Raw genomic sequence first — 57,671 nt, forward strand, 5'->3', positions numbered from 1 at the left:
GATGCATTCATTAGCATTGAAGCAGAGATGTATGAAGAAGCTGCACATAAAGAAGGTGGATGGAAAGACTTCCGCAAATTTGTGATTGTTAAAAAAGTGAAGGAAAGCGATGTTATTACGTCATTTTATTTGAAACCTGAAGATGGAGGGAAAGTTTCTTCATTCATCCCAGGTCAATATGTAACGGTTCAAATCAATATTGAAGGTGAGACATATACACATAATCGTCAATACAGTTTATCCGACGCTCCTGGGAAAGAATATTATCGTATTAGTGTAAAAAAAGAAAAAAGTGTAGATACACCAGACGGTAAAGTGTCTAATTACTTACATGAACATGTAAAAGAAGGAGATGTTTTACCAGTAAGTGCACCAGCAGGAGATTTCGTGTTAAATATGGATTCAACATTACCAGTTGTACTAATTAGTGGTGGAGTAGGGGTTACACCGATGATGAGTATGTTAAATACGTTAATTGAACAAGATTCAAAACGTAATGTATATTTTGTTCATGCAGCAATAAATAGTAATACACATGCAATGAAAGAACACGTTAAGGCAGTAGAAAATGAATATGAACAAGTTAAAGCATATACTTGTTATTCTGCACCGACTGAAAAAGATTTAGAAATGAAGAACTTTGATAAAGAAGGTTACATTGAAAGTGAGTGGTTAAAAACTATTATTCCGACAACTGAAGCAGAATTTTATTTCTGTGGTCCAGTAGCATTTATGAAGCATATAAATGCTGCACTAACTGATTTAGGTGTGAAACAAGAGCATATTCATTATGAATTTTTCGGCCCAGCAACAAGCTTACAATAAGCAAAAAAACGAGGTATTTATTTTACCTCGTTTTTTATTTGTTCTCGTAATAAACGGTTTACTGTTTCACGGCGTATACCTATCAGTTGGCCAATTTCGGTTTGTGTTAATATTTCATATATAGGAATGTCACCTAAATATAGGGTGAACCATTCTTGTAAACGATGAAGACGTTCTTTCGGAGAGACGGTTGTCAATTGATCAATTCGTTGTTGCATCATTCTTAATTTAGATTGCAATTGCATAGCGATGTTAGCATACGATTCGGGATTTGCTTGAAGTCTCTCGTACCATTCATTACTAGTGATCGGTTCCACTTCTGTTTTTATTAAAGCGATAGCTGTACCGTGATATTCTTTCGGCGAAATTAAAGAATGATGAGGTATCGTTTCACCTGGAACGATAATGTTGAATAAAAATGGTGTTCCGTCTTCTTCTAGCCGAACTACTTTTAATAAGCCTGTTTTTATAAAGTATAAAGGACCGTCCTCGCCTTGACGGAATAGTACATCTCCTTTGTGTAGAATCAATGTTAGCCCCCCATTAATATGTTTCTATTTCTTCTATTTTAGCGTATATGTATATAGACAATATGCTATTTCAACAGCAATTTCATTGACGAAATGTATGCTATTACAGTAGTATACTATTTAGTGTGTAATAGTACTAGCAATGAATACGCTGTAGGGGGTTTAGTATATTGTTAGATGCGATGAGAATGACGGATATGAGAATTCCGGCGAATGCTATCATTCATGTAGAAGAGATGAAAGGTGGAGTCGTTTTATCCGTTGAAGTAGACGGCCAAATTATTTATACGATGGCTTATGATGAAGAAACAGATAGTTATGCTGAATTATATGATCGAAACGATAAGAGGGCGTGCCAAGTACATGAAGACTTCATGGGATGGTCACTTCTTCATTAAAAAAGATGTCAATATGACATCTTTTTTTATTAAATCGATAGAATATACAAAGAAATGAAATATAAGGATAAAATTTGTAATAATTGATTTTGCATTGTTAGCGCTCTGTAACTGCAAGTGAACTATTTTTTCGCTATCATAAAGATAACAGTCGCAGTTATAGGAGTGGTCAACTTGAAGAAAGTACATATTTCAAATTATATGTTATTATGTGTTTGTTTAATTTTATTTGTTCTCCTCGGAGGATTTTTATATTCATGTGTATAAGAAAAACGCATTCTAAAAAGAATACGTTATAAAAGGGAAATAATGATTAATCTAGTTCCAAGAATAATTAACGTAATACGTAATAAATTAATTACGGCATTTCCACTTAGTTTTGTATTAATGTAAGCCCCGATTTTTCCGCCGATCCATGCACCCGGAATCAGGATTAATGCATAAATCCAGCTGACATTTCCAAGTGAGATGTGAGTTGCAGAACTTACAATTGCTGATAGAAATACGATGAACATTGAAGTTGCTACTGCAATATGTGCTGGGAATGCAAAAAGAAGCATCATTGCTGGAACAAGTAAGGCACCGCCACCAATTCCAAATAATCCAGATATAAACCCAACTATAAAGGCGATAAAGATAGCAAGAAACGGTGGGAATTGGTAGTGTACAGTATTTCCATCATTATCTGTAAAAGAACGCTTAATTACAGACGTATTTGAGAGGGAAAGAGGTTTTAATTTGTCTCGAAGCATAAGTAGAATTGAGACGAATATAAGGAAAATCCCAAAGTATAAAGAAAATGTGTCTTGGTTTAAAAATTTATTTGCCCATGATCCAATAATACCACCAGGGCCGCTTCCGATAAATAAAATAAGTCCACTTTTATAATCTACTCGCTTATGCTTCATGTAAGTAAGGGTGGAAGATAGTCCTGTGAAAACGACTGTTACCATAGAAGTCCCTACTGCAAGTTGTGGTGATAAACTGTGTAATCCAATTAATAACGGAACAATAATAATTCCGCCTCCAAGCCCAACTAGGCTGCCGACTGTTCCGGCGATTAGTCCGATGAAAAGTAACATGATGTATTCCAAAATTGCCAACTCCTCTAAATAACTTATCCACCAATTATTATACACGCTTTTTAATGAGAAATAGGCTTGTTCACAAAAAAGTCGTCTTCCTAGAAAAATAAGGAAGACGACTTTTGATTAGAAAACAAAATGTAATAGGTAGTAAAACAGAGCAGCTAAAGAAGCTGAAATAGGAAGTGTAATAACCCATGTAATTAACATACGTTTTGCAGTTCCCCATTTTACCCCTTTCACACGGTGAGAAGCACCAACCCCTAAAATAGAAGAAGAGATAACGTGCGTCGTACTAACCGGTAAGTGAATGAATGTTGCACCGAAAATAACAAGTGATGATGATAAATCGGCAGCTACACCATTTACAGGACGGATTTTCATAATTTGTCCACCGACAGTTTTAATAATTTTCCATCCACCGACAGAAGTACCAAGCCCCATTGCGATAGCACAAGATAATTGTACCCAGAACGGGATATCGCTAGAAGTATGATAGTTATTAGCCATAAGAGCCATCGTAATAATTCCCATTGCTTTTTGTGCATCATTCGTACCGTGTGTGTAGGCTTGTAATGCCGCAGTGAAAATCTGGAATATACGGAAGTTCTTATTCGTTTTCGTTAAGTTAAAGTTTTTAAATACTACTTTAAAAATACTGTATACGATATAACCAATAACGAAAGCGATAATCGGTGAAATGATTAAAGCTTCAATAATTTTAATAAATCCTTTAAGATTTAGCGAGCTAATCCCAGCGGCCGCAATTGCTGCACCTGCGATTGAGCCGATAATTGCATGCGAAGAACTACTTGGAATACCGTAGTACCAAGTAATTAAGTTCCAAGCTATTGCCGCAAGCAAAGCAGCTAAAATTACAAGAGAACCATTTTGTAAGGCGAATGGATCAACGATATCTTTTGTAATCGTTTTTGCTACACCTGTAAATGTCATTGCGCCTAAAAAGTTCATAATAGCCGCCATAATAATGGCATGTCTAGGCTTTAGAGCTTTCGTTGAAACAGCCGTTGCAATAGCGTTTGCTGTATCGTGAAATCCATTGATAAAGTCAAAAGCTAAAGCGCAAATGACTACTAAAACGGTCAGTATCAAGAGTGTATCCATGATCAAACTCCTTACGCGTTCTTCATAATAATTGTTTCTAATACGTTTGCAACGCTTTGACAGCTATCAGCTACTTCTTCAAGCTCTTCGTAAATCTCTTTAAATTGAATAATCTTAATCGGATCTTTTTCACGAGAGAATAAGTTCTTAATCGCATGACGGCGAATATCATCACACTGTGATTCATAATCCTTAATCTTAATCGCATTTGTACGAATGTCGACTAATTTTTTGTTAGACATTAATTCAACAGAGTTTGCAATCTCAATCGCACATTGATTAATTGCTTCTACGAATTTAATCATGTATTCATCAGCTTCTGTAATAGAATACATTTCGAACAGACCAGCACTGTGATCTAATCCGTCTAATACATCATCCATACTCATTGCAAGTTGTAGGATGTCCTCACGCTCAATTGGAGTGATAAACGCTTTGTTTAACTCCATAATGATTTCGTGAATAAATGAGTCACCTTTTGACTCATACTCTTTCATGCGCATAGAAAACTCTTTTAAATCGCTAGCATTTTTAATTTTATACTCCACGAAAAACTGCGCGCCTTCTTTTAAATTTTCGGAAACATTCATTAACATTTCAGAAAATTTATCTTTTTTTGATTTAAAGACCATTATTGTTACCCCCACAAAAGTAATATATGTAAAATATATTGGCTAATCAATTCTAACAAAAAACTGTCGTTTTTTAAAACATTTTATCGAAAAGTTTACAAAAACTTAACATAACTCTCGTTGTTCTATTAATAATATTAATATCCAATAGTGAATATCTTACTTGTAGAATGTCCTTTTCTTGCAAAAAGTATGAATGCAAAAGAAAAGCTTTACACTATAGGAATGACTACGTTATTATAATAAATTTAAAAGGCGGTATATTCTTCCTTTTAAAAAGAAGAGTGTAAATAAATGAAGGAAGTGAACGAATGAAATTGAAGAACACTCATTTTAAAAAAATGCTTGAGTGGTTCAATAAGAGGAAGAAACTTCGTAATTCATTAATTGTATTGGGAAGTGTATTCGTTACTCTATTTATTGCTGTAAATATAATAATTTCCATTCAAGACATATCTGAATTAAAACAAGCTGTTCCACAACCGACTTTAATTTATGATGCAAATAATGAGGTTGCAACAAAATTAGCTTCTTCAAAAACAGAAGGCGTTAAAAGAAAAGATATTCCTGATATTATGGTTCAGGCAATTGTTGCAGTAGAAGATAAGGAATTTTTTAACCATCATGGTATTTATTATAGTGGAATTATAAGTGCGGTTTTTAAAAATATTACAGCAGGAGAAGTTGTAGCTGGGGGAAGTACAATTACACAGCAGCTTGCGAAGAATGTATTTCTGACACAAGACCGCACATTTTCGCGTAAAATAAAGGAATATTTTTTAACAAAAAAAATAGAGCGTACGTATACGAAAGATGAAATTATTGAAATGTATATGAACCAAATTTATTTTGGTGAAGGTGCTTGGGGTATAAAAAGGGCGGCTAAATCTTATTTTGATAAAGATGTAAAAAATTTAACAATTTCAGAAGCTGCAACGATTGCGGGCTTAATTAAAGCGCCGTCTGCGTATTCACCTTATAAAAACTTTAACAAGTCAATTGAAAGACGTAATGTTGTATTAAGTTTAATGAAAGAGCAAGGGTATATTTCTGACGAACAGTATAGTAAAGAAAAAGAGAGCGGACTTGTGTTAAAACGAGGCGTTGATGATAAATACAAGGGAAAATACTCTCAATATGTAGACTATATTGTTAGAGAAGCGATGGAAAAGTACGAATTAACACAAAATGAAATTTTAGCGGGTGGTTATCGTATCTATACAGAGCTTGACCCGAAAAAACAACAGGCTGTAGAAGACGTTGTGAATAATGATAGTTATTTCAAAGATAGTGGCTCAGACCAACTTATGCAAACGGGTGTAGTTCTTATGAATCCAAAAACAGGTGGTGTACCAGCTCTAGTTGGAGGCAGAGGGCCGTATCAGTTTTTACAGTTTAACCATGCAACGCAATTAAAAAGACAACCTGGCTCAACGCTAAAGCCTTTGGCTGTATATGTACCAGCGTTAGAACAAGGATATGAAGTATACGATATATTAAAAGATGAACCATTTAACATTAAAGAATATAAACCACAAAATAGCGATCATACTTTTCACGGTGATGTGACAATGTATGAAGCTGTGGCAAAATCGTACAATGTTTCGGCTGTGTGGCTATTAGAACAAATTGGATTAGATAAAGGATTGAAATCTTTAGAGCGATTTGGTATTCCATTAGTACCAGAAGATCGTACGTATCCGATTGCTTTAGGCGGTATGCATGTGGGGACATCTCCATTTGTAATGGCTCAAGCATACAGTACATTTGCAAATGACGGTGTCCAAGTGGAAGCTCATGCAATTAGAGAGATACAAAATGCTGAAGGTGAAACGATTGGAAAGTGGTATAAGAAAGAGACACGAGTGACGAGCGAGAAAATTTCTCAAAAGATGACATATTTATTAAAAGGTGTTGTGGAAAAGGGAACGGGCGAAAAGGCGAAAGTTACTAATGTTGATACAGCAGGTAAGACAGGAACTACTCAAATTGTAAATGGCCCGAGCACCGGTGCAAAGGATTCATGGTTTGTTGGATACACACCAGATTTGGTAGGTGCGATTTGGGTAGGATATGATAAAACAGATAGCGATCATTATGTTCCAGGTGGTAGTCAAATTACGACGACAATGTTCCGGGATATTATGAAAAAAGCGAACGCAAATCCAGCTCAAAAAGCGTTCCAGTTATCGCTCATATCTGAGGCTGATTATAAAAAACAATTGACTACAATAGAAGAGGAAAAACGAAGAAAAGAAGAAGAGAAGAGAAGAAAAGAAGAAGAACAACAACGAAAACAAGAGCAACAAGAGTGGCTTGATAAAGTGAAAGAATGGATTCCTTCATTTTGGTAAAAGAAAGAGGCGAATAAAGAAATTCGCCTCTTTTTTTGTATGAAAACAAAATGAAATTTTAATCGGTAGAGATTTTTGTCTATCTTAATTAGCTATTAATCCATATCCGTTGAGATACATAATATTACTCGTTAAGTATAATATTCGTACTGCCAAAAGATTCGGAATCGTATGTGACGATTATTTTGCCTTTACTAATAGGTTCGTAAGGTAATTCCTCTTCGTAATTACCGTTATTTTCATTGTGGATAGAAAGTGTAATTTCATCGATTTTTTTATTTGTATACTGATCTTTAATCGTTTCAGCAATCTGAAGTAACGCCTCGGAACTAGAAGCTTTTGTAATAAGCATTCCTTTTATAACTTTTTTTTCATTCTTTGTGGCATTGGAATAAGGGATGTTGCTTTGTTTCGTATATAGAAGTTTGTATGGAGTAGTTTTTCTCTCTGCTTTTGATATAGTGGAATATTTTAGAGTTAAAAAACATCCTAAACATAAAATAATGCATACCATAAGTGCAAACCAAATGCGTATTAGTGACATAACTCTCATTTTCATCCCTCTTTCATATCTTTGACTTCACTATTTATCATACAAAATGAGGATTAAGATAGAGTAAATTTGAGGTAAAGAAACGTAAAGAAGGAGCACTTATCCTCCCAAATAAGTGCTCCTTTCTATATAAAGAGAGATTTAATGCACGGTTAAACGATACATATTATTATAAATATAATTTTCAAGCGAAAATTAGTAAATTCGGAATACAGATAGTGTTGCAGTTGTATCGCCCGTGTTAGGAATAGAAATAGTGTTTGCTGTAGGTTGTACAGAAATTGTTGTACCAGCTTGTAAAGTAACGATTGTAGAGAACGATACAGCACTACCGATAACGTTAGTTGAGAAATTACGAGTAGGTGGTTGGCCGTTGAATGAAATACCGAATCCAAACGGTGAAGAGCCTGGGAAAGTTGTAGACGCTGAGAAACTAATATCATATACGCCTGTTTCTAAAATTGTTAAAGTATCTGCAGTGTCATTGAAATTAATGTTATTTATTTCAAAAACTTGATTAAATTGGATATTTGTTCCAGGGGATATTGTTTGAGCATTGGAGTTTCCGATTGCCGCGATCGTTACAGGAATTGGGGTACCCGCTGGTCCAGTAGCACCAGTAGCACCTGCTGGTCCTTGAATACCTTGAGCACCCGTAGCGCCAGTAGCGCCCGCTGGTCCTTGAATACCTTGAGCACCCGTAGCGCCAGTAGCACCCGCTGGCCCTTGAACACCTTGAGCACCCGTAGCGCCAGTAGCACCTGCTGGTCCTTGAATACCTTGAAGCCCTTGAGGTCCAGTAGCGCCAGTAGCGCCAGTAGCACCAGTAGCACCCGCTGGTCCTTGAGCACCTTGAGCACCCGTAGCGCCAGTAGCACCTGCTGGCCCTTGAACACCTTGAGCACCCGTAGCGCCAGTAGCACCTGCTGGTCCTTGAATACCTTGAAGCCCTTGAGGTCCAGTAGCACCCGCTGGCCCTTGAACACCTTGAGCACCCGTAGCGCCAGTGGCACCAGTAGCACCCGCTGGCCCTTGAACACCTTGAGCACCCGTAGCGCCAGTGGCACCAGTGGCACCAGTAGCACCTGCTGGTCCTTGAATACCTTGAGGCCCTTGAGGTCCAGTAGCACCTTGAGCGCCCGCTGGTCCCTGAGCGCCTTGAGGTCCAGTAGCACCAGTAGCACCCGCTGGTCCTTGAGGCCCGGTAGCACCGGTAGCACCCGCTGGTCCTTGAGGCCCGGTAGCACCCGTAGCACCCGTAGCGCCAGTAGCACCTGTTGCTCCTCCGCCTCCAAGGCAACCTGATCCGTATTGAACTAGGATAGTTTGGATTTCTGTTATGAGTCTAACTAGTTTGTCGATCGTACAACAATCTACTTTGAATAACTTAGCGATATACAATAAATAATTAAGCAAGCTTTGTAGCTCAACGTATAATGCTCCACATGAGAAAGGTGTTGTTCTTAAAATAGTTAATAAATTAGCAATAATAGAATTTCCAATTTGTTTTTGTGCTGGGGATAAATCTAAGCAATTGAGGAATTTTTGTAAGTTATTTAGGGCAGCGATTAAGTTATCTATATTATTTTGAGAAGGGTTTTGAAAGACAGCTTGAATAGCTTGGCCAAGAGCTTGAAGAAGTCTAACGAATTCTGTAAGTTCGGACTTAGAGATGTTAATATAACTACAAGCTCTTACTTCGCAACAATCATTACCATAAAATACTTTTCCTTTATTTTTATTGTTCATCTTTTCATTCCTTTCTTTCATAGAATCAATAGTCATTACTATATATTAAAATGAAATTTATACTAAATTCGTAATGGACAAACTACCATTTATAAAAAAATAAGGAATTGGCCCACTTAGCAAAAAGTAAGTAAGGTATAGAAGGATTTATATAACGTAAAGAAGAAAAGTTCAACATAAAAAACTGCATGTCAATTGTTGAAGGATTAACAATTGGCATGCAGTTCGTGGATTGGATTTTATTTGTATTGATTTAATCTTTCAAGGGCTGTTTTAGGTAAGATTGGAATTGAAATAGTAAAAGTTGTACCATTTTCATTACTAGTCATTTTTAATGTACCGTTATGATTTTGAATGATTTTTTTCGTTACTGACAAGCCGAGCCCTGTACCGGAATCTTTTGTTGAGAAGAATGGATCAAAGATATATTCTTGAATGGCTCGTGGAATACCAGTTCCATTATCAGTGAAAGTAATACGGACAAAATTATCAAGGCGGTAACTAGCGATTTGTATAGAAAGTTTTTTTTCGCTTTGAGCATCGACAGCGTTCTGGAATAAGTTTAAAAAAACTTGTACAAGTTCATGACGATCAATATGAACTAATATATCATCTAATTCGGTAGAAAAATTATAATCAATTGAAATGTTATGTAAAAAGACTTCACTAGCTAATAACTGTTGAATATACTCACGTAAAAATGTATTAATGGGAAAGGGTTCTCTTTTAAATTCACGTGTTTTTGAAATAGATAAAAATTTTGTAATGATACTATTTGCGCGATCTAATTCAGGAATAAGTAAGTTTTTAAATAGTTCTTTATTAGATGGAGAAACATTTTCTTGTAAAAATTGTAAATATCCTCGTACGGTTGTAAGAGGATTACGTACTTCATGTGCAATACCAGCCGCGATTCGCCCTGCTAACGAAAATTTTTCTGCATCACGTTCTGTATTTAAATAATGAAAGACACTAATAACTCTAAAAATCTCTCCGTTATAATCACGAATAATTCGGTTATTTAAAATGCCATAGTTTTTGTCTAAAACTTCTTCATTGTATATTTCTGTGCCTGTTCTTAATGTTTCTAGAGCTTTAATTTTTTCTTCAGGCAATTTTAGTAATTGTTGAATTGGTTTTCCAATTATATCATTTCGTACTACACCAAAATCATCTGCAGCAGCTTGATTACATAAAGTTATATTTCCTTTATTATCAACAAAGGTTACATGATGTGAAAAAGCATCAAAAATATGAACAAAGTATGTTTCAAGTTGTTTAAATAAAAATAATGAGTCGCAAGTAAGTTGAAAATCGGCCTCTTTATTTTCTTTTTGTATGTTTTGAATGGAATGAGTCGATCTCGTTTTCTTTATTTGTAAACCAATATGTGAATTTTTATATGTGAAATGGTGTGGTAATTGATTTACAAGTTCTTCATAAAAACGTACTTTATTTTCTAGTTCTTCTATTCGTTTTTCATGAGATATAATATCATCGTTTGGAAGCATAAATAACCCCTCAATTTAAAAATTCTTCCATCTAGTATATCATATTTTTATACGGATACTCTTAAAGAAGAGACTACTTAATAAAATTGATTGGTCGAAGTGTTCAGTAATTGAGTAGAATGGATAGAAGGTGAAGTTAAAAAGGGAGGAATATATTTGCTTTTCATTGGAGTAACAGGGTGGGGAGATCATGATTCTTTATATATAGACGCCTATGAAAATAGAAATAAATTACGAACATATAGTGAGTATTTTCCTATTGTAGAAGTGGACAGTTCATTTTATGCGATGCAACCTGCACGAAACTATATAAAATGGGCAATGGAAACACCGAAAGATTTTTCTTTTATAGTAAAAGCATATCAAGGAATGACAGGACATATGAAAGGTGAAATTCCTTTTTCTACGTTCGATGAGATGTTTGATGTATATAAACAATCTATTCTTCCTTTAATTGAAGCTAGTAAATTAAAAACAATTTTATTTCAATATCCGCCATGGTTTGATTGCAAAAAGAAAAATGTAGATTTTCTTCGATATACGAAAGAAAAAATGGAAGGTTTACCATGTGCAATAGAATTTCGAAATCAAACATGGTTTTATCCAGAAATGAGAGATAAGACGTTACAGTTTCTAGAACAGGAGAAATGGATTCATACAATTTGTGATGAACCACAGGCTGGGATAGGTTCTGTGCCACTCGTGTTAGAGGTTACGAATTCAGACATGGCATTAATACGTTTTCACGGTCGAAATGTTCATGGTTGGCTTGATAAAGGGGAAAATTGGAGAGCGGTTCGCTGTTTATATCGCTACAACAATAAAGAACTGGAAGAATGGGTTGAACGATTAGAGCAATTAAAAAAGAAAACAAAGGATATATACGTACTGTTTAACAACAATTCAGGTGGGGATGCAGCAGATAATGCGAAACAGCTTATGAAAATGATGAACATTACATATGGTGAGCCGAAGCCGGAGCAATTAAATTTTTTTGAATGATAATAAACAAGAAAGGCACTGTACAAACAGGGGGAATGTACAGTGCCTTTCTATATGAAAAAGAGGGGTAACAATGTTACTGAGCGTTTGGTTGATTCATCAATTGTTGGCTTCATAATAAATGATAATGGTTATCATTATCATTGTCAATGGTTTTTCTAAAAATATATAAAAAACTTGTATATTTTAAATAGAGATAAAAAAAGAACAGCGATTAATGCTGTTCTTTTCCATTGACGAATTGTTGTAAATCAAAAGGAGTTATCGCTTGGATAAATTCTTTTGAGATAAGTGTTTGAACGAGAGTGCTCTCAGAGATAGAAGCACCTGTTTTCTTTTCATAAGCTTGTTTTAATAAATCAAGTTTTTCAGCCGTTTCTTTTGGTAATTCAATTGTAAGTGTGTTCATAATTTCTCCCCCTTATTATTAGAGTACCACTACAGTATAGGAGAGACAAGAAAAGAGAATATGAAATATAAAAAAGGTTACCAAATTTTCAAATGGTAACCTTTTTTATGTATAAGAGTTATTAAGCAATACCGATATACTTTAAAGTTTTTGATGGAGTACTGTGATCAAAGAAGTGTTGTAAAAACGCAATATCAACACCTGATTTGTATGCACAATAACCCCAAGTTTTTCGAAGTGTATGTGAGCTAATCCCTTCTAATCCAACTTCTTTTGCAGCTTTGTTTAAAATGTACCATGCATGTTGTCTCGTAATAGATTTTGTTCCTTTTTGAGATTTTAGCAATGGTTCATTACGTTTCCAAGTTTTACGTTCTTTCATGTAGTCTTCGATTGCGTGCTGTAAGTCTTCATTTACAGCAAACCATTTATGTTTCTTCACTTTTTCATTGTAAAATAAAATGGAATGGCGAACATTTTCATTTTCATCGATTACATCACTAACTTTTAATTGTAAGATTTCACTTACTTTTAAGCCAGAATTTACAGCTAATACGAATAATAAGCCATCACGTTTCGAAGATTGTAAAAGTATATTTTTGATAGTTTCTAATTGTTTTTCATTTTGAATAGGTTGTCCTGCTTGTTTCATTTCACGCACTCTCCTCTTTTATATGTGTAAAGGAAAGGATTAACTTGTTTCTTACTATAAAGGGAGAGTGTGAATTTCATGTGAACTCCTAGTGAAATTAAGACAAATTATTTGACTTCTTTTACTTTTTGTAAATTGAAATAGAATACAACACTGTTAGTCGTATTATACACACCGTACTCGGCATGATGAAGGTCTAAAATGTTTTTTACGATAGATAATCCAAGACCGGTACCTCCAGTGTGACGGCTACGTGATGCATCTAGACGATAGAAGCGATCCCAAATTTTTTCAAGACTTTCTTCAGGGATAGGGTTTCCTGTATTTTCGATTTCGACTTTTACGGTATCTTCTGCTTCTATAATGGAGACTTGTATTTTTTCTCCATCTGGCGTATAACGGATTGCATTACTTAGTAAGTTCACAACTACTTGCTCAATGCGACTGCGATTTGCTTTAACAAGTATAGAAGGGTCTGCATCGATGTTCACTTGTAAATGTTTTTCTTCCATGCTAAATAATAATTTTGTGTAGACTTGTTGCGTTAATTCACCGATTGAGAACGTCGTCATATCTAGTTTGTAAGTACCAGATTCCAACTTTGCTAATTCTAACATTTCAACAATCAGCCTGTTCATATTTTCTGTTTCTTCTAAAATAACATCAGTATAATACGAAGTATCCTTACTAACACCATCCTTAATTCCTTCTGCAAAACTTCTAATTACACTTAGCGGTGTTTTTAATTCGTGTGATACGCCAGAAATGAATTCTTTTCTTGTTTTTTCTAATTGACGTTCACGTTCAATATCTTGTTGTAACTTTGTATTAGCAACATTTAATCGATCGATTCGATCTTTTAAATTTACAGATAATGTATTGATACTGCCGGAAAGCCCGCCAATTTCATCGTCAGCTGTAACAGGTAATTTCTCGCTGAAATCAAAATTAGCCATTTTTTTTGTAACACGATTTATTTTAATTAATGGCTTAACAATGATTTTTGAGTAGTAGAAGGATAACAAAATAATTACGAGAAACACGATGATTAAGGCATAGACATAATAATCTTTTAAAACGAGCATTGCTTCATTAACAGGCTGCAAAGATGCTATCGCAAAAGCATATTCTGTAATCCTTCCATTTTCTATAATAGGTTTTACAAAGATACTATTTTTTATATTTTCTCCGCCATCTAATATGAAAGTACTTAATTGGTTCGAGTTAGAAGTGCCCTCTCTAATCATATCTGCAAAATATTGAACGGCTTGTAATGTTTCAATATCATTTGCAAGACGAACCTCAGCTTTGGATGGGAGCTGTAACTTAGTTATAACACCTGTAAAGATGATTCGAGTTGTAGATTTGTATCGGCTTGCAAGTCTGTTCTTAGAAGGGTTACCATTAATTGACTGAAAATCCGAATAGAAATGTTCGTTCTGCCATTGATTATAATTCGTTCCTAATTTTTGTGGTGTGATTATATTATTCTCTTGTACGACTCCATCAACATTGATTATTACATCTTTTTTTAAACCTAAATTTTCGAATTTATTATATTCTTCTGGTGTTAAAAGATTATTGAGTGGAATGGAATACTGTTTATTATTGTTGGGATTAAATACATCGATATAGTAATTGTTATCACTTTTAATAATACCGTTAGAATCCAAAAACTGCATATCTGCATTTGTTTTATCATGAAATTCTTGTTTTAGTTTTCTAACCTGCTCATAACTTTTATCACTTTTATCATAATTATCTACGAATTTTTCAAAAGCAGTTTGGACTGTTTTTACTTTTTTATTAATATAAAATTTCTCTAAAAATAGAGATTGTCCTAGGAAAAAAAGTAGGAATATGATTGTAAATAAAGTGGATGTTAATAAAAATAGTTTAAAGACGATACTTCTGTTTTTCACTGCGTCACCTCTTATGAGAAATACTGTAAATGATTTCTTTATTATAACAAACGTTACAAGAAAGTAGAGGGGAGAAATCTGTCTCTTTATAAAGTAGTTATTTATAAAAAGTCACATAAAAAGAACTCGCCAGACGTATGACAAGTTCTTTAGTGTATTATTGTTGAATTGCTGCATCTAAAGCGATTTCAATCATTTCGTTAAATGTAGTTTGACGCTCTTCAGATGTAGTTTCTTCGCCGGTGAAGATGTGATCGCTAACTGTTAATACAGATAATGCATTTACACCGTATTTTGCTGCTAATGTGTAAAGAGCAGTTGTTTCCATTTCTACTGCTAATACACCGTAATCTCCAAGTTTTTTAACCATGTCCATGCTTTCACGATAAAACACATCTGCTGTTAAAACGTTACCGACACGAACGTGTAATCCTTTTTCAGTTCCAGCATCATAAGCTTTCTTTAAAAGGTCAAAGTTTGCAGCTGGTGCAAAATCAAATCCTGGGAATGTTAAACGGTTCATATTAGAATCAGTACAAGCCGTCATTGCGATAATAACATCACGAACTTTTACATCTTTTTGAATTGCACCGCAAGTTCCAACGCGAATTAAATTTTTAACGCCGTAGCTTTGGATTAATTCGTTTACATAAATAGAAATAGAAGGAACACCCATACCTGTACCTTGAACAGATACACGTTTTCCTTTATAAGTTCCAGTGAAACCTAACATACCACGCACATTATTATAGCAAGTAACGTCCTCTAGAAATGTTTCAGCGATATATTTTGCACGTAATGGATCACCAGGTAATAGAATAGATTCAGCGATTTCGCCTTGTTTTGCTTCGATATGTACACTCATAAAAAAGTCCTCCTTATAATGTATTGATAGAAATCAATATCATTTGCATTATACACTACGAATCCTTTCAATTAAAATCTTTTTATTATTTGTAATATGTACAAAATAGGAGGATTTCATAAATCATAATCTAGAATATATATCTTAAGAAGTTTTGTATGAATAGAGACAATAAAAATGGTAGGTGATGTTTTGAAAAATCTTGTCATTGGGCTTATTGCGTTAGTACTTATTGTGGCAGGAGGATTTTACATAAAAAAATATCAAGAAAACGAAGAGACTGTAGGAGATGTTCAGGAAGTAAAGTGGGATGTTTCAAATGGAAAGGGAAATGAGAAAGTAGATATTGTATTTCAGTTGTTAAACAACAAGAATAATGAAATTCGTGGTGTAAATGATCAAATGAGGGCAGTGATTGTAGATGGACAGTTAAAAAACATACAACAAATTAAACCCACATTTGCAGGGAACGGGTCATATAAGTTATCTTCCAAAATAGCGAAAGACGAAGAATATACAATATTTTTATACGAAAACAAAAATAAGTCCGTAGAGTCATTCGCTAGGAAAGATTTTGGTAGAACGAAAGAGGAGAACAATAAGAAAAAAGTGAAATTTCCAATCGACAGTGTACTTACAAAAAAAATAGGAGAGTATGAAGTTTCTCTTTTATTTGGCGCATTACATCCGAATGAACCAGTTACGTTAACATTTCAGTTTCAAGCGAAAAAGGGTGGAAAATTGAAATTACATTCAGAGAGAGGGGAAGTAGAGTCACTCTATATAGTGGATGAAACGAAGGAGAACTTTTTATACGCTATGCCTGTAGATACGGATGAGCAATTACAATACCGGATTACATTTCCTGCCGAGGGCACGTATAAAATGTGGGGGAATTTCTATATAAATGGTAAGAAGTATGAAAAAGAATTTATTGTACAAGTTCAAAAAAGAAAAAACAGCTAAGAATTTAGCTGTTTTTTCTTTTTCCTATTAATTTTGTTACAGAGAGCATTGTAATTGGTAAAGAATGATTCTTCCTAAATGCTAAATATTTACCGCTCCATGCTGGTTTATATTTTTCTTTAAAATGTCGTAATCCGCTGAAACTATACGTATAGCGAACATTATTAAAGATCGCAGCAGCCACTCGTTCAGACCAGAAAGACTGTGTGGATAAACCAACATTTGAAAGTGGTGCCATACCAATATTAAAGGAGTGGTATTCATTTTCTTTTGCCCACTGGAATAAGTGGATGAAAATTGCGTCCATAATGCCGCTAGGCGCATCTGGGTAATATCGCATTAAATCGACAGATAATGATCCGTTTTGATATACGGGCATGAATGTTGTGAATGCAATGATTTTTCCATCCGCATCAGATAATGTTGCGATAGGAGCGCGACTAATATATTCACGATCGAAGTATCCGAGTGAAAAACCTTTCTCTTTTTTTCCACCAAGCCATGCATCTGAAACTTTTCTTAACTCTTCATATAATTCGTCGGAGAAAGGTGGCTCATGAATAGAGAATGTATAGCCTTCTCTTTCAAAACGGTTGAAAGTAGCTCGCATGCCAGCGCGTTTCTTTCCTGTTATTGTAAAGGTATTTAAATCAACAACAGCTTCTTCACCAAGCTTAAAGAAGTTATAACCAAAATCGTGATATAAACTCATCCATTTACTTTCAATTTGATAGAATACACAAATGTATCCAAATCGATCAGCCTCAGCTAAAAACTCTTGCAATACAGTACGATAGGAGGAAGGGTCTCCAATTGGATCACCTAGTACAATAAGTCGTTTTCCAGTTATTGAGAAGAGAATGAGTGCTTTTCCATCACTACTGAAAAAGAACTGTTTATCTCCTAAAAAACCTAAATGACTAAGTACATTTCCACCATGTTCATCTAAGAAGTTTTGTAATCGTTTATCATTAGCTGGTTGCCCGGGAAATTCATTTCGATAACGATTTGCAATGAGTGAACCAATTAGTAAAAAAGTAGGAACAAAAAAGGCAGCTGCTAATGCACTTCGTTTCACTTGTGTAATATTACGAACGACAAAATCAGGTTTGAAAGCTTCTTTTGCACCTGCAAATAAAATACCTAAGTTTTTATATAAATATAACGTTACAAGTAGGAATATAAAAACTTTTACGATATCGGAAAGTGAGACTTCCATTTTCTCACGTACAAACCTTTTACGAAGCATATACAATACGGCGAGTACGATTAATAAAATAAAAGTTTCTTCAACATCAATTCCTTTTAGTGTGTTAAAAATAGCCGCTCCAATTAAAGAAACAATCGTCATATAATAAGAACGTTTTGTTCCGTAATATATCCCCCGCGAAAGAATGAGGAGGAGAATACCGAATGTTAGCGATAAGCTAAAAGAAAATTGAATAAGATGTTTTGGAGCTAGAATATGTAAGGCGTGTGCCCGATTTATACTTGTTGGTAGAATGGTTGATAAAATAACCATTAAGCCAGCAAATACTGTTAAAGCAGCAGATGCCCAAGAACCTAACTTTCCTAGAAAGTCACGCTGCAAAGTCCATATAACACCAGTTGTCTCTAATGCAGGCGCAATAAAAGGTTTATCTTCAAACTTTTTAATGGCTACTCCTGTCATTTCAAAAGCTGCAAAAATGAGACCAAGGCAGAAGGGCAAGATGTAATAGACGAGACGATATAATAACATAGCAGGGAGTAAAACACCTGTATCGATGCCGTATTGCCCAAGCCCAGTTAAGAAGACAAGATCAAATGATCCAAGGCCACCAGGAACAAGACTAACGACACCAGCTAAAGCAGCAATAACATATACGCCTAAAAACTTTTGGAATTCGATTTCAATGCCAAATAATAGTAATATGACGTACATAACAATACCAGCAGATACCCATTCGACTAATGAAACTAATGAGTATAAAACAGTTGGGTTTTTCTCCTCTTCTTCTTGTTCCTCTGTTTGCGTCGCTTTTCTATTTTTTAATTTAGAAAATCCGATATATATAGGGACGAAAAGAGCGAAGAAGATAAGAACAGGCCATAGCCATGGTTTTTCATGCAGAATAAATCTCGTGTCTAATATTCCGATAAGACCAAGAAATGAAAGAATGGCTAATCCATTAATAAAGGCAGTTGTCATCCAAGCGATACTTTTAATAAGTTTTCCATTTTCTTTTATATATGGACGATAAAGCATTGTGCGTACGCCGGCCCCAACAAGACCACCAAACCCGATAAATCCATTTAAAGTATTAGCAATCCACGAGATACGGAAAATCTTTTGGACAGGGATATCAGCTTTTAAGTAACGAAGCATAACATAGTCATAAAAGAACATTGTTGATACAGCGAATGCACCAAGTGTAATTGCTAAAAACACTCCTCCGGTTGGAATGTTTTTAATTGTATCAATCGCTTCTAAAAAAGAAATGCCCGCTAGTTCTTTTTTTGCTTGAAAGAATACAATTGTTAATACAACAAATGGGAAGATAATTTTCCCGATTTGTAAGAAACGTTTCCATGAAAACGACATAAATACAACTCTCCTTGTATAAGAAAACTGAGACAATAATATTATTATGACAAACTTCAAGAAAAATAAAAAGGTAAAATCCTGTATAGGCGAGCTATTTTTTATATAGGTATATTTAAAGGAATATTTTGTTTATCAGAAAATTAAGTTAGAATAAAATGAAAGAAAGGGGAGGGGAGTATATGATTATAAAAAGTTATGTAGGATATGAGTTAGAAAAAGCGAAACCTAATACATCAGAAGATTTTTTTAACAGATCTGAAGTGACATATATATTAAATGATAAAGAGAAAACTTTTTCGGTTTTATACGTTCGATATTTTGAAGAAGTTTTACAAGAAATTAATCCTTTTGAAGGAAATCCAGTGTATAAAGTAGAAGAACAAAACATATATTTGCGCGATATTGTAGCGATATGTTGTTTAGTGAAAGACAGGGAGCTTCGTGCGAAAAAACGTTTGTATTTAAATAATATGGAAGAATTTCAACAATATTTTGATGAGGGAACGGTGTCGAAAGTACAAGAAATATTAACTGAATTACATAAAAATAAAAGAGTAGAAATAGCGTGAAATGGCAAAGGAGAGAGAAAAAATGTCTAATTTGATGGTTGAAAATCAAACAGAACAAGTTTCTATATTTTTAGAAGATGCTATTAATTTGATAACCAATTATGTGAATTATCATACGTTACCTTCTTTATTAGAGGAAACACCAGCAGGGAATGAGCGATATTATAAAGGGTTATTAGCATCAATGAGACGACTTCTCGTTTTTTGCGAAGAAGGACAGGATGCATGTCTTGTTTTGTTGAATAGTCAGCCATTTCGAAAAACAGCAGCTGAAAAAATTTTATATAAGATTTACCATCAAGTAATTGCAGAGTTTTTTTCACCGAAGAGTGATCATTGGTATGAAAATAGTCGGTCTGCATATACAGGGAAAAATTCTATCGTTTTTCAACAAACACCACCTGTATCTTTAGAGCAAGTGATGAAGAGTTTAGAAGGTAAATTTCAATTGATGCGTGAAGAACTAGAATATTATGAGACCGATTATCAGACAAAGATGTTACACAAATATTGATTGAGGAAAAGAAGCTAAGGTGACTTAGCTTCTTTTCCTTTTGTACAGTTATATAAGGGATTTTCATTGAATATAGTTAAGTGGATAGCATTAGGGAGGTGCAACATGAATCAACCAGGTGTATTTACAGATTACTTTCATGAAGTAGAAAATTGGTGTGAAAGTGTTCTTCACGTATTAGATAGCCGTGCAATGGAAGTGTATGATGTCCATATGCTTGCTTATAAAATTCAGACGTTATTAGAGCGTATGAAAGAGCATGAGTATGAAACAGATGCAGAGTTTATGTATGAAATAAGCGATGATGTAGAACATATTCAGCATCACTTGCAGGAAGTATTTATGCAAGAAGAAGAATATGAATTATACGAAAGAGGGGATAGTGAACGAGCTGTCCCAATTGGAGGACATACACTCCCGCCATTACCTTATCCGTATAATGCATTAGAACCGTATATTTCTAAAGAAATTATGATATTACATCATGATAAACATCATCGGAGTTACGTGGAAGGGTTAAATAAAGCAGAGAAGATGATGGAAGAAGCGAGAAAAACAAATAAATTTGATTTAATTAAGCATTGGGAAAGGGAAGCGGCTTTTCATGGGTCAGGTCATTACTTACACACGATATTTTGGAATAACATGAAAAAAGACGGTGGTGGAAGTCCAAGAGGAGCTTTTTCACAACAAATTGAAAAAGATTTTGGGAGCTTTTTACGTTTTCAAAAACATTTTACAGAAGCGGCCTCTAAAGTAGAAGGTTCAGGCTGGGCAATTCTCGTTTGGGTGCCCCGGTCTGGAAGGTTAGAAATTTTGCAAAGTACACTTCATCAATTATTTACACAATGGGATACGATACCGCTCCTTGTACTAGATGTCTGGGAACATGCGTATTATTTACAATACCAAAATCGAAAAGATGAATATATTAAAAACTGGTGGAATGTTGTAAATTGGCCTGATGTAGAAAAAAGGTTTGAAACTGCGAAACAAATTGAATGGACACCATATTAGACGCAAATTCTCTGCGTCTTTTTTAATGGAAGTAGAAGGAAGATTTCGTTCATATTTTAAAAGGCCAAGCATACACTTGTACAAAAAGTGCCAAAAGGACGTGGGGGGAAATATGAGACGAATTTGTATAATCATTACGCTTCTTATGATGTATGCAAGCGTTATGCCGATTCCTACATATGCAAAGATGAACAGCAATGTCAGTGCTCGAAATGCTGTATTAATGGAGCAACAGTCTGGTCGAGTATTATACGGAAAAGCAGAACATGAGCCTCAAAAAATTGCTAGTATAACAAAAATTATGACCGCTTTGTTAGCTGCTCAATCAGGGAAGATGAAAGAAATGGTATCAGTTAGTAATGAAGCGGTGAGGGTGGAAGGATCGGCAATCTATTTAAAGCCTGGACAAAAAGTGAAGTTAGAAGATTTAGTATACGGACTCATGCTTAGATCTGGTAATGACGCAGCGCAAGTAATTGCTGAAAGTGTGGGTGGGAGTATAGATGGATTCGTATATTTAATGAATCAAAAAGCGAAAGAAATTGGAATGAAAGATACGCACTTCTCAAACCCCCATGGCTTAGATGGAGATGGATCACATTATTCATCGGCTTACGATATGGCATTATTAACGAAATATGCAATGGGAAACGAGACATTTAAGAAAATTTTCGGAACTAAAACGTATAAATCAGATTCTTGGGATTACCCGTGGAAAAATAAACATAAGCTGGTAACGTCTTATTATGAATTTGCAACAGGAGGAAAAACAGGCTTTACGAAGAAAGCTGGGCGAACGCTTGTGACAACGGCATCAAAAGGTGGACTAGATTTAATTGTCGTAACTTTGAGTGCTTCTAGTGATTGGGATGATCATATGAATTTGTTTGATAAAGGTTTTGAACGTTTTAAACAAACGAAAGTTTTAGGACAAGGAGCAATTGCTGAAATAAATGAAAAGAAGTATGCCAACCATGTTTATACGAAAAATAGTTTTTCCGTGCCGTTAACTGAAGAGGAAAGAAAGAACGTATTATTAAAAGTTGAACTCGATAAAAGTATAAAGCTTGAGGATGGAGTAAAGGTTGGAAAGACAGATGTTTATGTTGGCAATGAGAAAGTTGGGGAACGGAATTTATTTTATAGTAAACGGAAGTTAGTAGCTACAACAGGACTTTACTGGAATAATGTGAAAGAAATTTTTTCTTACATGATAGGTGTTGGGAACGATGGTTAATCTCGTATGGGTAGCGATGGCTGTCATTGGGATTGTATACGCCATGATAAATGGAACGATGGAAGAAGTGAATAAAGCTGTATTTGACGGAGCAAAAGATGCGGTAACGATTTGTATAGGACTTATTAGTGTTTTAGTATTTTGGCTCGGTTTAATGAAAATTGCAGAGGAAGCCGGATTGTTAAAAAAATTAGTTACACTTTTTATGCCGATAGTAAAAAGGTTGTTTCCAGAAATACCAAAGGATCATCCGTCCATGGGATTTATTCTATCAAATATGATGGCAAACTTTTTTGGTCTAGGTAATGCAGCAACCCCTCTTGGCATTAAAGCGATGGAACAACTGAAAGAGTTAAATGGAGGAAAGGATTCGGCGAGCCGTTCTATGGTGACGTTTCTAGCATTAAATACATCAGCTATTACATTAATTCCTACGACAGTCATTTCGATTCGAATGACGTATGAATCAGCGAATCCTACTGAAATTGTTGGGGTAACATTTATTGCACAAGTACTTTCTATGATTGGAGCAATTTGGATTGACCGCTATTTTTACCGAAGAAGGAGTAGAAAGGGGCGGAAAAAATGAGTATTGTAAATACAATTTCCTTATGGGTAATCCCTTGTGTAATTGGTTTTATCCTTTTATATGGCACGATAAAGAAAGTGCCGACGTATGAATCGTTCGTTGAGGGAGGAAAAGAAGGGATTCAAATTGCAATTTCTATCTTACCATTTATGGTTGGAATGCTTGTGTCTATTTCTATATTCCGGTCTTCAGGTGCGTTAGACGCAATGATATCGGTAATGAAGCCAATGTTAGATTTAATCCATGTTCCAGCAGAAATTGTACCATTAGCACTTATACGCCCTATTTCAGGCTCTGCTGGTTTAAGTATTACGACCGATTTAATTGCTACATATGGGCCAGATTCTTTTATTGGGAGATTGGCTTCTACGATGCAAGGGAGCACAGATACGACTTTCTATATTTTAACTGTATATTTTGGAGCGGTTGGGATTAGAAAAATGGGGGATGCACTAAAAGTAGGACTTTTTGCAGATTTAATCGGGATTATATGCTCAATTGTATTCGTTTCTTTATTGTTTCAGTAATACTATTCATTTTTTACACTATTTCGCTTATAATACGTATACGACCACTATTAAGGTGTAGAGCTTAATAGTGGTTTTTTTATGTGGTGTTTTTGACAAAATGATGAACTTTTATTGTGAGAAATATGAAAAATATGGACAATAATAAAGGGTAAAAACATGATTTGACCTTTATATGTTTATTATCATCGCTATGTTGTTTAAGTAAGATGAAGCGAATAGCCGTAAAGCGTATGCGGTTGCCAAGTCTTTCTAATGTAAGGTAAGATAAATTCGAGGTGAAAAAAAGAAATGGAACGATTACAAAAAGTGATTGCGCAAGCAGGTATTGCATCGAGAAGAAAGGCTGAGGAATTAATTCAGCAAGGAAAAGTGAAAGTTAATGGGAAAATAGTGAAGGAGTTAGGGACAAAAGTAACTCCTCAAGATAAAGTAGAAGTAAATAACATCCCTCTTGAAAAAGAAGAACCTGTTTATTTTTTACTATATAAACCAACTGGCGTAATTTCAAGTGTATCAGATGATAAAGGAAGAAGTGTTGTAACGGACTTTTTCCCGGAAATTACACAACGTTTATTCCCAATCGGACGCTTAGATTATGATACGTCTGGCGTATTATTAATGACAAACGATGGGGACTTCGCAAACGTATTAATGCATCCTAGATATAAAGTTGAAAAAACGTATGTTGCAAAAATAAAAGGTCCATTAACAGGTGAGAAAATTCGCATGTTAGAACGCGGTGTTACGTTAGAAGACGGTAAAACAGCACCAGCACGTGTGAAAATTATTTCTTGGGACAAGCGTAAAGAGATGGCTATTGTACAATTAACAATTCATGAAGGACGTAATCGTCAAGTACGTCGTATGTTTGAAGCGTTAGACTGTAAAGTAGTGAAATTAAAACGTGAACGTTATGCTTTCTTAGAAGTAGGAAGCCTGCGACCTGGTGATGCGAGAGAATTGACACCACATGAGGTGAAACAATTACGCGCACTTGCTTCTACAAAGCCAAGATAAGCTATAGAGTTAAAAATTCACCAGTGGAGTGCTCTGCTGGTGATTTATTCATACAACATTTACAGAAGATAATACATAACATGTACCGAGGAGAGGTAATATGAAGAAAAATCGCTTATTATTTCGCGTTACTATTCTACTCATTTTATGTGGTGCTGTAGGATTTACCCTTTATCAAGGATTCTTTGCTAATAAAGAGAAAATGCAAATCGGAAAAGAAGCACCTAACTTTGTTGTGACGGATTTAGAAGGGAAGAAAATTGAACTAAAAGATTTAAAGGGAAAAGGTGTATTTTTAAACTTTTGGGGCACGTGGTGTAAACCTTGTGAAAAAGAAATGCCTTATATGAATGAATTATATCCAAAGTATAAAGAAAAAGGCGTTGAAATCATAGCGTTAGATGCAGATGAAACGGATATTGCAGTAAAGAACTTTGTGAACCAATATGGTTTGAAATTCCCAGTTGCCATTGATAAAGGACAAAAGATTATAGGAACATATGGCGTAGGTCCATTACCGACAAGTTTTTTGATTGATAAAGATGGAAAAGTAGTGGAGCAAATTATAGGGGAACAAACGAAAGAACAGTTAGAAGGGTATTTAAAGAAAATTACTCCGTAATAAAGAAAGCCTTTACATAAGAGGTGCGTGCCTGTAGCGCCTCTGGTTTAAAAATTCTGAGTATTGCGGTAACTTGAGGTTAGAATATACAATAGTACATATAGATACAGGGGCGGTGAGAGTGTTGAAAGAAATTAAATGTGAATGTGGACATGTTAATCCGATAGGAACCGTTTTTTGTGAAGCTTGCGGGAAACCATTTGAAAGCAATGAAAATACAAAACTATTGGATATGCGCTATGAGGGGAGTGCACGGAGATCTCTCACGCAGACAAAAACGATAGTCGATAAAATTTGGAGTTTTTTCTCTTCTGTAAAAGTGGGTGTATGGCTAATCGTAATAACTTTAGCTGCATCAGCGATAGGAACTATTTTTCCGCAAGAAATGTACATAACTCCAGGGATTGCACCAGCTGAATATTATAAACAAGAATACGGATTTTTAGGACAATTATACTATCAATTAGGGTTTAATAATTTATACGGTTCATGGTGGTATATGATTTTGATTGCTTCTATCGGTATTTCTCTTGTGATATGTAGTTTAGACCGCGTTATTCCACTTTATAAAGCTTTAAAAAAGCAAGGCGTAAAAAGACATCCTAGCTTTTTAAAGAGACAGAGATTATATGGGACTGGTACACCGCAAGATGGTGACCTGGAAAGAGTGCAAAAGAATTTAAAGAAAAGAAACTATAACGTGAAAGTGGAAGACGGAAACGTTTTAGCAGAAAAGGGACGCTTCTCGCGTTGGGGTCCATATGTGAATCATATCGGTCTTATTATCTTTTTATTCGGTGCGATGCTTCGTTTTTTACCGAGTATGTACGTAGACGAAGCACTTTGGTTACGTGACGGTGAAACGAAAGAAATACCAGGGACGGATGGACAATACTACTTAAAAAACGAAAAATTTATAAAAGAAGTTTATGATAAAAGTAAGGACAAGGAAGTTTTTGAGGAAGCGATTGATCGTGTAGGCGATAAAATGATTGCGAAAAACTTCCAAACGAATGCCGTATTATATAAAGCAGTAGGAGAAAATATAGCAGGACAAAAACCGAAATTAGAAAAAGTAAAAGAAGCGGAAATTCGAGTGAATGAACCACTGAAATTTGATCAATTTGCAGTGTATCAAGTGGATTATAAAGAAAGTGAATTTAAAAGTATGTCCTTTCACTTGCAAAATAAAGAAAATAATCAAAAGTGGGGACCGATTAAAGTAGATTTAACGAACCCTAAGGAAAAATATGATTTAGGAAATAGTTATTCTTTAGAACTATTAAGCTATTTTCCTGATTTTTATTTTGATGAGAATGGAAAACCAAATACAAAAACGAAATTACCAAACAATCCTGCATTTGTATTTAAAATGTTTACACCTGAAACGCCAGATGGTGAAGTGAGTTTTGTTGGTATTCAGCAAAATATAGAACCAGATGGGAATAACAAATATAAAATGTCCTTCGCAGGTGTGGAAATGCAAAATGCAACAGCACTTACTGTAAGAAAAGATTTAACGCTTTGGATTCTCGGCATTGGAGGATTTATATTTATGGTTGGTGTCATTCAAGGTATGTATTGGAATCATCGCCGTATTTGGATACAACGTGTTAATGATGAATGGTGGATTGCAGGGCATACAAATAAAAATTGGTTCGGTTTAAAGAAAGATATTGAAAGAGTAATAGAAGGTACAGCAATTCCACAGCCAAATGATAAAGTAATTGATAAAAAAATTAGTTAAGGTGGGGAAACGATATGGTGCAAATAAGTAGTAACTTTCTCTTTACCGCATTTATTTTATATTTAATTGCGACTCTATTTTTTGGGGGAGCCATTAAAGAAAAGGGTCATAAATGGGCAAATGTAGGAATAACGATTACAATTTTAGGGTTTATAGCACAAACAGTATATTTTGTTACAAGGTGGATTGCATCAGGGCATGCGCCAGTTAGTAACTTTTTTGAATTCGGTACATTTTTCGGCATGATGCTTGTAGGAGCATTTATTGTCATGTATTTTATGTACCGTGTAAGTATAATCGGACTATTTGCATTACCAGTTGCGCTTTTATTAATTGCCTATGCAAGTATGTTTCCGAGGGAAATATCTCCGCTCATTCCATCTTTAAAAAGTAATTGGTTACATATTCACGTGACGACTGCAGCAGCAGGACAAGCAATCTTAGCGATTAGTTTTATTACGGGCGTTATGTATTTATTGAAAAATGTAGATCAATCAACGAGAAGCAAACGTACATTTTGGTTAGAAACGGTCGTATTCACGCTTGTTTGTACGGTTGGGTTTATTGGAGTGACAACGGTATTTTCTAGTATGAAATATGAAGCGAAGTTTCAATGGATTGATAAAAATGAACAACAACTGGAAATGAAGTACAATCTTCCGGCCTTAGTTGGACCGCATGAAGGGAAGTTACTGACAGAAAATAAATTAGAACCGGCAGTTGAAGTTCCAGCGATTGTAAATGCGAAAAAATTAAATACTGTTATTTGGTCAGTGTTAGTAGGAACGTTACTGTATATTGTATTAAGACTTGTTTTACGGAAGCGAGTATCGGCGGCACTTCAGCCGTTAGTAAAGAATACGAATAGTGATCTACTAGATGAAATCGGATATCGATCTATTGCAATTGGATTCCCAGTTTTCACATTAGGTGCATTAATTTTTGCGATGATTTGGGCACAAATAGCGTGGACACGTTTTTGGGGCTGGGATCCAAAAGAGGTTTGGGCACTTATCACTTGGCTCTTTTATGCAGCAGTATTACATTTACGCCTATCAAAAGGATGGCATGGAGAGAAATCAGCTTGGCTTGCAGTAATTGGTTTTGCAATAATTATGTTTAACTTTATTGTAGTAAACTTAATTATTGCCGGTTTACATTCATATGCATAGAGAAATAAAATAGGAGAGTGCATGTCACTTTCCTATTTTATTTTTGTCAACTTTTCTTCTTTTTTGAGAAAAACATGACAAAGTAGCGGTTGATTTTGTAAAATGATGTCGAGGACATTATATGCTGTTCAAAAAAAATACATAGTTTTGGAAAAAAATTGAACAAAATTTATTATTCTTGTGAAGCATAATATGGGAAGTGAAACATTTAGAAGATTGCTTAAATAAACGAGAATAGCGCAACATAATAGTTAAAGAAGGGTAGGTGTGAACCGCTGAGGTGAGAGTGCGCAGCGGGTAGAGATGGAAAATGAATCAAGAATTTTAATTGTAGATGATGAGGATCGCATTCGTCGTTTATTGAAAATGTACTTAGAAAGAGAACAATATACGATTGAAGAAGCAGATAATGGTGATACAGCTTTAGAAATGGCGTTGCAAAATGATTACGATTTAATCTTATTAGATCTTATGATGCCTGGTAAAGATGGCATTGAAGTATGTAAAGGGGTTCGTGAGAAGAAAGCGACACCAATTATTATGCTGACAGCAAAAGGTGAAGAAGTAAATAGAGTACAAGGATTTGAAGTTGGAACAGATGATTATATTGTAAAGCCATTTAGTCCACGTGAGGTCGTACTACGTGTGAAAGCGGTATTACGCCGTGCTGTACCAACAACATTCTTTACACAAGATACAACGACAAAAGATGTTACTGTATTCCCGCACTTAACAATTGATAACGATGCACACCGTGTTACTGCAGATGGTAATGAAGTAAACTTAACGCCGAAAGAATATGAGTTACTATTATTTTTAGCGAAAGCTCCTGATAAAGTATTCGATCGTGAGCAACTGTTAAAAGAAGTATGGCAATATGAATTCTTCGGAGATTTACGTACAGTTGATACACATGTAAAACGTTTACGTGAGAAGTTAAGCAAAAAATCACCAGATGCAGCGAAAATGATTGTTACTGTTTGGGGTGTAGGTTACAAATTTGAGGTTGTGAACGACTGATGCTTTGGAGAAGTGTAGTAGGGAAGTTATGGATGACCATATTACTTCTCGTTTCGTTCGTGCTTGGATTTGTTGCGATTTTACTTTCACAGTTTTTTAGAACATACTATGTTGATATGAGTGAAGCTAGGCTTCAAAAAGTCGCAACAAGTGTTTCAGAGTTAATTGAAGAAGGTGCCGATGTAAAAACGATTGAGAATATCGCTTACAAATTCTCTGATCCACTTTCAAGGATTATTATTGTAGAAGATGGTAAAGAAATTTCTTCTTCACCGAAACAAGAAGGATTAGTCACTCTTACAATGGATGACTTAAAAGAAGATAAAGAATTAGCGGCTGTGTTTACAGACAAAAAAGAAATTAAGAATAACATTAGAAAAGCGTCTAATAGTAGGAAGAATAAAAACACCGAAAATGATATTATGATCGTCGGAAAACCAGTGCAATCAAAAAATCAAAGTGCAGTGTTCGTATATGAATCTTTACAAGTACCGATACAAGGTATGGAAAGAACGACTGATTTTATTTTCTTATCGGCTGGAATTGCGATTATATTAACAACTTTCTTTGCGTTCTTCTTATCTACTCGAATTACAGCACCACTTCGTAAAATGCGTGAGGTTGCTTTTGAAGTGTCGCGTGGGAAGTTTGATGCGAAAGCTCCTATGGTATCTCAGGATGAGATTGGTGAGCTTGCAACGGCCTTAAATCAAATGGGAAAACAGTTGAAGTTTAATATGAACGCCTTGCAACAAGAGAAAGAACAGTTAGCTAGTATTTTAAGTAGTATGGCAGATGGGGTTATTACATTAAATCAAGAAGGTGAAGTTGTAGTAATCAATCCGCCGGCCGAACATTTCTTACAAGTTTGGCAAGAAGAAAAAGAGATAGAGCTAAGTAAAAAACTACCTTCTGAACTTGTGGAACTATTCCATCTTGTTGTAGAAAGTGAACAACAACAAGTTGTTGAAATTAATTTACAAAAAGGGAACTATGTAGTTCTTATGACGCCGCTTTACAATCAAACGAAAATTCGTGGAGCTGTAGCGGTACTGCGAGATATGACGGAAGAACGCCGTCTTGAAAAGATGCGTCAAGACTTTATTGCGAATGTATCGCATGAACTTCGTACACCAATGGTAATGCTGCAAGGGTATAGTGAAGCGATTTTAGATGATATTGTGCAAACGAAAGAAGAAATTAATGAGTTTGTTCAAATCATTTATGATGAATCCGTTCGTTTAGGTAAACTTGTAAATGAATTATTAGATTTAGCACGCATGGAAAGTGGTAATGTAGAGTTACATATAGGTGAAGTTGATATTCATCCTTTCGTTGAAAAAATAGGTCGTAAATTCCAAGGGATTGCAAAGGATAAAGAGGTCGCGTTAACGGTTGATTTCAAAGATCCAATTGAACAATACCCGTTTGATGCAGATCGTATGGAACAAGTATTGACGAATTTAATTGATAACGCAATACGTCATACAAACGCAGGCGGACATGTAACGCTTGTAATTGATACGAAAAATAATGGCCTCATTTTTGAAGTACAAGATTCGGGTGCAGGCATTCCAGAAGAGGATATTCCATTTTTATTTGATCGTTTCTATAAAGCTGATAAAGCAAGAACACGTGGGAAAAAGGGTGGAACAGGACTCGGGCTTGCGATTGCGAAAAATATTGTGCAAGGCCATGATGGTAAAATTTCTGTATCAAGTGTTGTTGGAGAAGGAACTACATTTTCTGTCTATTTACCGAATCGTATAATTTAGATATGTGTTTTTAAAGTTGATAATGAATAAAGTTCTGCTGTTTTTTATTTTTTTGTAAACTCAATTAAATAAAGAATGGTAGAACTTTTTTCTATGTTGCTCGAATAAAGAATAACAAGAGAGGTGCTGTGAAGAAATGAAATTATATACAAAAACAGGAGATAAAGGAACGACAAGTGTAATAGGCGGTAGGGTTGATAAAGATGATATCCGTGTGGAAGCGTATGGAACAATAGACGAGGCGAATTCTCATATCGGATATGCAATGACTAAGCTTCAAGGCGGGACTTATAGAGATATTTACAATGAGCTCGAAAATATTCAACATGAGCTATTTGATTGCGGAGGAGACTTGGCAATAGTGGAACAAAAAATTCCTTATAAGGTGACAATTGAGATGGTTGAAAGCTTAGAAAGAAAGATTGATTTGTATATAGAAGAAGCCCCGCCATTAGAACGCTTTATTTTGCCAGGAGGTAGCGAGGCGGCGGCTACTATTCATATTGCACGTACTGTTGTAAGGAGAGCAGAACGCTCTATAGTATCATTGCAAAAAGAAGTGAAAATAAATGAAGTTGTCTTAAAGTATGTAAATAGATTATCTGATTATTTGTTTGCAATAGCTCGAGTAATAAATGCTCGATTACAAGTGAAAGATGTGGAGTATAACCGTAGTGCATTAGTTTTTCGTGATAAGAAAGAGAAGGAAGTGGAGTAATTCACTTTCTTTTTTTTTGTATACTTTTTTCTGTAATATACCAAAATAGAGAAGGTATAGTGGTAATTAGAAAACGGAGGATGTATATGAAAGTTTTAAAATGCGGCGTCATGCTATTGAGTATACTGTTTGTATCTCAATTACATGTTTATGCAGAAGAAAATCGATGGACATGGCCTGTTGAAGGTCAGATAAGTGATTATTTTGGGACAAGGCATGGAAAACACTATGGTATTGATGTAGCTGCGCCAATTGGAACGCCTGTGGCAGCTATCCAAGATGGTAAGGTAACGAGGTCTTATTATTCGAGTAGTTATGGAAATGTTGTATTTATTAAACACGGAGAATATGAGGCTGTATATGCACATTTAAATAAGAGATATGTGGGACAAGGAGATTATATTTCAAAAGGAGAAAAAATTGGAGAAGTAGGGAACACGGGAGAATCGCGAGGTGCACACTTACATTTAGAACTTCATCAAGGAAGATGGACGATGGCGAAAAAGAATGCGATGAACCCATTGCTTGTTTTAAGTGAACAAAGAAATGAAGTTGTTTCTTCGTCATTATATGTCGTACAAAAAGGGGATACTTTAGTTAGTATTGCACGGAAATTTAGTATGACACTTAAGGAAATTAAAGAAAAAAATGGATTGCAGCAAGAGCTAATTTATCCTAATCAACAATTATATGTTAAGTAAAGGAAACGTCTCAAAAATTAAACTTTGAACAAATTTATGTTCTTCTTAAATAATGTTCAATGTAAATGAAATTATATGGGCGCTTTTGCTAGAACTATTGAGTGAATCAGAGCATCTATATCTAAAAGAAAACCGTCCCAAAGTTTATTTTGGGACGGCTTCTTTTACCAAAAAATAAAGACACATATAAATCCAGAAATAGCTAAATAGCTATACAAGTAAAAAACTTTTGTTCTTGTTTTCTCTTTTGTTCGAAACAGTACGATAGTCGGTTCAATTAAACCGATTGTCAAACAAAGTAGGCCAAGAAGCATACAACCAATCGAAATAGAATACAGGGCGATTTGTGGTGCTTGAAATGGAATCATCCATTTTAATAAAAATGCAATAAGTGCAGTGTAACAAATACTACCGATGTATTTATTCAGTGGTGTATTAGAACGAAAACCAGGAAGTTTTTTTAAGAAAGAGCGGGAAACAACTTCTGTTTGTAAAGATGTATGCTCTTCAATAATTTTTTGGGCTTCTTTTCCTTTTTGAAAAAGAGATAAGATCCAATTTCGCTCACCCTGAAAAATAAATTGAGAAGTTGTCAAATAGTGATCAATCTTCACTTTATTCCAACTCTTCCACGGATGACGCTCACACAATTTTAATTTACTTTCTGTTTTTTTATCATACTGATAAATACTTATGCCATCTTCATCGAAAGTAGCATAGTATGTCTCATTTGAGAATGTGCCTAAATCAATTGGGCAGTAGAAAAGTAATTCTTTTTTTAAGTAAAAGTATTCTTTTCTTAAGTTTTTTTTCATTGCTTCTCGAATAGAATGTCTCTTTTCTTTTTTCATGACATTTCCTCCATAACTCAGAAAATGTTCTTATCTTAACAATTCAATATCTTATCACTTTTAATTATATATGACTAGGTAATCCAAAAGAGAAATGCCGAATAATAAAAAAATATGGATTGTATTGTAAAATATCTCGCAATTTATTTGTTGTTATGAAAAATAAATAACTAATTTTAAATAAGTTACAATTTTTTAGTTCACAATGTTATGAGGTTGTTGTATAATGAAGGGGAAAATAGAATATCGGTCTATCTTCGGGGCAGGGTGAAAATCCCGACCGGCGGTGATGAACTATTTATGATTTTGTTCTAAGCCCGCGAGCCGTTAAGGCAGGATTTGGTGTGATTCCAAAGCCGACAGTATAGTCTGGATGGGAGAAGATGGAGGTTCAAGCGTTCAAAAAAGATATGGATTTGAACGTCTGTTTGATGTGCCTTAAATTCTCCCTTTGTGTAAAACACAAAGGGTTTTTTCGTTCTATGAAAAACAGGCATAGCAGAACCTTTCCACTTTCCATGAGATGATCGATGGAAAAGGAGAGAGAAAGATGAAACAAAAAAACAGTGTAGTGCAGATGGTGAGTGTAGCGATGCTAAGTAGTATTGCATATTTACTAATGATGTTGGATTTCCCGTTCCCAGGGCTTCCGCCATTTTTGAAAATTGATTTTAGTGATGTACCAGCTTTAATTGCAGCAATTATCTTTGGACCAGTAGCAGGAGTGATTGTAGAGGCGATAAAGAACATTTTACATTACGGGATTCAAGGGAGTTTAACGGGAGTACCAGTTGGAGAAATTGCAAACTTTATTGCAGGATGTTTATTTATTGGACCAGCAGCTTTCTTATTTAGAAAGTATCGTACTGTGAAGAGTTTAACTACAGGATTAATGCTAGGGACAATTACAATGGCACTTATTATGAGTGTATTAAACTACATCATCATATTCCCGGCTTACACTTGGTTTTTAAATTCACCGGCTATGTCTAGCGAAACCATAAGAACAACGGTTGTAACGGCAATCTTACCATTTAATTTAATTAAAGGGATTGTTGTAACAATTGTATTTGTAGCATTATTCTCACGCCTGAAAGTATGGGTGTTTGCAAAAATGAAAAATGCATAATATATATTAAAACCATTAGTAGTGTGAAACTACTAATGGTTTTTTATTAAGGAAAATAAAATTTAGATACAAAAAATGCCCCTCATCAATATGAGGGGCATTTTTTGAAGTTAATAAAAGACTATTCGAATTTTAAAGCGTCTCCGTCGAATGATTCGTCAGCAACTTTAATTGAGTCAGTTGGACAGCCTTCGAATGCATCCATCATATCTTCAATTAATACATCTGGAATTTCAACGATACCTTGGTTATCATCTAATGTTACAAATGCAATACCTTCATCATCATAGTCATAAATGTCTGGTGCAGCAGCGCCACAAGCACCACATGCAATACAAGTATCTTTATCAACGATTGTATATTTTGCCATCTTTTTTCCCTCCTGATAATATGTATGTGAAAAGCTCGCCATAAAAATTATAACCTTATTGTAAAACGGTTTGTAAAACTTTTCAACATAAAATTATAATGATAATGCTTATCAATTAGAGTGTCAACTTATTTTTGAATTATGTCATAAGATTTTCAAAATACGTAAATATGATTTCGTTTGATACAATAGACTATATACAAGTATATAGTTCTTATATGATAAGTTTAATGAGCGACAGTAGATAGTGTAATTGTACTGAAAAGAATGAAGTTAAGATTGGAAGGTGGAAGCGGTCATGCAAATACAATATACTTTGTTGCATTGTTTAAAACAATTGAATGGTGAGAGAACCGTTTCTTCTATTTATTATTTACTAAAGGGCAAACGTTCTTCGCAAACTTTACAAGATGGAAATATGTTCCGAATTTCATTTTTGTTCGGAATATATAAATCATTGAATAGAAATGACTATGATGGTGAAGTTGCAAAGTTGTTGCAAGCGGATTTTATTCAAGAAATACATGAAAATACATATGTGTTAACACCTACGGGTAAAATGCAGTTACATAAATGGGAGGAAGTTTATGCTTTTCCAGCACATTTGCATGGTTTACATTACGGTGAATTAGGTGAAACATTTTGGAAAAGATTATCATTGATTATTCAAACCATATCCAATTTACAACAGAATAATACGAGGTTTATTCCAATTCAGCAAGATACAGAAATAATGATGTGGGTGAAACGTTTTCTAACAGGAAGGCCATATAAGAGAAGTGAGTTGGCGAGAAAACTATGGACGGAAGTACAGAATCTTTTAGAAAATAGTAATGCGATAGAAGCGACGATTGTAACATATCGATTAACGGGTTATGAACGTATTGGTTGTACATTGCAACAATTAGCAGAAATTACGAAACAAGATATATTCAGGGTGTATTTTTTATTTTGGGGTACAATGCATTTCTTTATACAAGAAGTTCGTGATAAAGAAAATGAATTTCCACTATTAGCTGAAATTATATCTTATCCAAATGAGAGAGCTGAATTATTTAGTTTATCCACGAAAAAAACATATAATTTTTGGAGGCAAGGACGTTCTTTAGAAGAAATAGCGACGATTCGGAATTTAAAGGTTGCAACGATAGAAGATCATTTTGTTGAAATTGCTTTGCGAGAAAAAGATTTTTCTATTGAAATGTTTATGGAAAAAGAAAAGATAGACAAAGTAATAAAAGTAATTGAAGCATTGCAAACGCGGAAGTTACGTGTTTTGAAACAAGCGGTTGGAGAAGATATTTCTTATTTTGAAGTTCGTCTTGTATTAGCGCGGATGGAGGGTGTAAATGAAACTTGAAGAATATTTATATAAGTGGTTTGGATATTCTGAATTTCGTCCAGGTCAAAAAGGAGTAATTACAGATTTATTAGAAGGAAAAGATGTGATAGCAATGCTTCCGACTGGAAGAGGGAAATCTATGTGCTATCAGTTTCCAGGGCTTATGCGAGAAGGAACAGTGCTTGTTGTATCACCGTTATTATCTTTAATGGAAGATCAAGTGACACAATTAAAGTATGTTGTGAAAAACCGAGTAATAGCATTTAATAGTTTTCGGACATTAAATGAAAAAAGAGAAGCGATGAAAAAATTATCTTCATATAAATTTATTTTTGTTTCACCAGAGATGTTACAGTCGGAGTTATTAATTAGGGAATTGAAGAAAATTCATATTTCATTATTTGTTGTTGATGAGGCTCATTGTATTTCTCAATGGGGTTATGATTTTAGACCGGACTATAAAAGACTAAATGTAGTTATTAAAAATATTGGTTCTCCTACAGTATTAGCATTGACAGCCACAGCGACAAAAGGGGTACTGCAGGATATCGCAGATAGTTTAAATTTAAAGGGTGCTGCGGAACATGTATACTCTATTGACCGTCCTAATATTGCAATGGATGTGCAATTTGTAGAGACGATAGAAGAAAAGAAAGAGACGCTTTTAGAGCAGGTGATGTATTTACAAGGGCCGGGGATTGTATATTGCTCAAGTAGAGCGTGGACAGAAAGGTTAACGGAATACTTGAGAGGGAAAGGTGTTACTGGTGTAGCTTTTTATCATGGTGGTATGGAACATGAAGAGCGTATGTTAATTCAACAGCAGTTTATGAACGATCAATTGCAACTTGTAATATGTACAAGTGCATTTGGTATGGGGGTAAATAAGGCGAATACGCGATATATTATTCATTTTCATTATCCAACTAATATAGCTTCTTACTTACAAGAAATCGGAAGAGCTGGAAGAGATGGCGAACCGAGTATAGCTATTTTATTATGTAGTCCGTTGGATCATGATTTACCAATTTCAATCATTGAGGATGAATTGCCAAGTAAGTCACAAATACAATTTTTATTTTCTTTACTACAAGAAAGAATGTTTCAAACGAAAGAATTACCAATAGAAGATGTAGAAGAAATTTGTTATAATGCAGCAAGATTTAATGAGCAATATTGGCGTTTCGTTCGTTATCATCTCGAACAGGTTGGAATTATACAACAACGAAGATTATTATTAGAAGGTTTGTCAGATGAAATCATGAACCGATTAATAGCTGAAGTAGAAATAAGGTTGCGTAATAAATATAGTGAGCTAGAAAATATGAAGTCATGGATACAAGTTAAAGGATGTAGACGTGAATATGTGCTGCAACAGTTCGGTTATAAGAAAGAGCAAGAGTTAATTAATTGCTGCGATTATTGCGGTATTACAAAAGAAGATTATAAAAAAAGACGAGCGCAACAATCGGATTTCGACTATAATTGGGAAACAGAGTTACAAAAGCTTTTCGGCCTAGAAAAGATGGAGGAATGATGAACATTCAAAGGCATAATGTTGAAGATATGAGTCCGCAGGAAATAAGGCTGAATCTATATATAACACAGTTAATTATTATCGGTATTGGCTGTTTACTGGCATATATATTATTTCAAGATGTAAAAGAAGTCTTTAATTTATGGAAATGGGAACCAGTATCTATACTTATTATAGGTGGTTTGTTAGCGATTGGTATTGTGTTATTAGATTATGTTGCAATGCGAGTGTTTCCGGAGTCTTGGTTTGATGATGGTGGTATTAACGATAAGATGTTTCGAGGAATGTCCGTTCTGCATTTACTCGTTATTACGTTCTTAATTGGTTTTGCAGAAGAGTTTTTATTTAGAGGTGTAGTGCAGACTCATTTTGGAATTGTAATTGCGAGCTTCGTATTTGCAGTGTTACATATTCGTTATATAACAAAGCCATTTTTGTTTTGTTTCGTCTGTTTCATTAGTTTTGTCTTTGGTTATGTATTTGAATGGACAGGAAATTTGTTTATAACAATCTTTGCACACTTTCTTGTTGATTTTATAATGGGACTCCAATTAAGAAAATAAATGGAAGGTGGTGGTGAACAACATGAGGAAACGAATTCCTGATTTTGAAGAGGAATTAGAAGTTGAGCGAGTGGAAGAAAAAGAAAGTTTACCGCCGCGTAGTGAAATTCATAGAAATAAAGAGAAAAAACAAAAGTTTAAAATAAATCACATTTTCGTCCGGGTTTTAACATTTCTATTCATTCTGCTGCCAATTAGTATTTTGTGGTACACGGATAAATATATTCAGGTGAAGGGTGATAGTAATAATGCCGGAAAAAGTGCGTTTGAAGTAATCTTCTTTGATTCAGCTAAATCTGAGTCGCAGAAACAGTCTGAAAAAGTAATAACGCATACTGTGAAAGAGGGAGAAACTTTAGAAAGTATAGCGAAGCAATATTTTTCAGATGGAAATGGAATTGAAGTAATTAAAAAGTATAATAACTTGCAAGAAGATGAAGTGAGTGCAGGTCAAGAATTAAAAATTCCGATAAAAGATAAGTCCACAAAGCAAGAAAGCTAGTGAGTTAAGCGATCACAGTTTGTTATAAAAGCCTAGGATTATCTTTATGAGGAGGGGAGTCAAAAATATGATATGGATTATATTATTCAGTACTCTCATAGGCATGGGGATTTTATTACTTCTTGTGATGTATAAAGAAGCGATGCGTAATAAGGTGTTGGAACATACTTTAGTATTTAAAGAATTTCCGAAAAGTTTTCAAAAAGTAAATGTGTTTTTTATTTCTGATATTCATAGAAGAGTCATTTCGAATTTGTTAATTGAACAAGTAAAAGGAAAAGTAGATATTGTAATTATCGGAGGAGATTTAGCAGAGAAAGGTGTCTCTTTATCAAAAATCTCTGCGAATATTCAAAAGTTAAGAGAGATAGGTCCTGTATATTTTGTGTGGGGAAACAATGATTATGAGATAGAATATCATGAATTAGATGCGTTATTATTAGAAAATAACGTAAAAGTTTTAGATAATACAAGAGTGGTATTTGAGTCTGAATTAGGAGAGAAAATTTGTTTGCTCGGTATAGATGATGTTGGATTGCACCGTGATCGTCTAGATTTGGCATTGGCGGATTGTAAAGAAGATGGTTTTCGTATCCTAGTTAGTCACAACCCTGATATAATAAAAAAAATGTCTGGAAATGAACAGATTTCACTTGTGTTAAGTGGACATACGCATGGAGGACAAATCCGATTATTCCCATCTAAAAAATATTTAAAAGGTGGCGTATATAACCATTTGAATACGATTCTCTTTGTTAGTAATGGGTACGGAACAACATTGATACCACTTCGTTTCCGAGCACCTGCTCAAACACATATCATTACATTGTGCGGAGGGAAATGATGCCAACTCTTAGTGGGAAATATAATATAAAAGCTGTTTCGAATATAATTGGAGTTCAGCCGAGCACGCTTCGTGCATGGGAAAGACGATATCAAATTATTGCCCCAAAGCGAAATCAAGCTGGGCATCGTTTATATACAGAAGAGCATATTCAAATTTTAAAATGGTTAATGGAAAAAGTTTCCTCCGGCATGATGATTGGACAAGCAGTTCAGTTATTAGAAGAGAATCGTTTGCCGAGTACAGTTCAAAAAGAGATACATTTCGATAAAGAAGTTGTTTTAGTGGACGATTTGCTACAAGCTTTGTTAAAATTTGATGAAATTACAATTGCTGCATTATTAAACGAAGCTTTTAGTATATATTCAACAGAAAAGGTTGTTGCCAGTATCGTTCTTCGAGTGACAGACAAATTATTAACGTCAAAAAATAATAATGAGATTTCAATGGTGCAATTCCAATATGCACTATCATTTTTACAAACGCGTCTAGGGATGGTGTATCACAATGCCTCAATGTTTTCCTCTTTACACAAAGTTATTGTGTTAGAAAAGAATGCATTGAAAGGATTTATTTTTTCAACTTATTTACGCTTAAAAGGATATGAGGCGATATATATTAGGACAAGCTTAGCTGAAGATGGTATGTTGTCAGCGGTAGAGGAAATACAGCCGAAATATGTATTTGTATCTTTTGCTGACGAACAAGATATGAAAAAGACGATGAACTTTATAAATTTATTACAAGAAAAAAGGGAATCTCTTTCTGTTGGATTTATCGGAAAGCTAGGCGTTCTAAACCAGTTGGACATTGAAACAATCTTAATTGGTGATACGAAAGAAGAATGGGATGAATGGTTAAAAATATCGGAATAGTTGTTCGAAAAGAACCATCTATTTTCTATTTCATATAATAAAATTAGATGCATTGGTTACGTAGGGAGGGTATGAGATGAGGCTGGAACGATTAAATTACAATAAGATAAAAATTTTTCTAACATTTGATGATTTATCTGAACGAGGATTAACGAAAGAAGATTTATGGAGAAATGCGCCGAAAGTACAGCAATTATTTCGTGATATGATGCAAGAAGCAAATAAGGAATTAGGATTTGAAGCAGATGGTCCGATTGCAGTTGAAGTGTTTTCTCTACAAGCACAAGGGATGGTTGTAATTGTAACGAAAGAAAATCAAGAAATGGATACAGATGATGAGTTCCGTGACGAGTTTATTGAAATGCAAGTGACTCTAGATGAAAGTGAGCATATAATATATGAGTTTGCTACGCTAGATGACGTAATTAACCTGTCAAATCGCTTATATAACCTTGGTGTAACTGGCGGAAAGCTATATACGTGGGATGAGCGCTTCTATCTTTGGGTGGAAGAAGAGGAACAAATTCAATTGTTAAAGGCGGATTTTATAGCTATTTTAGCGGAATACGGTAATCCGTCTACAGCAACCATTTATCGCATCATGGAGTACGGTAAAGAATTAATGGATGTTAACGCGATAGAACAAATACACAATTACTTTGTGAAAAAACAAAACCTCAGCTAATACAACAAAGCTGAGGTTTTGTTTTTATTTGGATAAGGGAAGGGATGATTGTAAATACTCGAACATACTTTTTGAAAATAAAATATGCAGTTTTATGGGAGTATGGTTGATGAAAATAAAAAACATTTAAATATTTAAGTATTTTACTTTTCTAAAAGTAATAAAAGGACTATAATAATAGTGAAAACGCTTGCAACATAAAATAGTTTGTATATATTTGTTAGCGTTTTCTATTGCATTCCAAATTTAAGGGTGTATACTAGGCAATGAAGGTTTACTAAACAAGTGAAATTACAGGGGGTTTACTTACTATGGTAGCCGAAAAGGGAACTCAAACAAAAACACAACAACAAAGGGAACAACATTTTGAACTATTGAATTCAACACAAATTGTTATTAGTGAAGCGTTAGAAAAATTGGGTTATCCAAACGAAGTATATGAATTATTAAAAGAACCAATTCGTATGATGACAGTGAAAATACCAGTTCGTATGGATGACGGGACTGTTAAAATATTTACAGGATATCGTGCACAACATAATGATGCTGTTGGTCCAACGAAAGGTGGAATTCGCTTCCATCCGAATGTAACAGAAAATGAAGTGAAAGCACTTTCAATCTGGATGAGTTTAAAATGTGGTATTGTTGATTTACCATATGGTGGAGGTAAGGGTGGAATTATCTGTGATCCACGTGAAATGTCATTCCGTGAGTTAGAAAGATTAAGCCGCGGTTATGTACGAGCAATTAGCCAAATCGTAGGTCCGACGAAAGATATTCCAGCTCCAGATGTATTCACAAACTCTCAAATTATGGCATGGATGATGGATGAGTATAGCCGTATTGATGAATTTAATTCACCAGGATTTATTACAGGTAAACCGCTTGTATTAGGTGGATCACATGGACGTGAAACAGCAACAGCGAAAGGTGTAACAATTTGTATTCGCGAAGCTGCGAAAAAACGTGGCATTGATATTAAGGGTGCACGCGTTGTTGTTCAAGGATTCGGTAATGCTGGTAGCTTCTTAGCTAAATTTATGCATGATGCAGGTGCGAAAGTTATTGCAATCTCAGATGCTTACGGCGCGTTACATGATCCAAACGGATTAGATATTGATTATTTATTAGACCGTCGTGATAGCTTCGGTACAGTAACAAAGCTATTTAACAATACAATTTCAAACAAAGAATTGTTAGAGCTTGATTGCGATATTTTAGTTCCAGCTGCAATTGAGAACCAAATTACAGAAGAAAATGCTAATGATATTAAAGCGAAAATCGTTGTTGAAGCTGCAAATGGTCCAACAACATTAGAAGCGACTAAAATTTTAACAGATCGCGGAATTTTACTTGTTCCAGACGTGTTAGCAAGTGCTGGTGGTGTAACAGTATCTTACTTTGAGTGGGTACAAAATAACCAAGGTTACTACTGGACTGAAGAAGAAGTAGAACAACGTTTAGAAAAAGTAATGGTAAGATCATTTGATTCTATTTATGAAACAGCACAAGTTCGTAAAGTGAACATGCGCTTAGCGGCGTACATGGTTGGTGTTCGTAAAATGGCTGAAGCAAGCCGCTTCAGAGGTTGGGTATAAAATATTATATCTTGAGAAAACGTGATTTCCTTTCGAGGAAATCACGTTTTTTTGTTGAAATATTGAATGAGGTGTTGTATATGGAGAATGAAATGCTGGAACGAGTAGAACAATTAGAAGAAAAGGTTAAGAGGTTAGAGGGAGAACTTGCAAGAACGATGAAAGCTCGAAAAATAAGTATCGTTCGGATGTTCGGGGAAGGGCTACTGTTTTTGATATTTGGTGTGGTTGTAGTAGGGCCGATTATTGCCGTTGTAATCTCAATTTTTACTTGGATTGCTGAAAAATAAAATAAAAAAAGAACGCTTGTTCTATACGAACAAACGTGCTATACTCTCCTTAGATAAACAAAACGGAAATGATTTTAAGGAGAGATAAATGATGAAAATGACAGTAGACCAAAGATTTATGATGCCAGCAGATGTTGTAGAGCGAGTGGAAGTATTACGAAACAAACAAAGCAAGCGTGGCACATTATTACAATCGGTAAATAAATTTTTCGGTTTAGATACGAAAGAAGATTGTGTTTGGTTTTACGGTTTTTATGGAGTGGCTGTAAGTATCTTGTTGTTTATGGTGTTCACTTCAAATATTTTCGATTTTCTCTTCGCGTAAGAAATATGCGATAAGGACATTGTTACCGAATACATATATAAGGAAGTAAGGTAACCTTCTAGAGCGGGAGTTGGTAGCAATGGCAATGTTTCCTATAGAGCGCAACTATATTGGATATGGAAGTTCACGACCAGGGATTCCTCTGACTAAAGTTAGATTTATTGTAAGCCATGATACGGGGAATCCTGGAAGCAATGCGATAGGAAATCGAGATTACTTTAATGAATTACAACCGAAAGCTTCGGCGCATACATTTATAGATGATAAAACAATATTGGAGATTATTCCTATAAATGAAGTTGCGTATCATGTTCGATATGGTGTGCCGACGGATAATGACTTATATGGCTATGACGCGAATAAGGCGGCCATTGGAGTGGAACTTTGTTATGGCGGTGATGTTAACTTTTGGGAAGCATATAATCGTTTTACATGGTATCATGCGTATTTATGCCAAAACTTTGGCTTAAATCCGAAAAAAGATATCGTGTCACATAAAACGCTTGATCCAGCTAGAAAGATTGATCCTGAGAATGTATTAGGGAAACAAGGTATTAAATTTCAGCAGTTTTTAGCAGATGTCTATCGGATGTACGTTTCGTTTAGATGACAAATATATGAAAAATGAATACAATAAAGATAGGTGCCTACTGCTGTAAGTAGGTTTTTTCTTGTTTTTATAAATAGTGTATTGGTAGAAGACTAGGAGTGGACGAGTATGCAGAAAGAAACAGTTATTATAATCGGAGGCGGTCCGTGCGGATTAGCGGCTGCAATTTCGTTGCAAAAGGTTGGGATAAATCCGTTAGTAATTGAAAAAGGAAACATTGTAAATGCCATTTATAATTATCCAACTCATCAAACATTTTTCTCTTCGAGTGAAAAATTAGAAATTGGTGATGTAGCTTTTATTACAGAAAATCGTAAGCCAGTTCGAAATCAAGCGCTTGCGTATTATCGTGAAGTAGTAAAACGTAAATCTGTACGTGTAAATGCTTTTGAGCGAGTGGAGAAAGTTCAAAAAGATGGAGAAGTTTTTCAGGTTGAGACGACAAAGCGTGACGGAAGTAAAGAAATATATATAGCGAAATATATTGTTGTAGCAACTGGATATTATGATAATCCAAATTATATGAATGTTCCAGGTGAGGAATTGAAGAAAGTAGCTCACTATTTTAAAGAGGGGCATCCTTATTTTGATCGAGATGTAGTAGTTATAGGTGGGAAAAACTCGAGTGTAGATGCCGCGTTAGAACTTGTTAAATCTGGTGCACGTGTAACGGTACTGTATCGTGGAAGTGAGTATTCACCAAGCATAAAGCCTTGGATTTTGCCGGAATTTGAGGCGTTAGTACGAAATGGTACAATTCAAATGCATTTTGGGGCTCATGTGAAAGAAATTACTGAGCATACATTAACGTTTACAGTTGATGGTGAAGCTTTTACAATCAAAAACAATTTTGTATTTGCGATGACTGGTTATCATCCTGATCATAGCTTCTTAACGAAGATGGGTGTTCAGATTGATGAAGAAACAGGACGTCCAATTTATACAGAGGATAGAATGGAAACGAATGCTGAAAATATTTTCATTGCAGGTGTCATTGCTGCTGGAAATAATGCAAATGAAATATTTATCGAGAACGGTAGATTTCATGGAGATGCGATTGCGCAAACCATTGCATTAAGAGAAAAATAAAAAGGAGCTGTCGGGAAAACCTCGACAGCTTCTTTTTATTCGTGCATAAACATATTTTGAATGGATTCATGAGAATTTGTATTCTCTAATGCAACAAGCAATTTAATGCGTGCTTTTTGTGCATTTAAGCCGTATGTGAATACAATGCCCATATCTTTTAAGTGTTTACCGCCACCTTCATACGAATATACGTCTTGAACGATACCGTTGAAACAGCGAGAAACTAATACGACAGGAATACCTTTATTTAATAATCTTTCTAGGCTAGGTAGTGTTCTCGGAGGGAGATTACCTTGTCCAAGAGCTTCGATAACAATGCCGTCTACAGGAAGATTTTCGATTGCTGCTAATAATGTATCATCCATGCCAGCATATGCTTTTAGAACAACTACATTTTTAGACACTTTGTTTATCGTATATGTTTCGTGATGTACTAAAGCGTGATGGAAGACAACGCCGCGTTTTGTTACCATTCCAATTGGTCCGTATTGTGGGCTTTGGAATGTTGCGACATTACTTGTATGTGTTTTCGTTACATTTGTAGCGCAATGAATTTCGTCATTTAATACGACTAAAACACCTTTTTCTGCAGCTTCATCACAACTAGCAACTTTTACAGCTGATAAGAAGTTATATAGACCATCAGCACCTAACTCATTGCTAGAGCGCATTGCACCTGTCACTACGATCGGAATAGTTGCTTGTACTGTTAAATCTAAGAAATAAGCTGTTTCTTCTAATGTATCCGTGCCATGCGTAATGACTACGCCATGAATGTTGTCTTGTTTTACTCTTTCATCAATGATGACTTGTAATTGTAACATTTCGCTCGGTGTCATATGAGGAGATGGTAGATGGAACACATCTTCAACGATTAAATCAACATCGCCTTCTAAATCAGGAATGAATTTTAAAAGAGGATTTTTTTCACCTGGTTGTACGACCCCAGTTTCTTTATCTTCCTCCATTGCAATTGTTCCACCTGTGTGTAAAACTAGGATTCTTTTCAATGCTTATACCCCTTTCAAGTAAAAAAATACATTTAGAACATAACATGTTTTGAGTAAATTCGACAATGGAAATGTATAAAAGTATGCCTCGAAAATGACAATAAAATTAACCGCTATATGTACGATGTATAAAATCACGAAACGAAATGGGCAAATATAGTATAGGAGGGAGGGATTGCGGTGAAAAAGATGGAGAGAATTTTTATTCGTATATTAATAATACAATTCATTTGTCTTTCTGTTGTGCAATTGTTATTTATACATAAGTCATCAGTGAAATATTTATCTAAAATTGTTTATTATGAGGGTGTCATGGTAAAAAACAAAATGGAAATCTTGCAGGTGAATAGGTAGTTTTCATTTTCTTCTATGAAGGATTATGCTACAATAATTGAGGATTTAATGACGTGAAGCAAATGAGAAGAAGCAGGGTGAACACCTGCTTTTCGTTTTGTTTTATAAGTGAAAAAATGAGGTGTTACGATGGATAAACGAATTTCAATTGCTATAGATGGTCCAGCAGCTGCTGGGAAAAGTACAGTGGCAAAAGTTGTTGCGAAGGAACTTTCTTACGTTTATATTGATACAGGCGCAATGTACCGTACGCTTACATATGCAGCCCTTGAACAAAAAGTAGACATTGAAAATGAAGAGCAGTTAATGGAAGTTGTAAAGAATGTAAATATTGAGTTTCAGCAAGGAGACAATACACAGCTTGTATTTTTAAATGGACAAGATGTTTCTGAAGTAATTCGTACACCTGATGTGACGAATCGAGTATCTATTGTAGCGAAACATCGCCTTGTTCGTGAAGAAATGGTACGTCGTCAGCAAGAGTTAGCGAAAAAAGGCGGCGTTGTAATGGACGGCCGTGATATTGGTACACATGTATTACCGGATGCTGAAGTGAAAATCTTTATGCTTGCTTCTGTTGAAGAAAGAGCGGAAAGAAGACATTTAGAAAATTTAAATAAAGGTTTCGATTCTAATTTAGAGCAGTTAAAAGAAGAAATTGCTCAGCGTGATAAATTAGATTCAGAACGCGAAGTTTCTCCACTAAAAAAGGCTGATGATGCATTGGAATTAGATACGACTTCTTTATCAATTGAAGAAGTTGTCCAAAAAATTATGAGCATTGTTTCTGGAGTGTTTGCGAAATAAAGAAAGGGGATAATCCTCTTTCTTTTTTTGTTTAAATAGAAATGTAAAGGATACGTGAATTGTGAGTCTCTTTCCTTGACAAATGAGCTGATTTGTAAGAAGTTAGTTAAAGAGGAATAAAACTGTCAGAATATATTCGCTATTATATTTCAAAACATACTTTTTTCAAGCTAGTTTTGCTGTATACTATTTATATAGGTTTAATATATTTTCTTGTGAATGGTATTGAAAAAGAGTATGTGATGAGAAATTCTTAAACGTGCAAATGAAAACTTTGTTTTCATTTCGTATATACATAAAAAATGCTTTGTCAATTCTGTAGGGAGGTATTTCCATGGTAGAGAAAATGAATGAAGAAGTTATGGATTCAAAAGAATTACAAGTTGGTGACGTTGTTACAGGTTCTGTAACGAAGGTTGAAGAGAAACAAGTGCTTGTAAATGTTGGATACAAAACAGATGGCGTAATTCCAATTAGTGAATTAGCTAACGTTCATATTGAAAAAGCAAGCGATGTTGTAGAATTAGATCAAACACTAGAGTTGAAAATTATTAAATTAGAAGAAGATGATCTTGTCTTATCTAAACGTGCTGTTGATGCAGAAAAAGCATGGGTAGAACTACAAGAGAAATTTACTTCTGGTCATGTATTTGATGTTACTGTAAAAGATATTGTGAATGGCGGATTAGTTGTGGACCTTGGTGTTCGCGGTTTTATTCCAGCTTCACTTGTAGAAGTACATTATGTAGAAGACTTTACTGACTATAAAGGTAAAACATTAGCGGTGAAAATTGTTGAATTAGACCGTGAAAAAAATCGTGTAATCCTTTCGCATAAAGCGGTAGTAGAATTAGAACTAGATTCTAAGAAAAAAGAAGCAATTTCTTCATTAAAAGAAGGGGACGTTGTTGAAGGAACAGTGCAACGATTAACTGACTTTGGCGCATTCGTTAACGTTGGTGGAGTGGACGGCTTAGTTCACATTTCACAAATTTCACACGAACGTGTAGAGCAACCTTCTGAAGTGTTGGAGCAAGGTCAAAAAGTTAAGGTAAAGGTGTTATCTGTTGATGCTGATACACAACGTATTTCTTTATCAATTAAAGCAGCTCAACCAGGACCTTGGGAAAACGTTGCTGGCGAAATAAAAGCTGGAGATATTCGTGAGGGAGTAGTAAAACGCCTTGTTACATTTGGTGCATTCGTTGAGATTTTACCTGGCGTTGAAGGACTTGTACACGTATCTCAAATTGCAAATCGTCACGTGAAAAATCCGAATGAAGTATTGGAAATGGGACAAGAAGTAAAAGTGAAAGTACTTGAAGTTCACGTAGCAGAGAAACGTATTTCTTTAAGTATAAAAGAAGCGCTTGAGGAAAATAATGTAACTGAAGATTATAGTCAGTATGAGCCAAATGCTGATTCTGCTACTTTCCAATTAAGTGATATTATTGGTGAACAACTGAAAAAATTAAAGAAATAATGAGGGGTACAAGTGGTAAGGGCAAAACGTAAATTAGATCATATTGAATATGCTCTTTCTACTGGTCAGTCTCGTACGCATGGCTTTCATGATATTGATTTTGTGCATCAAAGCTTGCCAAATTCAAATTATGACACAATAACATGTGAAACAAAAATCGGCGAACTTTCACTAAGTTCGCCGATTTTTATCAATGCGATGACTGGTGGTGGAGGAGAGAAAACGTTACATATTAATGAGCAATTAGCATATGTAGCGAAACATCATAACCTTGCTATGGCTGTAGGTTCGCAAATGGCGGCGTTAAAAGATGAAAGTGAAGTTGCTTCTTATAAGGTGATTAGAAAGGTAAACCCAAATGGTATTTTCTTTGCTAATTTAGGTAGTGAGGCAACTATCGAGCAGGCAGAGCGCGCCGTTGATATGATTGAAGCGAATGCATTGCAAATTCATTTAAATGTCATACAAGAGTTAACGATGCCAGAAGGAGACCGTGATTTTACTGGAGTACTTCAGCGCATTGAGAAAATTGTTTTAAATAGTAAAGTTCCTATCATTGTAAAAGAAGTTGGATTTGGGATGAGTAAGGAAACGATGCAACAGTTAGCGAACGTAGGTGTAACAGCCATTGATATTGGTGGGCAAGGTGGTACGAATTTTGCTGCTGTTGAAAATGAAAGAAGACAGCGAATGCTTTCTTATTTTAATAACTGGGGCATACAAACAGCAACCTCGATTATTGAAGCAACCTCTACAAATAATAACCTCTCTTTTATTGCATCTGGGGGTATACAAACAGCGCTTGACGTAGCGAAAGCAATCGCATTAGGGGCGAATACAACTGCGTTTGCTGGTTACTTTTTACGTATTTTAATGCAAGATGGTATCGAGAAGTTAGTGGATGAAATTGAGCTTCTACATACAGATTTGAAATTTATTATGACAGCTCTTGGTGCGAAGACGATAGAAGAGTTGCAATCTGTACCTCTTGTTGTAAAGGGTGAAACATATCATTGGTTAATGCAACGTGGTATTGATACTGCGCATTATAGTAGGAGATAAAAAATCAACCGTTCGGTTGATTTTTTTGTTCTATTCTTTTTCGTAATATAAAGTGGAGAATGGAACTAGTATTATATGAAAATATCATTTCGTGAAAATTACAATTGAAAAAGGGTTGAAAATGTAGATGGTGTGTTGTCGAATTACTGGAAAGAACTTAATTTTTAATGGGAATAGGTGAAGGTAAAAAGAAGTAGTGGAAGGATATAGTGCGCAAAATATTATTTTGATATAAATTTAAAACATTAAAATGATTATGTAAAAGACGGTTTCGTACAATATCGAAACCGTCTTTTTGTATTAATTAGTGCTGGTTTTGTTTTCGAGCCTGTTCTGGTGTATCAAGTCCAGTCGCACCTGGATATTGTAGTGATTGATCACGATCGGATTCAACGCGGCGTGATTCTCGTAGTTTTCGTTCTTGGCGATCTTTACCCATAATGAATAACACCTCCTTGTTAAAAGTGTTGCTGTTATAAGAAAAAACTATGCGTAAATAAAGTGGATTAACTTTCATAAAAAGTTCCCATAATGGAAAACATAGGAGGTGAAGTTGATGGATGGAAGTACTTTTTATTTTGTAGCTTGGATAGGGTGGGTCATCGCAACCTTTTTTATGAAAAAGGACCCTATTCGGTGGAAGTTAGGCGCTTGTATACTGATTTTTATAATTTGCTCTCCGTTACATGTAACGATTGCCTCATTCGTGGTATCGGTAAATGCTCTTCTACTTTGTATTATTTCTTTTATAGGGATCACGCTATATTCTGTCTGGAAAAAATTGTATAGCTTACTTTCGGCACTTATTATCGCAATGTTATATACAAGTTTTCATCTGTTAGAAATATATGATCCGATTTGGATTGTGGTGGATAGAGTGTTTCTGCTAAGTAGTGCTCTTGTGTATGCATCGGTGTTATTGCATGGGGATCGCGTATTACGATTATGTTCCCTATATGTAGGAATGTTACAAGGAGAGTTGCTAGTGACATTTATTTTTAGGAAATTGAATTTTCCATATGATTACGGTAGTTTAGCATTTTTTGATATCGTCGCCGTTTCTACATTATTCATGGCAGTATTGTTTTTGATTGCAAAAGCATCAGTATACAGGGAACAGTTTAAGAGAAAAACACGTAAAAGAAAGGCGAGGGTAATACATGACTGAATATACACCAGCCATTTTATGCGGCGTAATAGCAGGGACAGTTACAAGGGTGCTAATGCTGCGGACGGATACGCGGCAATATCCGACGAGGCTGCATGGGAAAATCATTCATATTGCAATGGGTTTAATTGCAGCTGCTTTAGGAGCGATTGCAATCCCGTCTATTTTGAAAAAAGATTTTTCTGCCATTACATTTCTTACGTTAGCAGCGACACAATTTCGTGATGTACGTAATATGGAAAGAAATACGCTTCAACAATTAGATGGGTATGAGCTCGTACCGCGTGGAAATACATACATTGAAGGAATTGCATTGGTTTTTGAAAGTCGCAACTATTTGGCAATGTTAACGTCGTTTGCAACGACGTTTGCGTATATAGGGTTCCGTTCATGGATTGCAGGAGTAATTATGGCTATAATTGCATTTTTTATCGCGAAAAAATTAATGTCTGGTAAAAGGCTGCATGATCTTGTTGAAATTGAGCACGTTCCGCTTCGTTTTGAAGGAGCAGGGCTTTATATTGACAATATTTACATTATGAATATTGGATTGCCAGCAAGACAAGAAGAAATTATGAAATATGGTATGGGTTTTATTTTAAAGCCGAAATCAATTGATGCGATGGTTACAATCTCAAATTTAGGGCAACGACAAGCTATTTTACACGATGTTTCAGTAGCGTTAGGGATTTATAGAGATTCTGGTACACCAGCGCTTGTACCGTTAGCAAAGCGTGATTTAGAGGATGGCAGGGTTGGGATTTTTGTCCTGCCGCAAGATCAAGATGCAGAGAAAGCGATAGGTGTCATAGGAAATGTACCAACGTTAGAAAGTGCTGTCCATATGTCATCGGAAGCCCCGAAAGGAAGGGGAGATAAGAGATGATGTTAGAAAGTGTTATTCTGGCAGTTATAACAACGACTCCAGAAAAATTTGCAGGTGGTGCTCCTTTATTCGTTTGCGAATCGACAGAGGAACTAGAATTTGTTGCAAATAATTTAGAGGCAATTTTAGATGGTATTGCACATCGCTTACAAGAGAATGTATATATTATTGTGAAACATTAGCAACGTGTGTTATAATGTGAGGTGTTTTGATACGTTGAGAAATATTCTGGAATGCAAATCCCTTCTTGCACAAAGAAGGGTTTTTTACATAATAAACAGAAGCAAGTTGAAAGGATGAAAGTATATGCCGAAACCAGTAATAGCGATAGTAGGTCGCCCGAACGTAGGGAAATCTACTATTTTCAATAGAATTGTTGGAGAAAGAGTTTCAATCGTAGAAGATATTCCAGGTGTAACGCGTGATCGTATTTATAGCGCTGGAGAATGGTTAAATCATGAATTTAACATTATTGATACGGGCGGAATTGATATTGGAGACGAGCCGTTTTTGACACAAATTCGTCAACAAGCTGAAGTAGCAATTGATGAAGCGGATGTTATCATTTTTATGACAAACGGTCGTGACGGTGTAACAGCAGCTGATGAAGAAGTTGCAAAAATTTTATATCGTTCAAATAAACCGGTTGTACTTGCGGTAAATAAAGTGGACAATCCGGAAATGCGCAGTGACATTTATGACTTTTATGCATTAGGATTTGGCGAACCATTTCCAATTTCAGGTACACACGGATTAGGATTAGGTGACTTACTAGACGAAGCTGCACAACATTTCCCAAAGATTGAAGAAGACGGATATGATGAAGACACAATTCGTTTCTCTTTAATTGGACGTCCAAATGTAGGGAAATCATCACTTGTAAATGCTCTTCTTGGTCAAGAGCGTGTAATTGTTAGTAATGTAGCAGGAACAACTCGTGATGCTGTCGATACACCATATAGTAAAGATGGAAAAGATTATGTAATTATTGATACAGCTGGTATGCGTAAAAAAGGAAAAGTGTATGAAAGTACAGAAAAATATAGTGTACTTCGTGCTCTAAGAGCGATTGAACGTTCTGACGTTGTTTTAGTCGTTTTAGATGGTGAAGAAGGAATTATTGAGCAAGATAAAAAAATCGCTGGATATGCTCATGATTCAGGGCGAGCTGTTGTTATCGTTGTAAATAAATGGGATGCAGTGAAAAAAGACGAGAAAACAATGAAAGCATTTGAAGAAAATATCCGTGCTCATTTCCAATTCTTAGAATACGCACCAATTGTTTTCTTATCTGCAAAAACGAGAAAACGTACACAAACATTAATACCGGTTATCGATGAGGTAAATGAAAGTCATAGTATCCGTATTCAAACGAACGTATTAAACGATGTAATTATGGATGCGGTAGCGATGAATCCGACACCAACTCATAATGGTAGCCGTCTGAAAATTTTCTATGCAACACAAGTTGCGGTAAAACCACCAACATTTGTTGTGTTTGTAAACGATCCAGAATTATTGCACTTCTCATATGAGCGTTTCTTAAAGAATCGCTTACGTGAATCATTTGGCTTCGTAGGAACGCCGATTCACATTATCGCTAGAGCAAGAGACTAATGGAGAGGATGTGATTTTATGACAAAAATCACAGTAGTAGGAGCAGGTAGCTGGGGAACAGCGTTAGCGATGGTATTAGCTGACAATGGACATGATGTACGTATTTGGGGGAATCGCCCAGAACTTATGGATGAAATTAATACGAAACATGAGAATAGTCGATATCTCCCAGGCATTACATTGCCAAGCACAATCGTAGCCTACTCTTCTTTAGAAGAAGCATTAGTAGATGTAAATACAGTACTGCTAGTAGTACCAACGAAAGCGTACAGAGATGTATTACAAGAGATGAAAGAAATTGTTACTGAACCAATTACTTGGATTCATGCGAGCAAAGGAATTGAACCTGGTACGTCAAAACGTATTTCGGAAGTGATTGAGGAAGAAATTCCAGAGCACTTAATTAAAGATGTTGTTGTACTGTCTGGACCGAGTCATGCTGAAGAAGTCGGTTTACGACAAGCGACAACAGTTACGTCTGCAGCAAAGCGTATGGAAGCGGCTGAGGAAGTACAAGATTTATTTATGAATAGTTATTTCCGTGTATACACAAATCCAGATATCGTTGGAGTTGAACTTGGTGGTGCGTTAAAAAATATTATCGCATTAGCTGCTGGTATAACTGATGGTCTTGGATTAGGTGATAATGCAAAAGCAGCATTGATGACACGTGGTTTAACAGAGATTGCTCGTTTAGGAAGAAAGATGGGCGGGAATCCGTTAACGTTTGCTGGTCTAACTGGTATGGGAGACTTAATTGTAACTTGTACAAGTGTTCATAGCCGAAATTGGCGAGCTGGAAATATGCTTGGAAAAGGACACTCTTTAGAAGAAGTGTTAGAAAGTATGGGTATGGTTGTGGAAGGTGTAAGAACAACGAAAGCTGCTCATGAATTGGCAGAGAAAATGGAAGTTGAAATGCCGATTACAGCTGCTTTATATGACGTACTGTTCAATGGGAATAACGTAAAAGATGCGGTAGGCTCATTGATGGGACGTGTTCGAAAACATGAAGTGGAAGCTATACCTGATTTACTGTAAAGAAAAGCGCCAGAAGTACATTTGTACTTCTGGCGCTTTTTTTTATTTTTTGGGTCTTTTCACCATTTTTTCATTTTTGCATAGGATGAAGAGTAACTTGAGGAGAGGGTGAAAAGAATGGATAATAACATTTTTAATAATATTGAGAAGGAAGCGAAAGTAAATAAAGAGGATATTTTTAAATTAGCATCATCCGTGCAAAATGCGAATTTACGTGATGAAACTGTACTTCGTCAATTAATTCATCAAGTGGCTCTTATGGCGGGACGTGAAGTGCCGAAAGAGCAAGAGGATCAAATTGTAAAAGCGATTATTAATAATAATATGCCAACAGATTTTGGCTCGTTAAGCAAGATGTTTAAAAAATAAATTATGAGAAACAAAGAGTTTGTAGATTGCATATGATAGCCATGAAAGAATGGGAATAGAGCTGTTTTTGGGCATATTTGGTCAACCGAAGCGAGAGATACAATCGCTTCGGCTTTATTTTTGCCTAGATTGGTGAGAAATGCTGAAAAAACCTATTGATTAAAGTTACATATTCGCAATTTGTAGTAAAATGTTCTTTTTGTATTTGTTTAAAGATTTTAATTTGTTAAAATAGTATAAAAATAGATTAATAAAAAGGGGTGTGTATATGTCAGAAGGGCTTATGAAAATGTGGTTGGCTTTAGGGGCAATTGGATTTATGTTTTTTGCAGTAAGTTTTATTTTATTAAGTAGACATAAAATAAAGAATAAATTTTTGAAAGGGATTACAGCGTTAGTAGCCTACACCCTTATGATTGTGTCAGGAATTGTTATTTTTCTTGTTGTATTTAGTGGACCTGTACAGCAGTAAATGGAATGGTCTCGAAAATACTATATACGGAGCAAGTTATATTAGTATGAAAAGGTGATGCTAGTGAAAAAAGTCTATATTATTTTAATATTTTGTTGTATGAGCCTTTTAACGGGTTGTCTGTATCCGAAAGAAAATATAAAGCAAAATGCGGTTCCTTATGAAGATCAACTACAGGTTGTTCAAAAAGCTGTTGTGACATTTAAGGAGCAAAATGATGGGATATTGCCAATTAAGACGAGGGATATGAGTACACCTATTTATCAAAAGTATCCAATCGATTTTCAACAGATTGCCCCGCGTTACATACAAGAAGCGCCAGGGAATGCGTATGAAAGTGGAGGAGTATATCAATACGTATTAATAGACGTTGAAACAAATCCAACAGTAAAGTTAATTGATGTTAGGATGGCTGAACAAATTCAGGAACTCTCTTTAAAGCTTAGGATGTATCGTGATGAACATCAATATCCACCTTTTAAAAAAGTAATTTCAGATGGTGTATATGAATTGGATTTCAAAAAACTAGGATATAAAGATGTACCACAAGTGACAAGTCCATATTCTGGTAAAGGACTTCCTTTTGTAATTAATGAAAAAGGAGAAGTTTTTGTTGATTATAGAATTGACTTATATGACGCTTTGAAAAAAAATGAAGGGCAGTTTACAGAGGGAGAAGATATTCGAAATATACTTTTGAAAGCTTCCCCGTTTGTACCAGCTTATTCTTTACCGTACACAGTAAAGGACGGAGAACCAATTTTTTTAAAATGATAAGTCATGAACCTTTCTTTTAGTGAATAAGTTCTAGAAGAAAGGTTTTTTATGTTATACAACTTACGATGCAAACAAAAGATATTTTTTAATAGTCATATGAAATTGGACAAAATTATATGATATATTGTCCGAACTTCTAGAATACCATTATATTATATCAGATATTATAGGCAACGTTAGAGAAGGTATTAGTTGACTATAAACGCGGAATTATTCCCAAAAATTTTGAGGGAGGGAATCACTTGGAAAAGGTAGATATTTTTAAAGATATTGCAGAACGAACAGGCGGTGATATTTATTTTGGAGTTGTAGGAGCTGTTCGAACAGGGAAATCAACATTCATTAAAAAATTTATGGAACTTGTAGTTATTCCAAATATTGAGAATGAGTCTGACCGTCAAAGAGCGCAGGATGAATTGCCTCAAAGTGCTGCTGGTCGTACAATTATGACGACGGAACCGAAGTTTGTTCCAAACCAAGCGGTTTCTATCGAAGTAGATGAAGGACTTGAAGTGAATATTCGATTAGTAGATTGTGTTGGATATACGGTTCCTGGAGCGAAGGGCTATGAAGATGAGAATGGCCCGCGCATGATTAATACCCCTTGGTATGAAGAACCTATTCCATTCCATGAAGCTGCAGAAATTGGCACGCGTAAAGTAATTCAAGAACATTCAACAATTGGTGTTGTAATTACAACAGATGGAACAATTGGTGAAATTCCAAGAAGAGATTATATAGAGGCAGAAGAACGCGTTGTAAATGAGTTGAAAGAAGTAGGAAAACCTTTCATTATGATAATTAATACGGTACAGCCGTATCATCCAGATACAGAGCAATTACGCCAAAGTTTATCAGAAGAATATGATATCCCGGTTATTGCAATGAGTGTGGAGAGTTTAAGAGAAACAGATGTATATAATGTACTTCGTGAAGCGTTATTTGAATTCCCTGTATTAGAAGTGAATGTGAACCTTCCAAGCTGGGTAATGGTGCTAAATGAAGGGCATTGGTTGCGTCAAAGTTATCAAGAAGCAGTTCAAGAAACTGTGAAGGATATAAAACGTCTTCGTGATGTGGATCGCGTTGTTTGGCAGTTTAGTCAATATGAATTTATTGATCGAGCGAGCCTAGCTGGCATTGATATGGGGCAAGGTGTGGCGGAGATTGATTTATATGCGCCAGATGAATTATATGATCAGATTTTAAAAGAAGTAGTAGGAGTAGAAATTCGAGGGAAAGATCATTTATTAAAGCTTATGCTCGATTTATCTCATGCGAAAATAGAGTACGATCAAGTGGCGGATGCACTGCGTATGGTTAAGCAAACAGGATATGGTGTAGCAGCGCCTGCATTAGCGGATATGAGCTTAGATGAGCCAGAAATTATTCGTCACGGTTCAAGGTTTGGTGTGAAGTTAAAAGCGGTAGCGCCATCTATTCATATGATTAAAGTAGATGTAGAGTCAACGTTTGAGCCGATTATAGGTACTGAAAAGCAAAGTGAAGAATTAGTTCGTTATTTAATGCAAGATTTTGAAGATGACCCGTTATCAATTTGGAATTCTGATATATTTGGACGTTCACTTAGCTCGATTGTTCGAGAAGGAATTCAGGCAAAA

Annotated in this window: 61 protein-coding genes and 1 riboswitch (2 of these 62 running past the window's edge); of the genes, 45 read left to right on the forward strand and 16 right to left on the reverse strand. The window is 35.2% G+C overall.

Going from position 1 to position 57,671, the window contains the following annotated elements; all coding sequences use genetic code 11:
- Nucleotides 1-825 carry the 3' portion of an NO-inducible flavohemoprotein gene (hmpA, locus tag CGQ22_RS17640; RefSeq protein WP_000947332.1) on the forward strand. It extends 384 nt beyond the left edge of the window, so the window shows 825 of its 1,209 coding nt (coding positions 385-1,209); its start codon lies off the left edge, out of view; it ends in the stop codon at nucleotides 823-825.
- A gap of 17 nt (nucleotides 826-842) precedes the next feature.
- Here hmpA and CGQ22_RS17645 read toward each other — a convergent pair whose 3' ends face one another.
- Nucleotides 843-1,355, reverse strand: a complete 513-nt coding sequence (locus CGQ22_RS17645; protein ID WP_000600582.1) for a Crp/Fnr family transcriptional regulator — start codon at nucleotides 1,353-1,355, stop codon at nucleotides 843-845.
- A gap of 170 nt (nucleotides 1,356-1,525) precedes the next feature.
- Between CGQ22_RS17645 and CGQ22_RS17650 the strand changes: the two genes are divergently transcribed.
- Nucleotides 1,526-1,753 (forward strand): hypothetical protein, encoded by a 228-nt coding sequence (locus CGQ22_RS17650; protein ID WP_000883009.1) that lies wholly within the window; start codon nucleotides 1,526-1,528, stop codon nucleotides 1,751-1,753.
- 293 nt (nucleotides 1,754-2,046) lie between these two features.
- Here the strand turns inward: CGQ22_RS17650 and CGQ22_RS17660 are convergent, their stop codons facing one another.
- The 3 genes from CGQ22_RS17660 to CGQ22_RS17670 form a co-directional block, all read right to left on the reverse strand.
- Nucleotides 2,047-2,847 carry a sulfite exporter TauE/SafE family protein gene (locus CGQ22_RS17660; RefSeq protein WP_000455762.1) on the reverse strand — a complete coding sequence of 267 codons (801 nt, stop codon included), beginning with the start codon at nucleotides 2,845-2,847 and terminating at the stop codon, nucleotides 2,047-2,049.
- Between the two features lie 117 nt (nucleotides 2,848-2,964).
- Nucleotides 2,965-3,963, reverse strand: coding sequence for an inorganic phosphate transporter (locus CGQ22_RS17665; RefSeq protein WP_000380272.1), 999 nt, complete (start codon nucleotides 3,961-3,963; stop codon nucleotides 2,965-2,967).
- 11 nt (nucleotides 3,964-3,974) lie between these two features.
- Nucleotides 3,975-4,595, reverse strand: a complete 621-nt coding sequence (locus tag CGQ22_RS17670; RefSeq protein WP_000231449.1) for a DUF47 domain-containing protein — start codon at nucleotides 4,593-4,595, stop codon at nucleotides 3,975-3,977.
- Nucleotides 4,596-4,906: 311 nt separating this feature from the next.
- On the opposite strand from CGQ22_RS17670, the gene CGQ22_RS17675 reads away from it, so the two are divergent.
- Nucleotides 4,907-6,949 (forward strand): transglycosylase domain-containing protein, encoded by a 2,043-nt coding sequence (locus CGQ22_RS17675; RefSeq protein ID WP_000769237.1) that lies wholly within the window; start codon nucleotides 4,907-4,909, stop codon nucleotides 6,947-6,949.
- Nucleotides 6,950-7,073: 124 nt separating this feature from the next.
- On the opposite strand, the gene CGQ22_RS17680 is transcribed toward CGQ22_RS17675, so the two are convergent.
- The 3 genes from CGQ22_RS17680 to CGQ22_RS17690 all read right to left on the reverse strand — a co-directional run bounded on the left by CGQ22_RS17680 (nucleotide 7,074) and on the right by CGQ22_RS17690 (nucleotide 10,762).
- Entirely contained in the window at nucleotides 7,074-7,502 is a 429-nt protein-coding gene (locus CGQ22_RS17680) for a hypothetical protein (protein WP_001265550.1), read from the reverse strand.
- A 195-nt stretch (nucleotides 7,503-7,697) separates the two neighbouring features.
- Entirely contained in the window at nucleotides 7,698-9,251 is a 1,554-nt protein-coding gene (locus CGQ22_RS17685; RefSeq protein ID WP_139032729.1) for a Gly-Xaa-Xaa repeat protein, read from the reverse strand.
- A 239-nt stretch (nucleotides 9,252-9,490) separates the two neighbouring features.
- Entirely contained in the window at nucleotides 9,491-10,762 is a 1,272-nt protein-coding gene (locus tag CGQ22_RS17690; RefSeq protein WP_000937259.1) for an ATP-binding protein, read from the reverse strand.
- Nucleotides 10,763-10,918: 156 nt separating this feature from the next.
- Between CGQ22_RS17690 and CGQ22_RS17695 the strand changes: the two genes are divergently transcribed.
- Complete coding sequence (locus CGQ22_RS17695) at nucleotides 10,919-11,764, forward strand: DUF72 domain-containing protein (RefSeq protein WP_000897332.1); 846 nt, start codon at nucleotides 10,919-10,921, stop codon at nucleotides 11,762-11,764.
- Between the two features lie 214 nt (nucleotides 11,765-11,978).
- Here the strand turns inward: CGQ22_RS17695 and CGQ22_RS17700 are convergent, their stop codons facing one another.
- The 4 genes from CGQ22_RS17700 to deoD form a co-directional block, all read right to left on the reverse strand.
- Nucleotides 11,979-12,173, reverse strand: coding sequence for a DUF3924 domain-containing protein (locus CGQ22_RS17700; RefSeq protein WP_001094860.1), 195 nt, complete (start codon nucleotides 12,171-12,173; stop codon nucleotides 11,979-11,981).
- A 121-nt stretch (nucleotides 12,174-12,294) separates the two neighbouring features.
- Complete coding sequence (locus CGQ22_RS17705; RefSeq protein WP_000806236.1) at nucleotides 12,295-12,825, reverse strand: tyrosine-type recombinase/integrase; 531 nt, start codon at nucleotides 12,823-12,825, stop codon at nucleotides 12,295-12,297.
- Between the two features lie 107 nt (nucleotides 12,826-12,932).
- Complete coding sequence (locus CGQ22_RS17710; RefSeq protein WP_000797512.1) at nucleotides 12,933-14,747, reverse strand: sensor histidine kinase; 1,815 nt, start codon at nucleotides 14,745-14,747, stop codon at nucleotides 12,933-12,935.
- A 157-nt stretch (nucleotides 14,748-14,904) separates the two neighbouring features.
- Complete coding sequence (gene deoD, locus CGQ22_RS17715) at nucleotides 14,905-15,612, reverse strand: purine-nucleoside phosphorylase (RefSeq protein ID WP_000110707.1); 708 nt, start codon at nucleotides 15,610-15,612, stop codon at nucleotides 14,905-14,907.
- A gap of 177 nt (nucleotides 15,613-15,789) precedes the next feature.
- Between deoD and CGQ22_RS17720 the strand changes: the two genes are divergently transcribed.
- The gene (locus CGQ22_RS17720; protein ID WP_089149044.1) at nucleotides 15,790-16,578 is read left to right on the forward strand and encodes a hypothetical protein; all 789 of its coding nucleotides are present in this window, start codon (nucleotides 15,790-15,792) and stop codon (nucleotides 16,576-16,578) included.
- 4 nt (nucleotides 16,579-16,582) lie between these two features.
- On the opposite strand, the gene mprF is transcribed toward CGQ22_RS17720, so the two are convergent.
- Entirely contained in the window at nucleotides 16,583-19,162 is a 2,580-nt protein-coding gene (mprF, locus tag CGQ22_RS17725) for a bifunctional lysylphosphatidylglycerol flippase/synthetase MprF (RefSeq protein WP_000010848.1), read from the reverse strand.
- 182 nt (nucleotides 19,163-19,344) lie between these two features.
- Here mprF and CGQ22_RS17730 point away from each other — a divergent pair, with 182 nt between their 5' ends.
- From CGQ22_RS17730 to CGQ22_RS17795, 14 genes are all read left to right on the forward strand, one after another.
- A complete protein-coding gene (locus CGQ22_RS17730; RefSeq protein WP_000584657.1) occupies nucleotides 19,345-19,734 on the forward strand; it encodes a hypothetical protein in 390 nt (129 codons plus the stop codon).
- A gap of 22 nt (nucleotides 19,735-19,756) precedes the next feature.
- The gene (locus CGQ22_RS17735; RefSeq protein ID WP_000067558.1) at nucleotides 19,757-20,248 is read left to right on the forward strand and encodes a YpuI family protein; all 492 of its coding nucleotides are present in this window, start codon (nucleotides 19,757-19,759) and stop codon (nucleotides 20,246-20,248) included.
- Between the two features lie 105 nt (nucleotides 20,249-20,353).
- Nucleotides 20,354-21,265, forward strand: a complete 912-nt coding sequence (locus tag CGQ22_RS17740) for a superoxide dismutase (protein WP_001075447.1) — start codon at nucleotides 20,354-20,356, stop codon at nucleotides 21,263-21,265.
- Between the two features lie 112 nt (nucleotides 21,266-21,377).
- Nucleotides 21,378-22,502: a D-alanyl-D-alanine carboxypeptidase family protein gene (locus tag CGQ22_RS17745; protein ID WP_001252607.1), complete on the forward strand. Its 1,125-nt coding sequence runs from the start codon at nucleotides 21,378-21,380 to the stop codon at nucleotides 22,500-22,502.
- The gene (spmA, locus tag CGQ22_RS17750) at nucleotides 22,495-23,091 is read left to right on the forward strand and encodes a spore maturation protein SpmA (protein WP_000247811.1); all 597 of its coding nucleotides are present in this window, start codon (nucleotides 22,495-22,497) and stop codon (nucleotides 23,089-23,091) included. Before CGQ22_RS17745 ends, spmA begins: the two co-directional genes overlap by 8 nt.
- The gene (spmB, locus tag CGQ22_RS17755) at nucleotides 23,088-23,618 is read left to right on the forward strand and encodes a spore maturation protein SpmB (protein WP_000029514.1); all 531 of its coding nucleotides are present in this window, start codon (nucleotides 23,088-23,090) and stop codon (nucleotides 23,616-23,618) included. Before spmA ends, spmB begins: the two co-directional genes overlap by 4 nt.
- 291 nt (nucleotides 23,619-23,909) lie before the next feature.
- A complete protein-coding gene (gene rluB / locus CGQ22_RS17760; protein ID WP_000440556.1) occupies nucleotides 23,910-24,638 on the forward strand; it encodes a 23S rRNA pseudouridine(2605) synthase RluB in 729 nt (242 codons plus the stop codon).
- Nucleotides 24,639-24,738: 100 nt separating this feature from the next.
- Nucleotides 24,739-25,260 (forward strand): thiol-disulfide oxidoreductase ResA, encoded by a 522-nt coding sequence (resA, locus tag CGQ22_RS17765; protein ID WP_000742212.1) that lies wholly within the window; start codon nucleotides 24,739-24,741, stop codon nucleotides 25,258-25,260.
- 121 nt (nucleotides 25,261-25,381) lie between these two features.
- Nucleotides 25,382-27,007: a cytochrome c biogenesis protein ResB gene (gene resB, locus CGQ22_RS17770; protein ID WP_000910550.1), complete on the forward strand. Its 1,626-nt coding sequence runs from the start codon at nucleotides 25,382-25,384 to the stop codon at nucleotides 27,005-27,007.
- Nucleotides 27,008-27,021: 14 nt separating this feature from the next.
- Nucleotides 27,022-28,179, forward strand: a complete 1,158-nt coding sequence (gene resC, locus CGQ22_RS17775) for a cytochrome c biogenesis protein ResC (protein WP_000250081.1) — start codon at nucleotides 27,022-27,024, stop codon at nucleotides 28,177-28,179.
- 303 nt (nucleotides 28,180-28,482) lie between these two features.
- Nucleotides 28,483-29,199, forward strand: coding sequence for a DNA-binding response regulator ResD (gene resD, locus CGQ22_RS17780; protein WP_000426861.1), 717 nt, complete (start codon nucleotides 28,483-28,485; stop codon nucleotides 29,197-29,199).
- Nucleotides 29,199-30,974 (forward strand): sensor histidine kinase ResE, encoded by a 1,776-nt coding sequence (gene resE, locus CGQ22_RS17785; protein WP_000964680.1) that lies wholly within the window; start codon nucleotides 29,199-29,201, stop codon nucleotides 30,972-30,974. Before resD ends, resE begins: the two co-directional genes overlap by 1 nt.
- A 136-nt stretch (nucleotides 30,975-31,110) precedes the next feature.
- The gene (locus CGQ22_RS17790; protein WP_000781272.1) at nucleotides 31,111-31,692 is read left to right on the forward strand and encodes a cob(I)yrinic acid a,c-diamide adenosyltransferase; all 582 of its coding nucleotides are present in this window, start codon (nucleotides 31,111-31,113) and stop codon (nucleotides 31,690-31,692) included.
- 86 nt (nucleotides 31,693-31,778) lie between these two features.
- Entirely contained in the window at nucleotides 31,779-32,393 is a 615-nt protein-coding gene (locus tag CGQ22_RS17795) for a peptidoglycan DD-metalloendopeptidase family protein (protein ID WP_000866118.1), read from the forward strand.
- A gap of 164 nt (nucleotides 32,394-32,557) precedes the next feature.
- Here the strand turns inward: CGQ22_RS17795 and CGQ22_RS17800 are convergent, their stop codons facing one another.
- Complete coding sequence (locus tag CGQ22_RS17800) at nucleotides 32,558-33,244, reverse strand: hypothetical protein (protein ID WP_000711797.1); 687 nt, start codon at nucleotides 33,242-33,244, stop codon at nucleotides 32,558-32,560.
- Nucleotides 33,245-33,493: 249 nt separating this feature from the next.
- Nucleotides 33,494-33,633, forward strand: a riboswitch (FMN riboswitch).
- A 161-nt stretch (nucleotides 33,634-33,794) separates the two neighbouring features.
- Here CGQ22_RS17800 and CGQ22_RS17805 point away from each other — a divergent pair.
- Nucleotides 33,795-34,373: an ECF transporter S component gene (locus tag CGQ22_RS17805; protein WP_000810857.1), complete on the forward strand. Its 579-nt coding sequence runs from the start codon at nucleotides 33,795-33,797 to the stop codon at nucleotides 34,371-34,373.
- Between the two features lie 121 nt (nucleotides 34,374-34,494).
- On the opposite strand, the gene CGQ22_RS17810 is transcribed toward CGQ22_RS17805, so the two are convergent.
- Nucleotides 34,495-34,743: a ferredoxin gene (locus tag CGQ22_RS17810; protein WP_001151993.1), complete on the reverse strand. Its 249-nt coding sequence runs from the start codon at nucleotides 34,741-34,743 to the stop codon at nucleotides 34,495-34,497.
- Between the two features lie 298 nt (nucleotides 34,744-35,041).
- On the opposite strand from CGQ22_RS17810, the gene CGQ22_RS17815 reads away from it, so the two are divergent.
- The 12 genes from CGQ22_RS17815 (at nucleotide 35,042) to CGQ22_RS17870 (ending at nucleotide 45,003) form a co-directional block, all read left to right on the forward strand.
- A complete protein-coding gene (locus CGQ22_RS17815) occupies nucleotides 35,042-36,103 on the forward strand; it encodes a YpbB family protein (RefSeq protein WP_089149045.1) in 1,062 nt (353 codons plus the stop codon).
- Nucleotides 36,093-37,622 (forward strand): ATP-dependent DNA helicase RecQ, encoded by a 1,530-nt coding sequence (recQ, locus tag CGQ22_RS17820; protein WP_061883931.1) that lies wholly within the window; start codon nucleotides 36,093-36,095, stop codon nucleotides 37,620-37,622. The genes CGQ22_RS17815 and recQ overlap by 11 nt, the downstream gene beginning before the upstream one ends.
- Nucleotides 37,622-38,185, forward strand: coding sequence for a CPBP family intramembrane glutamic endopeptidase (locus CGQ22_RS17825; protein ID WP_001025780.1), 564 nt, complete (start codon nucleotides 37,622-37,624; stop codon nucleotides 38,183-38,185). The genes recQ and CGQ22_RS17825 overlap by 1 nt, the downstream gene beginning before the upstream one ends.
- A gap of 22 nt (nucleotides 38,186-38,207) precedes the next feature.
- Nucleotides 38,208-38,687, forward strand: a complete 480-nt coding sequence (locus CGQ22_RS17830; protein ID WP_001231556.1) for a LysM peptidoglycan-binding domain-containing protein — start codon at nucleotides 38,208-38,210, stop codon at nucleotides 38,685-38,687.
- Between the two features lie 67 nt (nucleotides 38,688-38,754).
- On the forward strand, nucleotides 38,755-39,531 hold the full coding sequence (locus CGQ22_RS17835; protein ID WP_000637795.1) for a metallophosphoesterase: 777 nt from the start codon (nucleotides 38,755-38,757) through the stop codon (nucleotides 39,529-39,531).
- Nucleotides 39,531-40,406 (forward strand): MerR family transcriptional regulator, encoded by an 876-nt coding sequence (locus tag CGQ22_RS17840; protein WP_046945523.1) that lies wholly within the window; start codon nucleotides 39,531-39,533, stop codon nucleotides 40,404-40,406. Before CGQ22_RS17835 ends, CGQ22_RS17840 begins: the two co-directional genes overlap by 1 nt.
- Nucleotides 40,407-40,482: 76 nt before the next feature.
- Nucleotides 40,483-41,091 carry a genetic competence negative regulator gene (locus CGQ22_RS17845; RefSeq protein ID WP_089149046.1) on the forward strand — a complete coding sequence of 203 codons (609 nt, stop codon included), beginning with the start codon at nucleotides 40,483-40,485 and terminating at the stop codon, nucleotides 41,089-41,091.
- Nucleotides 41,092-41,402: 311 nt separating this feature from the next.
- Nucleotides 41,403-42,689, forward strand: coding sequence for an NAD-specific glutamate dehydrogenase (gudB, locus tag CGQ22_RS17850; RefSeq protein ID WP_000225173.1), 1,287 nt, complete (start codon nucleotides 41,403-41,405; stop codon nucleotides 42,687-42,689).
- An 80-nt stretch (nucleotides 42,690-42,769) separates the two neighbouring features.
- Nucleotides 42,770-42,979: a hypothetical protein gene (locus CGQ22_RS17855; RefSeq protein ID WP_000426761.1), complete on the forward strand. Its 210-nt coding sequence runs from the start codon at nucleotides 42,770-42,772 to the stop codon at nucleotides 42,977-42,979.
- A gap of 88 nt (nucleotides 42,980-43,067) precedes the next feature.
- On the forward strand, nucleotides 43,068-43,304 hold the full coding sequence (locus tag CGQ22_RS17860; RefSeq protein ID WP_001983018.1) for a DUF3961 domain-containing protein: 237 nt from the start codon (nucleotides 43,068-43,070) through the stop codon (nucleotides 43,302-43,304).
- Between the two features lie 79 nt (nucleotides 43,305-43,383).
- Entirely contained in the window at nucleotides 43,384-43,914 is a 531-nt protein-coding gene (locus CGQ22_RS17865; RefSeq protein WP_001240655.1) for a peptidoglycan recognition protein family protein, read from the forward strand.
- 108 nt (nucleotides 43,915-44,022) lie between these two features.
- Complete coding sequence (locus tag CGQ22_RS17870) at nucleotides 44,023-45,003, forward strand: YpdA family putative bacillithiol disulfide reductase (RefSeq protein WP_001168513.1); 981 nt, start codon at nucleotides 44,023-44,025, stop codon at nucleotides 45,001-45,003.
- 35 nt (nucleotides 45,004-45,038) lie between these two features.
- Here the strand turns inward: CGQ22_RS17870 and ansA are convergent, their stop codons facing one another.
- Nucleotides 45,039-46,013 carry an asparaginase gene (ansA, locus tag CGQ22_RS17875; RefSeq protein ID WP_000822009.1) on the reverse strand — a complete coding sequence of 325 codons (975 nt, stop codon included), beginning with the start codon at nucleotides 46,011-46,013 and terminating at the stop codon, nucleotides 45,039-45,041.
- 180 nt (nucleotides 46,014-46,193) lie between these two features.
- Here ansA and CGQ22_RS32040 point away from each other — a divergent pair, with 180 nt between their 5' ends.
- The 4 genes from CGQ22_RS32040 (at nucleotide 46,194) to CGQ22_RS17895 (ending at nucleotide 49,719) form a co-directional block, all read left to right on the forward strand.
- Complete coding sequence (locus tag CGQ22_RS32040) at nucleotides 46,194-46,367, forward strand: YpfB family protein (protein WP_000738056.1); 174 nt, start codon at nucleotides 46,194-46,196, stop codon at nucleotides 46,365-46,367.
- A 129-nt stretch (nucleotides 46,368-46,496) separates the two neighbouring features.
- Nucleotides 46,497-47,174 carry a (d)CMP kinase gene (gene cmk / locus CGQ22_RS17885; protein WP_000361251.1) on the forward strand — a complete coding sequence of 226 codons (678 nt, stop codon included), beginning with the start codon at nucleotides 46,497-46,499 and terminating at the stop codon, nucleotides 47,172-47,174.
- Between the two features lie 334 nt (nucleotides 47,175-47,508).
- Nucleotides 47,509-48,657: a 30S ribosomal protein S1 gene (gene rpsA / locus CGQ22_RS17890; protein WP_000229559.1), complete on the forward strand. Its 1,149-nt coding sequence runs from the start codon at nucleotides 47,509-47,511 to the stop codon at nucleotides 48,655-48,657.
- Nucleotides 48,658-48,669: 12 nt separating this feature from the next.
- A complete protein-coding gene (locus CGQ22_RS17895) occupies nucleotides 48,670-49,719 on the forward strand; it encodes a type 2 isopentenyl-diphosphate Delta-isomerase (RefSeq protein ID WP_000251039.1) in 1,050 nt (349 codons plus the stop codon).
- 304 nt (nucleotides 49,720-50,023) lie between these two features.
- Here the strand turns inward: CGQ22_RS17895 and CGQ22_RS31475 are convergent, their stop codons facing one another.
- Nucleotides 50,024-50,158 carry a YpzI family protein gene (locus CGQ22_RS31475; RefSeq protein WP_000513900.1) on the reverse strand — a complete coding sequence of 45 codons (135 nt, stop codon included), beginning with the start codon at nucleotides 50,156-50,158 and terminating at the stop codon, nucleotides 50,024-50,026.
- A 117-nt stretch (nucleotides 50,159-50,275) separates the two neighbouring features.
- Here CGQ22_RS31475 and CGQ22_RS17905 point away from each other — a divergent pair, with 117 nt between their 5' ends.
- The 9 genes from CGQ22_RS17905 to spoIVA all read left to right on the forward strand — a co-directional run.
- The gene (locus CGQ22_RS17905; protein ID WP_000349108.1) at nucleotides 50,276-50,887 is read left to right on the forward strand and encodes a YphA family membrane protein; all 612 of its coding nucleotides are present in this window, start codon (nucleotides 50,276-50,278) and stop codon (nucleotides 50,885-50,887) included.
- Nucleotides 50,880-51,773 (forward strand): YIEGIA family protein, encoded by an 894-nt coding sequence (locus tag CGQ22_RS17910; RefSeq protein ID WP_000141596.1) that lies wholly within the window; start codon nucleotides 50,880-50,882, stop codon nucleotides 51,771-51,773. Before CGQ22_RS17905 ends, CGQ22_RS17910 begins: the two co-directional genes overlap by 8 nt.
- The gene (locus CGQ22_RS17915) at nucleotides 51,770-51,955 is read left to right on the forward strand and encodes a capping complex subunit for YIEGIA (protein ID WP_000979059.1); all 186 of its coding nucleotides are present in this window, start codon (nucleotides 51,770-51,772) and stop codon (nucleotides 51,953-51,955) included. The genes CGQ22_RS17910 and CGQ22_RS17915 overlap by 4 nt, the downstream gene beginning before the upstream one ends.
- Before the next feature lie 124 nt (nucleotides 51,956-52,079).
- A complete protein-coding gene (gene der, locus CGQ22_RS17920) occupies nucleotides 52,080-53,390 on the forward strand; it encodes a ribosome biogenesis GTPase Der (RefSeq protein ID WP_001125893.1) in 1,311 nt (436 codons plus the stop codon).
- A gap of 18 nt (nucleotides 53,391-53,408) precedes the next feature.
- Complete coding sequence (locus tag CGQ22_RS17925) at nucleotides 53,409-54,431, forward strand: NAD(P)H-dependent glycerol-3-phosphate dehydrogenase (protein ID WP_000161763.1); 1,023 nt, start codon at nucleotides 53,409-53,411, stop codon at nucleotides 54,429-54,431.
- Nucleotides 54,432-54,548: 117 nt separating this feature from the next.
- Complete coding sequence (locus CGQ22_RS17930) at nucleotides 54,549-54,800, forward strand: stage VI sporulation protein F (protein ID WP_000369754.1); 252 nt, start codon at nucleotides 54,549-54,551, stop codon at nucleotides 54,798-54,800.
- A 268-nt stretch (nucleotides 54,801-55,068) separates the two neighbouring features.
- Nucleotides 55,069-55,272, forward strand: a complete 204-nt coding sequence (locus CGQ22_RS17935; protein ID WP_001289004.1) for a DUF2768 domain-containing protein — start codon at nucleotides 55,069-55,071, stop codon at nucleotides 55,270-55,272.
- Nucleotides 55,273-55,335: 63 nt separating this feature from the next.
- Nucleotides 55,336-56,046, forward strand: a complete 711-nt coding sequence (locus tag CGQ22_RS17940) for a hypothetical protein (protein ID WP_000758623.1) — start codon at nucleotides 55,336-55,338, stop codon at nucleotides 56,044-56,046.
- 245 nt (nucleotides 56,047-56,291) lie between these two features.
- Nucleotides 56,292-57,671, forward strand: the 5' portion of a protein-coding gene (gene spoIVA / locus CGQ22_RS17945) for a stage IV sporulation protein A (protein ID WP_000416519.1). Its footprint extends 99 nt past the window's final position; only the first 1,380 of its 1,479 coding nucleotides appear in the window; it begins with the start codon at nucleotides 56,292-56,294; its stop codon lies off the right edge, out of view.

Origin of the sequence: Bacillus sp. M13(2017) (assembly GCF_002218325.1) — a bacterium.
Taxonomy (GTDB): domain Bacteria; phylum Bacillota; class Bacilli; order Bacillales; family Bacillaceae_G; genus Bacillus_A; species Bacillus_A thuringiensis_K.

What these genes read in the sequence shown, in the direction of transcription:
- CGQ22_RS17870 (WP_001168513.1), top strand. Translation starts at nt 44,023, where the DNA reads ATGCAGAAAGAAACAGTTATTATAATCGGAGGCGGTCCGTGCGGATTA.
- CGQ22_RS17830 (WP_001231556.1), top strand. Translation starts at nt 38,208, where the DNA reads ATGAGGAAACGAATTCCTGATTTTGAAGAGGAATTAGAAGTTGAGCGA.
- CGQ22_RS17825 (WP_001025780.1), top strand. Translation starts at nt 37,622, where the DNA reads ATGAACATTCAAAGGCATAATGTTGAAGATATGAGTCCGCAGGAAATA.
- CGQ22_RS17805 (WP_000810857.1), top strand. Translation starts at nt 33,795, where the DNA reads ATGAAACAAAAAAACAGTGTAGTGCAGATGGTGAGTGTAGCGATGCTA.
- resD (WP_000426861.1), top strand. Translation starts at nt 28,483, where the DNA reads ATGGAAAATGAATCAAGAATTTTAATTGTAGATGATGAGGATCGCATT.
- rluB (WP_000440556.1), top strand. Translation starts at nt 23,910, where the DNA reads ATGGAACGATTACAAAAAGTGATTGCGCAAGCAGGTATTGCATCGAGA.
- CGQ22_RS17865 (WP_001240655.1), top strand. Translation starts at nt 43,384, where the DNA reads ATGGCAATGTTTCCTATAGAGCGCAACTATATTGGATATGGAAGTTCA.
- resA (WP_000742212.1), top strand. Translation starts at nt 24,739, where the DNA reads ATGAAGAAAAATCGCTTATTATTTCGCGTTACTATTCTACTCATTTTA.
- cmk (WP_000361251.1), top strand. Translation starts at nt 46,497, where the DNA reads ATGGATAAACGAATTTCAATTGCTATAGATGGTCCAGCAGCTGCTGGG.
- CGQ22_RS17795 (WP_000866118.1), top strand. Translation starts at nt 31,779, where the DNA reads ATGAAAGTTTTAAAATGCGGCGTCATGCTATTGAGTATACTGTTTGTA.
- spmA (WP_000247811.1), top strand. Translation starts at nt 22,495, where the DNA reads ATGGTTAATCTCGTATGGGTAGCGATGGCTGTCATTGGGATTGTATAC.
- rpsA (WP_000229559.1), top strand. Translation starts at nt 47,509, where the DNA reads ATGGTAGAGAAAATGAATGAAGAAGTTATGGATTCAAAAGAATTACAA.
- CGQ22_RS17680 (WP_001265550.1), bottom strand. Translation starts at nt 7,502, where the DNA reads ATGAGAGTTATGTCACTAATACGCATTTGGTTTGCACTTATGGTATGC.
- CGQ22_RS17935 (WP_001289004.1), top strand. Translation starts at nt 55,069, where the DNA reads ATGTCAGAAGGGCTTATGAAAATGTGGTTGGCTTTAGGGGCAATTGGA.
- resE (WP_000964680.1), top strand. Translation starts at nt 29,199, where the DNA reads ATGCTTTGGAGAAGTGTAGTAGGGAAGTTATGGATGACCATATTACTT.
- CGQ22_RS17720 (WP_089149044.1), top strand. Translation starts at nt 15,790, where the DNA reads ATGGTAGGTGATGTTTTGAAAAATCTTGTCATTGGGCTTATTGCGTTA.
- CGQ22_RS17690 (WP_000937259.1), bottom strand. Translation starts at nt 10,762, where the DNA reads ATGCTTCCAAACGATGATATTATATCTCATGAAAAACGAATAGAAGAA.
- recQ (WP_061883931.1), top strand. Translation starts at nt 36,093, where the DNA reads ATGAAACTTGAAGAATATTTATATAAGTGGTTTGGATATTCTGAATTT.
- deoD (WP_000110707.1), bottom strand. Translation starts at nt 15,612, where the DNA reads ATGAGTGTACATATCGAAGCAAAACAAGGCGAAATCGCTGAATCTATT.
- CGQ22_RS17855 (WP_000426761.1), top strand. Translation starts at nt 42,770, where the DNA reads ATGGAGAATGAAATGCTGGAACGAGTAGAACAATTAGAAGAAAAGGTT.
- CGQ22_RS17790 (WP_000781272.1), top strand. Translation starts at nt 31,111, where the DNA reads ATGAAATTATATACAAAAACAGGAGATAAAGGAACGACAAGTGTAATA.
- CGQ22_RS31475 (WP_000513900.1), bottom strand. Translation starts at nt 50,158, where the DNA reads ATGGGTAAAGATCGCCAAGAACGAAAACTACGAGAATCACGCCGCGTT.
- CGQ22_RS17835 (WP_000637795.1), top strand. Translation starts at nt 38,755, where the DNA reads ATGATATGGATTATATTATTCAGTACTCTCATAGGCATGGGGATTTTA.
- gudB (WP_000225173.1), top strand. Translation starts at nt 41,403, where the DNA reads ATGGTAGCCGAAAAGGGAACTCAAACAAAAACACAACAACAAAGGGAA.
- CGQ22_RS17910 (WP_000141596.1), top strand. Translation starts at nt 50,880, where the DNA reads ATGACTGAATATACACCAGCCATTTTATGCGGCGTAATAGCAGGGACA.
- CGQ22_RS17800 (WP_000711797.1), bottom strand. Translation starts at nt 33,244, where the DNA reads ATGAAAAAAGAAAAGAGACATTCTATTCGAGAAGCAATGAAAAAAAAC.
- CGQ22_RS17675 (WP_000769237.1), top strand. Translation starts at nt 4,907, where the DNA reads ATGAAATTGAAGAACACTCATTTTAAAAAAATGCTTGAGTGGTTCAAT.
- CGQ22_RS17930 (WP_000369754.1), top strand. Translation starts at nt 54,549, where the DNA reads ATGGATAATAACATTTTTAATAATATTGAGAAGGAAGCGAAAGTAAAT.
- mprF (WP_000010848.1), bottom strand. Translation starts at nt 19,162, where the DNA reads ATGTCGTTTTCATGGAAACGTTTCTTACAAATCGGGAAAATTATCTTC.
- spmB (WP_000029514.1), top strand. Translation starts at nt 23,088, where the DNA reads ATGAGTATTGTAAATACAATTTCCTTATGGGTAATCCCTTGTGTAATT.
- CGQ22_RS17925 (WP_000161763.1), top strand. Translation starts at nt 53,409, where the DNA reads ATGACAAAAATCACAGTAGTAGGAGCAGGTAGCTGGGGAACAGCGTTA.
- CGQ22_RS17685 (WP_139032729.1), bottom strand. Translation starts at nt 9,251, where the DNA reads ATGAACAATAAAAATAAAGGAAAAGTATTTTATGGTAATGATTGTTGC.
- CGQ22_RS17665 (WP_000380272.1), bottom strand. Translation starts at nt 3,963, where the DNA reads ATGGATACACTCTTGATACTGACCGTTTTAGTAGTCATTTGCGCTTTA.
- resC (WP_000250081.1), top strand. Translation starts at nt 27,022, where the DNA reads ATGGTGCAAATAAGTAGTAACTTTCTCTTTACCGCATTTATTTTATAT.
- CGQ22_RS17905 (WP_000349108.1), top strand. Translation starts at nt 50,276, where the DNA reads ATGGATGGAAGTACTTTTTATTTTGTAGCTTGGATAGGGTGGGTCATC.
- CGQ22_RS17730 (WP_000584657.1), top strand. Translation starts at nt 19,345, where the DNA reads ATGATTATAAAAAGTTATGTAGGATATGAGTTAGAAAAAGCGAAACCT.
- CGQ22_RS17700 (WP_001094860.1), bottom strand. Translation starts at nt 12,173, where the DNA reads ATGAACACACTTACAATTGAATTACCAAAAGAAACGGCTGAAAAACTT.
- CGQ22_RS17810 (WP_001151993.1), bottom strand. Translation starts at nt 34,743, where the DNA reads ATGGCAAAATATACAATCGTTGATAAAGATACTTGTATTGCATGTGGT.
- CGQ22_RS17915 (WP_000979059.1), top strand. Translation starts at nt 51,770, where the DNA reads ATGATGTTAGAAAGTGTTATTCTGGCAGTTATAACAACGACTCCAGAA.
- CGQ22_RS17705 (WP_000806236.1), bottom strand. Translation starts at nt 12,825, where the DNA reads ATGAAACAAGCAGGACAACCTATTCAAAATGAAAAACAATTAGAAACT.
- CGQ22_RS17735 (WP_000067558.1), top strand. Translation starts at nt 19,757, where the DNA reads ATGTCTAATTTGATGGTTGAAAATCAAACAGAACAAGTTTCTATATTT.
- CGQ22_RS17840 (WP_046945523.1), top strand. Translation starts at nt 39,531, where the DNA reads ATGCCAACTCTTAGTGGGAAATATAATATAAAAGCTGTTTCGAATATA.
- der (WP_001125893.1), top strand. Translation starts at nt 52,080, where the DNA reads ATGCCGAAACCAGTAATAGCGATAGTAGGTCGCCCGAACGTAGGGAAA.
- CGQ22_RS17860 (WP_001983018.1), top strand. Translation starts at nt 43,068, where the DNA reads ATGATGAAAATGACAGTAGACCAAAGATTTATGATGCCAGCAGATGTT.
- CGQ22_RS17670 (WP_000231449.1), bottom strand. Translation starts at nt 4,595, where the DNA reads ATGGTCTTTAAATCAAAAAAAGATAAATTTTCTGAAATGTTAATGAAT.
- CGQ22_RS17745 (WP_001252607.1), top strand. Translation starts at nt 21,378, where the DNA reads ATGAGACGAATTTGTATAATCATTACGCTTCTTATGATGTATGCAAGC.
- CGQ22_RS17740 (WP_001075447.1), top strand. Translation starts at nt 20,354, where the DNA reads ATGAATCAACCAGGTGTATTTACAGATTACTTTCATGAAGTAGAAAAT.
- CGQ22_RS17815 (WP_089149045.1), top strand. Translation starts at nt 35,042, where the DNA reads ATGCAAATACAATATACTTTGTTGCATTGTTTAAAACAATTGAATGGT.
- CGQ22_RS17845 (WP_089149046.1), top strand. Translation starts at nt 40,483, where the DNA reads ATGAGGCTGGAACGATTAAATTACAATAAGATAAAAATTTTTCTAACA.